At 73.9% G+C, this 57,671-nt stretch carries 33 protein-coding genes, 1 pseudogene and 2 CRISPR repeat arrays (2 of these 36 running past the window's edge); of the genes and pseudogenes, 12 read left to right on the top strand and 22 right to left on the bottom strand.

Annotated features, from left to right (window positions below; translation table 11 throughout):
* Window positions 1–270 carry the beginning of an SDR family NAD(P)-dependent oxidoreductase gene (locus ABZ714_RS07840; protein ID WP_358824264.1) on the bottom strand. It extends 15,471 nt beyond the left edge of the window, so 270 of the gene's 15,741 nt are visible here — the first part of the coding sequence; the start codon lies at window positions 268–270; the stop codon falls past the left edge of the window.
* A gap of 428 nt (window positions 271–698) precedes the next feature.
* On the opposite strand from ABZ714_RS07840, the gene ABZ714_RS07835 reads away from it, so the two are divergent.
* Window positions 699–1,475, top strand: coding sequence for an alpha/beta fold hydrolase (locus ABZ714_RS07835; RefSeq protein WP_358824263.1), 777 nt, complete (start codon window positions 699–701; stop codon window positions 1,473–1,475).
* Between the two features lie 240 nt (window positions 1,476–1,715).
* On the opposite strand, the gene ABZ714_RS07830 is transcribed toward ABZ714_RS07835, so the two are convergent.
* Together ABZ714_RS07830 and ABZ714_RS07825 are read right to left on the bottom strand one after the other, a co-directional pair.
* The gene (locus ABZ714_RS07830; protein ID WP_358824262.1) at window positions 1,716–2,513 is read right to left on the bottom strand and encodes an ABC transporter permease; all 798 of its coding nucleotides are present in this window, start codon (window positions 2,511–2,513) and stop codon (window positions 1,716–1,718) included.
* Entirely contained in the window at window positions 2,510–3,466 is a 957-nt protein-coding gene (locus ABZ714_RS07825; RefSeq protein WP_358824261.1) for an ATP-binding cassette domain-containing protein, read from the bottom strand. The genes ABZ714_RS07830 and ABZ714_RS07825 overlap by 4 nt, the downstream gene beginning before the upstream one ends.
* Window positions 3,467–3,575: 109 nt before the next feature.
* Between ABZ714_RS07825 and ABZ714_RS07820 the strand changes: the two genes are divergently transcribed.
* Window positions 3,576–4,403, top strand: a complete 828-nt coding sequence (locus ABZ714_RS07820; RefSeq protein ID WP_358824260.1) for a TetR/AcrR family transcriptional regulator — start codon at window positions 3,576–3,578, stop codon at window positions 4,401–4,403.
* Between the two features lie 242 nt (window positions 4,404–4,645).
* On the opposite strand, the gene ABZ714_RS07815 is transcribed toward ABZ714_RS07820, so the two are convergent.
* The 4 genes from ABZ714_RS07815 to ABZ714_RS07800 all read right to left on the bottom strand — a co-directional run bounded on the left by ABZ714_RS07815 (window position 4,646) and on the right by ABZ714_RS07800 (window position 23,533).
* The gene (locus ABZ714_RS07815; protein ID WP_358824259.1) at window positions 4,646–15,985 is read right to left on the bottom strand and encodes an SDR family NAD(P)-dependent oxidoreductase; all 11,340 of its coding nucleotides are present in this window, start codon (window positions 15,983–15,985) and stop codon (window positions 4,646–4,648) included.
* A gap of 29 nt (window positions 15,986–16,014) precedes the next feature.
* Window positions 16,015–21,162: a type I polyketide synthase gene (locus tag ABZ714_RS07810; protein WP_358824258.1), complete on the bottom strand. Its 5,148-nt coding sequence runs from the start codon at window positions 21,160–21,162 to the stop codon at window positions 16,015–16,017.
* Window positions 21,163–21,601: 439 nt separating this feature from the next.
* Window positions 21,602–22,087 (bottom strand): hypothetical protein, encoded by a 486-nt coding sequence (locus ABZ714_RS07805; protein ID WP_358824257.1) that lies wholly within the window; start codon window positions 22,085–22,087, stop codon window positions 21,602–21,604.
* A 261-nt stretch (window positions 22,088–22,348) separates the two neighbouring features.
* Window positions 22,349–23,533: a nucleotide disphospho-sugar-binding domain-containing protein gene (locus tag ABZ714_RS07800; protein WP_358824256.1), complete on the bottom strand. Its 1,185-nt coding sequence runs from the start codon at window positions 23,531–23,533 to the stop codon at window positions 22,349–22,351.
* A gap of 452 nt (window positions 23,534–23,985) precedes the next feature.
* Between ABZ714_RS07800 and ABZ714_RS07795 the strand changes: the two genes are divergently transcribed.
* The 4 genes from ABZ714_RS07795 to ABZ714_RS07780 are packed head-to-tail and all read left to right on the top strand — an operon-like array spanning window position 23,986 to window position 29,042.
* Window positions 23,986–25,344, top strand: coding sequence for an NDP-hexose 2,3-dehydratase family protein (locus ABZ714_RS07795; protein ID WP_358824255.1), 1,359 nt, complete (start codon window positions 23,986–23,988; stop codon window positions 25,342–25,344).
* A complete protein-coding gene (locus tag ABZ714_RS07790; protein ID WP_358824254.1) occupies window positions 25,341–26,522 on the top strand; it encodes a Gfo/Idh/MocA family oxidoreductase in 1,182 nt (393 codons plus the stop codon). Before ABZ714_RS07795 ends, ABZ714_RS07790 begins: the two co-directional genes overlap by 4 nt.
* A gap of 2 nt (window positions 26,523–26,524) precedes the next feature.
* Complete coding sequence (rfbH, locus tag ABZ714_RS07785; protein ID WP_358824253.1) at window positions 26,525–27,856, top strand: lipopolysaccharide biosynthesis protein RfbH; 1,332 nt, start codon at window positions 26,525–26,527, stop codon at window positions 27,854–27,856.
* Window positions 27,846–29,042, top strand: a complete 1,197-nt coding sequence (locus ABZ714_RS07780) for a DegT/DnrJ/EryC1/StrS family aminotransferase (RefSeq protein ID WP_358824252.1) — start codon at window positions 27,846–27,848, stop codon at window positions 29,040–29,042. The genes rfbH and ABZ714_RS07780 overlap by 11 nt, the downstream gene beginning before the upstream one ends.
* 173 nt (window positions 29,043–29,215) lie before the next feature.
* Here ABZ714_RS07780 and ABZ714_RS07775 read toward each other — a convergent pair whose 3' ends face one another.
* Window positions 29,216–29,836 carry a TetR family transcriptional regulator gene (locus ABZ714_RS07775; protein ID WP_358824251.1) on the bottom strand — a complete coding sequence of 207 codons (621 nt, stop codon included), beginning with the start codon at window positions 29,834–29,836 and terminating at the stop codon, window positions 29,216–29,218.
* A 151-nt stretch (window positions 29,837–29,987) separates the two neighbouring features.
* On the opposite strand from ABZ714_RS07775, the gene ABZ714_RS07770 reads away from it, so the two are divergent.
* Window positions 29,988–30,695, top strand: a complete 708-nt coding sequence (locus tag ABZ714_RS07770) for an NAD(P)-binding domain-containing protein (protein ID WP_358824250.1) — start codon at window positions 29,988–29,990, stop codon at window positions 30,693–30,695.
* 96 nt (window positions 30,696–30,791) lie between these two features.
* Here the strand turns inward: ABZ714_RS07770 and ABZ714_RS07765 are convergent, their stop codons facing one another.
* The 6 genes from ABZ714_RS07765 to ABZ714_RS07740 form a co-directional block, all read right to left on the bottom strand.
* Entirely contained in the window at window positions 30,792–32,063 is a 1,272-nt protein-coding gene (locus ABZ714_RS07765) for an activator-dependent family glycosyltransferase (protein ID WP_358824249.1), read from the bottom strand.
* 41 nt (window positions 32,064–32,104) lie between these two features.
* The gene (locus ABZ714_RS07760) at window positions 32,105–33,358 is read right to left on the bottom strand and encodes a P450-derived glycosyltransferase activator (protein ID WP_358824248.1); all 1,254 of its coding nucleotides are present in this window, start codon (window positions 33,356–33,358) and stop codon (window positions 32,105–32,107) included.
* The gene (locus tag ABZ714_RS07755; RefSeq protein ID WP_358824247.1) at window positions 33,355–34,239 is read right to left on the bottom strand and encodes a nucleotide disphospho-sugar-binding domain-containing protein; all 885 of its coding nucleotides are present in this window, start codon (window positions 34,237–34,239) and stop codon (window positions 33,355–33,357) included. The genes ABZ714_RS07760 and ABZ714_RS07755 overlap by 4 nt, the downstream gene beginning before the upstream one ends.
* 113 nt (window positions 34,240–34,352) lie before the next feature.
* On the bottom strand, window positions 34,353–35,255 hold the full coding sequence (prpB, locus tag ABZ714_RS07750) for a methylisocitrate lyase (RefSeq protein WP_358824246.1): 903 nt from the start codon (window positions 35,253–35,255) through the stop codon (window positions 34,353–34,355).
* Between the two features lie 10 nt (window positions 35,256–35,265).
* Window positions 35,266–36,780 carry an MmgE/PrpD family protein gene (locus tag ABZ714_RS07745; protein ID WP_358824245.1) on the bottom strand — a complete coding sequence of 505 codons (1,515 nt, stop codon included), beginning with the start codon at window positions 36,778–36,780 and terminating at the stop codon, window positions 35,266–35,268.
* Window positions 36,777–37,496 carry a GntR family transcriptional regulator gene (locus ABZ714_RS07740; protein ID WP_358824244.1) on the bottom strand — a complete coding sequence of 240 codons (720 nt, stop codon included), beginning with the start codon at window positions 37,494–37,496 and terminating at the stop codon, window positions 36,777–36,779. The genes ABZ714_RS07745 and ABZ714_RS07740 overlap by 4 nt, the downstream gene beginning before the upstream one ends.
* Before the next feature lie 135 nt (window positions 37,497–37,631).
* On the opposite strand from ABZ714_RS07740, the gene ABZ714_RS07735 reads away from it, so the two are divergent.
* From ABZ714_RS07735 to ABZ714_RS07725, 3 genes are all read left to right on the top strand, one after another.
* Entirely contained in the window at window positions 37,632–38,639 is a 1,008-nt protein-coding gene (locus ABZ714_RS07735; RefSeq protein ID WP_358824243.1) for a tripartite tricarboxylate transporter substrate-binding protein, read from the top strand.
* Between the two features lie 67 nt (window positions 38,640–38,706).
* Window positions 38,707–39,264: a tripartite tricarboxylate transporter TctB family protein gene (locus tag ABZ714_RS07730; protein ID WP_358824242.1), complete on the top strand. Its 558-nt coding sequence runs from the start codon at window positions 38,707–38,709 to the stop codon at window positions 39,262–39,264.
* Window positions 39,264–40,763 carry a tripartite tricarboxylate transporter permease gene (locus ABZ714_RS07725; RefSeq protein WP_358824241.1) on the top strand — a complete coding sequence of 500 codons (1,500 nt, stop codon included), beginning with the start codon at window positions 39,264–39,266 and terminating at the stop codon, window positions 40,761–40,763. The genes ABZ714_RS07730 and ABZ714_RS07725 overlap by 1 nt, the downstream gene beginning before the upstream one ends.
* Before the next feature lie 147 nt (window positions 40,764–40,910).
* Here ABZ714_RS07725 and ABZ714_RS07720 read toward each other — a convergent pair whose 3' ends face one another.
* Window positions 40,911–42,266 (bottom strand): transcriptional regulator, encoded by a 1,356-nt coding sequence (locus tag ABZ714_RS07720; RefSeq protein WP_358824240.1) that lies wholly within the window; start codon window positions 42,264–42,266, stop codon window positions 40,911–40,913.
* A 194-nt stretch (window positions 42,267–42,460) separates the two neighbouring features.
* Between ABZ714_RS07720 and ABZ714_RS07715 the strand changes: the two genes are divergently transcribed.
* Together ABZ714_RS07715 and ABZ714_RS07710 are read left to right on the top strand one after the other, a co-directional pair.
* Window positions 42,461–43,195 (top strand): NUDIX hydrolase, encoded by a 735-nt coding sequence (locus ABZ714_RS07715; protein ID WP_358824239.1) that lies wholly within the window; start codon window positions 42,461–42,463, stop codon window positions 43,193–43,195.
* The gene (locus tag ABZ714_RS07710) at window positions 43,192–43,356 is read left to right on the top strand and encodes a hypothetical protein (protein WP_358824238.1); all 165 of its coding nucleotides are present in this window, start codon (window positions 43,192–43,194) and stop codon (window positions 43,354–43,356) included. Before ABZ714_RS07715 ends, ABZ714_RS07710 begins: the two co-directional genes overlap by 4 nt.
* Here ABZ714_RS07710 and ABZ714_RS07705 read toward each other — a convergent pair.
* The 7 genes and pseudogenes from ABZ714_RS07705 to ABZ714_RS07675 all read right to left on the bottom strand — a co-directional run.
* A complete protein-coding gene (locus ABZ714_RS07705; RefSeq protein WP_358824237.1) occupies window positions 43,347–43,604 on the bottom strand; it encodes a winged helix-turn-helix domain-containing protein in 258 nt (85 codons plus the stop codon). The two genes, ABZ714_RS07710 and ABZ714_RS07705, sit on opposite strands and share 10 nt — an antisense overlap.
* 745 nt (window positions 43,605–44,349) lie before the next feature.
* A CRISPR array of direct repeats spans window positions 44,350–44,743; the repeat unit is 28 nt; unit sequence GGACCATCCCCGCGCGTGCGGGGAGCAC.
* A gap of 380 nt (window positions 44,744–45,123) precedes the next feature.
* On the bottom strand, window positions 45,124–45,864 hold the full coding sequence (locus tag ABZ714_RS07700) for an alpha/beta hydrolase (protein ID WP_358824273.1): 741 nt from the start codon (window positions 45,862–45,864) through the stop codon (window positions 45,124–45,126).
* A 265-nt stretch (window positions 45,865–46,129) separates the two neighbouring features.
* Window positions 46,130–46,210: pseudogene (locus tag ABZ714_RS07695) on the bottom strand (IS5/IS1182 family transposase); the annotation flags it as partial.
* Window positions 46,211–46,307: 97 nt separating this feature from the next.
* Window positions 46,308–47,294, bottom strand: a complete 987-nt coding sequence (locus ABZ714_RS07690; protein WP_358824236.1) for an aldo/keto reductase — start codon at window positions 47,292–47,294, stop codon at window positions 46,308–46,310.
* Between the two features lie 432 nt (window positions 47,295–47,726).
* Window positions 47,727–48,266, bottom strand: a complete 540-nt coding sequence (locus ABZ714_RS07685) for a GNAT family N-acetyltransferase (RefSeq protein ID WP_358824235.1) — start codon at window positions 48,264–48,266, stop codon at window positions 47,727–47,729.
* Between the two features lie 51 nt (window positions 48,267–48,317).
* Window positions 48,318–48,712: direct repeats of the CRISPR family, unit length 29 nt; unit sequence GGGGTCATCCCCGCGTGCGCGGGGAGCAT.
* Window positions 48,713–48,910: 198 nt separating this feature from the next.
* The gene (locus tag ABZ714_RS07680) at window positions 48,911–49,363 is read right to left on the bottom strand and encodes a phospholipase (RefSeq protein WP_358824234.1); all 453 of its coding nucleotides are present in this window, start codon (window positions 49,361–49,363) and stop codon (window positions 48,911–48,913) included.
* A gap of 219 nt (window positions 49,364–49,582) precedes the next feature.
* On the bottom strand, window positions 49,583–57,671 hold the 3' portion of the coding sequence (locus ABZ714_RS07675) for a type I polyketide synthase (protein ID WP_358824233.1). 3,416 nt of this gene lie beyond the right edge of the window; the window shows 8,089 of its 11,505 coding nt (coding positions 3,417–11,505); its start codon lies beyond the right edge, outside the window — the gene reads right to left on this strand; the stop codon is at window positions 49,583–49,585.

Genomic DNA, 57,671 nt, shown 5'->3' with positions numbered 1-57,671 from the left:
CGTCCCGGCCCGGCCCGGCTCGGGGTGGTAGAGGGCGTCGGTGTCCCAGCCCCGGTCGGCGGGGAAGCCGGAGATGCCGTCGGCGCCGGAGGAGACCAGCTCCCACAGCCCTTCGGGGGAGGTGACCCCGCCGGGGAAGCGGCAGGCCATGCCGACGATCGCGATCGGCGCGTGCCGCTCCTCCTCGATCTCGCTCAGCCTGCGCCGCGCCTCGCGGAGATCGGAGGTCGCCCGCTTGAGGTAGTTGAGAAGCTTTTCTTCGTTCCCCACCGACGTCACCCATCGCTCCGGTCGACCGATTACGGGTTCGCCGTCGACCACGGAATGCGGCGCGCTCTCCCGGTCCGTTCGTCCCGGCGTCCGGGAGCCACCGGTGAACTCCCCGGTGTTTCCCGCGCCTTGAATTCGATAACGGCGGCGGTCCGTTTATCAGATCGCCGAATTGAGGACCGTGACGGGGATGCGTCGGTTGTTTCCGTGAACGGCTCGCCCCGAGCTTTCCCAGCTCGATACCGGCCGCACGCTACCGAGCTGAAATCGGCCGAACCACCCCTAACCTGCGGCGGGGCGGCCGGAGTCGGCCCCGCGGCGGGTCCGTCCCGGCGGCCCTTAGGGGTTGCGGCGGACCCGCTCGGGGTCGGACCGTGGATCACCAGGATTGTGTCCGTGATGTGCGCACGCGAATGAGGCTGCGGAATATGTCATCTGCGATGCCTTCGAGCCGCTGGCTCCGAAGCTTCCATCCCGCCCCCGACGCGCCCACCCGGCTGGTGTGCCTGCCGCACGCCGGCGGGTCGGCGACGTACTACTTCCCGGTGTCGAAGACCCTCTCACCGGGGGTGGAGGTGCTGGCGGCGCAGTACCCCGGCCGTCAGGACCGGCGGTCGGAGCCGTGTCTGGAGTCGATCCCCGAGCTGGCCCGGCAGCTCGCCGGGGAGCTGGCCGGGTGGACCGACAAGCCGCTGACCCTCTTCGGGCACAGCATGGGCGCCAGTGTGGCGTTCGAGACGGCCCGGCTGCTGGCGGAGACCGGTGTCCCGGTGCTGGGAGTGATCGCCTCGGGCCGCTGCGCGCCCTCCACCGACCGGGTGGAGACCGTCCATCTCCGCGACGACGAGGGGATCCTGCGGGAGCTGCGGGAACTGGAGGGCACCGATACCGAGTTCCTCGGCGACGACGAGCTGGTGCGGATGGTGATGCCCGCGATCCGCGGCGACTACACGGCGGTCGCGCGGTACCGCTGCGCGCCGGGGGTACGGATCCCCTACCCGATCGCGGTCATGGTCGGCGACGAGGACTCCCGGGCCACCGTCGACGAGGCGCGCGCCTGGGAGGGGCACACCAGCGGCGGCTTCGATCTGCGGGTCTTCCCCGGCGGGCACTTCTACCTCAACGACCGGCCCGCGGAGGTGACCGCGGCCGTCGCGGGCCATATCGCCCGCTGGTCGGCGGTGCCGGACCGGGTGGCCCGCTGACGGCCCGTCGGACGACGGCCGCGGAGCCCCGGGGCCGGGCCCCGGCCCGTACGAAAAAGGGGTGGGGCCCCTCCCGGTCGGGAGGGGCCCCACCCTTCGCCGTCGCCTCCGGGTCCTATCACCGGGTGATCCGCGGTGACGCACCGACCGCCGGGGGTAACGATCGGTGCGACACCGGAAGCGAGCGAACCGGTCCGGGCGGCCGGGGGAAGACCGTCCGGACCGGTGTCCCAGGGGGAATCAACGGCTGGTGTGCCGGGCGAAGCGATTGATGGTGAAGGCGGCGGTGAGGACCAGGATCGGCCCCCACCAGGCGAAGGCGATCCAGACGTCGTTACCCACCGGGACATCGATCAGCAGGGCGCGGACCGCGTTGACCACGGAGGTGAAGGGCTGGTGGTCGACCACGGCCTTCAGGATCGTGGGCATGTTGTCCGACGGGACCAGGGCGCTGCTGGCGTACGGCAGGAAGACCAGGATCATCGCGTAGCCGCTGGCGGCCTCGACGCCGCCGGCGATCACCCCGAGCAGGGTGGCCAGCCAGGAGACGGCGAGCATGAAGACCAGCAGGATCGCGAAGGCGGTCAGCCACTCCCCGGCCGTCGCCTTCGGCCGGAAGTCCACCAGATAGCCGACCCCGATCACCAGCGCGACGGAGAGGATGTTGCGGAGCACGGCGGAGACGACATGGCCGACGAGGATCGCCGCGCCGAACATCGGCATCGTGCGGAACCGTTCGACCAGGCCGTTCTGGAGGTCGTTGGCGACTCCGACCGCGGTCGCCGAGGCGCTGAACGCCACGGTCAGCACGATGACGCCGGAGATCAGATAGTTCACATAGCTGGGGCCGCCGGTGTTGATCGCGCCGCCGAAGAGGTAGCGGAACAGCAGCAACAGCATGATCGGCAGGGCGATGGCCTGGATGACCTCGTCCATGTTCCGGGTCAGATGCCGCAGACTGCGGCGGATCATCACCAGACAGTCGGCGACCACCGGCCCGAGGCCGGAGCGGTCCCGGACGGCTGCGATCTGGCTCATGCTGCCCCTCCTCGGGTGCTCGCGGCGACCCCGCCGGGCTTGGTGTCGCTGGTCAGGCTGCGGAAGACGTCGTCGAGGGTGGGCTGATGCAGCGCCATCCGGACGACCTCGGTATTGGTCTCCGCCGCCCGGTTGAGCAGTCGGCGGATGTCCTCGGCGCCGTTGACCGGGACGCTGATGGTGTTCTCGTCCATCCGCTCGCCGTCGAAGAGGGCGTGCGCCATGGAGAGATCACCGGGGGCGAAGGTCAGCTCGACCCGCTCGGAGCCGATCCGGCCCTTGAGTTCGGCCGCGGTGCCGTCGGCGACGACCCGGCCGCCGTTGATCACCGCGACCCGGTGGGCGAGCTGGTCCGCCTCCTCCAGATACTGGGTGGTCAGCAGGACCGTGGTGCCGTCCGCCATCAGCTCGCGGATGGTGTCCCACATCGCCATCCGGCTGGTGGGGTCGAGGCCGGTGGTCGGCTCGTCCAGGAAGAGCACCGGCGGCTTGTTGATCAGGCTGACCGCCAGGTCGAGCCGGCGCCGCATACCGCCCGAGTAGGTCTTCGCGGGCCGCTTGGCGGCCTTCTCCAGATTGAACTGGGCCAGCAGCTCCGCCGCCCGGCGCCGGGCGGCGCCCGAGCCGAGGCCGAACAGCTGGGCCATCATGACGAGGTTCTCCTCGCCGGTGAGCAGGCCGTCCACGGCGGTGGCCTGACCGGTGAGGCCGATGACCCGGCGGACCGCCTTCGGATCGCGGAGCACGTCGTGCCCCTCGACGAGGGCCGAGCCGCCGTCCGCTTTGAGGAGTGTCGTAATGATCCGCACCGTCGTGGTCTTCCCGGCGCCGTTGGGCCCCAGCAGGGCCAGCATCGTGCCGCGCTCCACTTGCAGATCGACCGACTCCAGAACCGCCACGTCGCCGAACGACTTACGCAGTCCTTTCACTTCGATCGCGTAGCTACCGGTCATCCAGACACATCTCCCACGAGAACCTCATACCCGAAACCGTATACGCCCTAAACTCAGGTATAAGTGATACAGGGTTTCCTGAACACTGTCAAGCCGATCACGGAGAGCGATGACTGTTAGCCGAAGAAACAAAGAAAGCCAGGTCAAGACCCTGGAAGTGCTGTGGGGCAGTGAGCCCGGCCGCTCGGCGCGCGGACCCAAGCGGGGTCTTTCGGTGGAGAAGATCGCCTCTACGGCCATCGAGATCGCCGATGAGAAGGGCCTCGACGGGCTCTCCATGCAGCATGTCGCCGGCCGGCTGGGCTATACGGCGATGTCGCTCTACCGCTATGTGCCGGGCAAGGAGCAGCTGGTCGACATCGTGTACGACCGGGCCCTGGGCCCACCGCCGGGCCGGGGCGACTCCGACGGCGCCGCGGGGACCACCGGGGAACCGGAGGGGGACGGGCGGGACTGGCGAGGGGGTGTCTACCGGTGGGTGCGGGCGATGCTGGGCGTGTACTCCGGCCACCCGTGGCTGCTGGACATCACCACCAGCGCCCCGCCGCTCGGCCCCAACCAGCTCGCCTGGTTCGACGCGCTGCTCCAGGAGGTGTCGGACATCGGCCTCGGCGACGACGAGATGGTGCATCTCGTGCTCTTCGTCACCGGCGCCGTCCGCGACCTGGCCCGGACGTCGAGCGAGATGGCGCAGTCGCCGGACCGGACCGGGGTGTCCGTGGAACAGATGGCCGAGGGGTACTCCCACGCCCTGAAGGACCTCGCGGACGGCACCCGCTTCCCCGCCCTGTCCCGGGTGGTGTCGGCGGGCGTGTTCGAGCCGTCGGAGGAGCCGTACAACGACATCGTCCCCAGCCTGGAGTTCGGTCTCCAGCGGCTGCTGGACGGGGTCGAGAGCCATGTCCGCGCCCGCGGGACCGGCACCACGGCGGTCTGATCAGCCGGCGAACGGCCGGGCCGACGAGATGACGAGACGTCTCGGCGGCCCGGCCGTCGCCGTCTCCGGCCCGGTCGTACGGCCCGAGTCGGCGCGCCGTACGAAGAAACCCCCGCACCTCGGTCCGGGAACCCCTGTCCCGGCTCCGCGCACCCCCTGAACCCGGCCGCCCGGGCCCCGTAACGGCAGGCGGGGTGTCCCCGGCCGGTCCCGGCCGGGGACACCCCGCTGCGTACCTCGGGTCAGTTCGGGTCGGTGCCCCCGCCCAGTGCCAGGCTGATCAGCGCCTCGCTGTCCATGGCGTCGATCGCGCCGCCGTCGGTCTCGCCGTCGCCGGGGGCGGCCGGGGTGTCCCGGGCGGAACCGGCCAGGGCGAGCAGTCCGTCCAGGAGGCCGGTCTCGCGCAGCCGGGAGACGGGGACGGTCGCCAGCGCGTCCCGGATCCGGGACAGTACGGCCTCGTCCTCGTCGGCGCCCGCCGCCGTCACGGGAGCCGGGTCCGCCGGGGGCTCGTCCGGGGCGAGTTCGCCGGCCAGATGGGCCGCGAGGGACCGGGGGTCGGGGTAGTCGAAGATCATGCCCGCCGGGAGCCTGAGCCCGGTGACGAGGGTCAGCTTGTTCCGCAGCCCGACCGCCGTGAGCGAGTCGAACCCGGTCTCGTTGAACGGCCGGTCGGGGTCGATCTCCCCCGCGTCGGCGAGGCCCAGGATCCCGGCCGCGTGGGTCCGTACGAGATCGAGCAGGGCGGGCTTGCGCTGGTGCGGCGCCATCGCCGCCAGCCGCTCCCGCAGCCCGCCCCCGCCGCCCGCCGGGGCGTCGTCGGCGGTGCGCCGGGTTCCGCCGCCGGCGAGCCCGGCGAAGAGGCCGGGGACCTCCTGGGGCGGCAGTTGGGCCAGCGCCCCGGTGTCGAGCTTGATCGGGACCAGCAGGGCCCGGTCGTGGGTTCCGGCGGCGTCGAGCAGCGCCAGGCCCTCCGCCGCCGTCAGGGCGCCGATCCCGGTCTTGGCGATCCGGGTGGCGTCGGCCGCCCCCATCCCGTCGGCCATCCCGTCGCCGCCGGTCCGCCACAGGCCCCAGGCCAGGGACGTCGCGGGGCGGCCCGAGGCCCGGCGCCGCTCGGCGAGGGCGTCGAGGAAGGCGTTGGCCGCCGCGTAACTGCCCTGCCCGGGGGCGCCGAGCAGTCCGGCGGCCGAGGAGAACAGGACGAAGTGGGTCAGTTCCAGTCCGGCGGTGAGGGCGTCGAGATGCAGGGCCGCGTCCACCTTGGGCCGCAGTACGGCCGCGAGCCGGTCCGGGGTCAGGGCCGTGACGACGCCGTCGTCGAGGACGCCGGCCGCGTGCACCACGGCCCGCAGCGGCCGGTCCGCCGGTACGGCCGCGAGCACGGCGGCCAGCGCGTCCCGGTCGGCTGCGTCGCAGGCGGCCCAGGCCGCTTCGGCGCCCGCCGAGGCCAGCCGTTCGGTCAGTTCGGCCGCGCCCGGGGTGTCCGCGCCGCGCCGGCCGACGAGCAGCAGCCGCCGTACGCCGTGCCGGGTGACGAGATGCCGGGCGACCTCGCCGCCGATGGCGCCGCCCGCGCCGGTGAGCAGGACGGTGCCGTCCGGGTCCCAGCCGGGGGCGGTCGCCGTGGGCGCGGTCCTGGCCAGCCGGGGCAGCCGCAGGCTGTCGCCGCGCAGGGCGACCTCGGCCTCGCCGCTGCCCGCGGCGGCGGCGAGCCGGGCGGCGCCGGGCGGCGGCCCGTCCGGGGCGAGGTCCACCAGGACGATCCGGTCGGGGTGTTCGGCCTGCGCGGAACGGACCAGTCCGCGGACCGCCGCGCCCACCGGGTCGATACCGGCGCCGGTGCCGGTGGAGCCGTCGGCGACGGCACCCCGGGTGACGACGACCAGCCGCCGGTCGGCGTACCGCTCCTCGGTCAGCCACTCCCGCAGCACGCCGAGGACCCGGGCGGTCTCGGTGTGCACGGCCCCGGCGGTCGGCGCCTCCGGAGAGGAGCCGTCCTGACCGGCGGGGTCGGTGCCGCACGGCAGGACGAGCGTGCCGGAGCCGTCGAGTCCGGTCGTCACGGGCGCGCCGACGGCGGCGGCGAGCCCCCAGCGGTCGGGCCCGAGGACGGTCCAGTCGGCGGGCGCGGTGGCGGCCGGCAGCGGCCTGCGCTGCCATTCGACCCCGAAGAGGGTGTCGGCGGGCGCGGCGGCGGGCGCCGTGGGCGCGGCTGTCCCGGCGGCGGGCCGCAGCCGCAGGGCGCCGACGGTGAGTACGGGCCGTCCGCCGCCGTCGGCGACGTCGAGGGCGGCGGTCCCGGTTCCGGCGGGCCTGACCCGGACCCGTACGGACGTGGTGCCCACGGCGTGGAGTTCGACGTTCTCCCAGGTGAAGGGGAGGACGGGGGCGTCGGATCCGGCGGCGCTGAAGCCGATGGCGTGCAGTACGGCGTCGAGCAGGGCCGGGTGGACGCCGAACCGTTCGGCGCCAAAGCGGCCCGCCGGCGGCAGTTCGACCTCGGCGTACGCCTCGTCGCCCGCCCGCCAGACGGCCTTGAGGCCCTGGAACGCGGGCCCGTAGGAGACGCCCTGTCCGGCCAGGTCGGCGTAGAGCCCGTCGACGGGTACGGGTTCGGCGCCCGGCGGCGGCCAGGCCGTGAGATCGACCGGCGGTACGGGCGCGGCGGGGGCCAGCACGCCGGTGGCGTGCCGGGTCCACGGCGTGCCCTGGGGGGCGCCTTCGGTCCGGCCGTGGACCGTAAAGGTCCGGGTGCCGTCGCCGCCGGGGGCGCCGACCGCGAACTGGAGCCGTACGCCCGCCCGTTCCGGCAGGGCCAGCGGCGCTTCGATGACGAGTTCGGCCAGGTGGGGGCAGCCGACGGCGTCCCCGGCCCGGATCGCGGACTCGACCAGCGCCGCGCCGGGGTAGAGGGTGGCCCGGTTGACCACGTGGTCGGCGAGCCAGGGGTGGGTGCCGAGGGAGATCCGGCCGCTGAACAGCAGGCCGCGGGCGTCGGCGAGTTCGGTGCCGGAGCCGAGCAGCGGATGCTCCTCGGGTCCGGCGCCGCCCGCGGTGGACGCCAGCCAGTAGCGCTGCCGCTGGAAGGGGTAGGTGGGCAGGTCGGTGTGGGGCAGCTCGCCGAAGTGGGCCCGCCAGTCGACGGCGGCGCCGCCGGTGTGCAGGGCGCCGAGCGCGGTCAGGAAGGCGTCCCGTTCGGGGGTCTTCCTGGCCAGGGTCGGGGTGGTGACGGCGTCGGGGGTGCGTTCGGCGGTGATCTCCTGGACGAGGGCGGTGAGGGTGGCGCCGGGGCCGAGTTCCACGAAGCGGGTGACGCCGAGGTCCTCCAGGGCGCGGACCGTGTCGAGGAAGCGGACGGGTTCCCGGACCTGGCGGGCCCAGTAGCCGGGGGTGCGGAGTTCGTCCCCGGCGGGGGCGCCGGTGAGGGTGGAGACCAGCGGCAGGACCGGCTCGGCGAGCGTGATCCGGGCCGCGGCCTCGGTGAAGTCGCCCAGCATGGGGTCCATATGGGCGGAGTGGAAGGCGTGCGAGACCGTGAGCCACCGGGTGCGGTCGAAGCGGTCGGCGAGGACGGCCAGGGTGTCGCGGTCGCCGGAGACGACGACGGAGTTCGCCGCGTTGACGGCGGCGATCGCGGCGCCGTCGGGGAGCGCGTCGCGTACGGCGTCCTCGGCGGCGGCGATCGCGAGCATCGCCCCGCCTTCGGGCAGGGCCTGCATCAGGGTGCCGCGGGCGGCGACCAGCGCGCAGGCGTCGTCGAGGGTGAGGACCCCGGCGGCGTGGGCGGCGGCGAGTTCGCCGATGGAGTGTCCGGCGACGGCGTCGGGCCGTACGCCCCGGGACTCCAGCAGCCGCAGCAGCGCCACCCCGACGGCGAACAGTGCGCTCTGGGTGAAGACGGTCCGGTCGAGCAGGGCGGCGTCGTCGGACTCCGGTTCGGCCCACATGACGTCCTTCAGGGGCCGGGGCAGCCAGGGGTCGATCCTGGCGCAGACCGCGTCCAGGGCTTCGGCGAACTCCGGGTACGCCTCGTACAGTTCGCGGCCCATCCCGGTCCGCTGGGAGCCCTGTCCGGAGAAGAGGAAGGCGGTACGGCCCTGGGCGCGGGCCTCGCCCCGGACGACGCCCGGCGCGTCCTCGCCGTCGGCGACGGCCATCAGTCCGCGCAGCAGTTGGGGCGCCCGGGCGCCGATCACGACCGCGCGGTGCTCCAGGGCGGCCCGGGAGACGGCGAGGGAGCGGCCGGTGGCGGCCAGGTCGCGGTCGGGGTCGTCGTTGAGGTAGGAGAGCATCCGCTCGGCGTGCGCGGCGAGCGCGGCCCGGGTCCGGCCGGAGAGCAGCCACGGTACGGGGCCGGTCGCGGCGCCCCCCGTACCGGCGGCGGTGTCGGTGGCAGTGGCGCCGGGTTCGGGCCGGGGGTCCTCGGCGGGCGGCTCCTCCACGATGACATGGGCGTTGGTGCCGCTGACGCCGAAGGAGGAGATCCCGGCCCGGCGCGGGCGCTCGCCGCGCGGCCAGGGCGCGGCCTCGGTCAGCAGCCGGACTCCGCCGTCGGTCCAGTCGACGGCGTCGGACGGGCCGGAGACGTGCAGGGTCCTGGGGAGTTCGCCGTGGCGCAGGGCGAGGATCATCTTGATCAGCCCGGCGACTCCGGCGGCGGCCTGGGTGTGGCCCAGGTTGGACTTGACCGAGCCGAGCAGCAGCGGCCGGTCGTCCGGGCGGCCCCGGCCGTAGGCGGCCATCAGGGCCTGGGTCTCGATGGGGTCGCCGAGCCGGGTGCCGGTGCCGTGGCCCTCGACGGCGTCCACATCGCCGGGTGTGAGTCCGGCGTCGGCCAGCGCCTGCCGGATGACCCGCTGCTGGGAGGGGCCGTTGGGGGCGGTGAGGCCGTTGGAGACGCCGTCCTGGTTGACGGCGCTGCCGCGGATGAGGGCGAGGACGGGGTGGCCGTTGCGGCGGGCGTCGGAGAGGCGTTCGAGTACGACGAGTCCGGCGCCCTCGGACCAGGTGGTGCCGTCGGCGTCGGCGGAGTACGCCTTGACCCGGCCGTCGGGGGCGAGGCCGCCCTGGCGGCTGAACTCGACGAACGTCTCGGGTGTCGCCATCACGGTCACTCCGCCCGCGAGGGCGAGTCCGCAGTCGCCGTCGCGCAGGGCGCGGGCGGCCAGGTGCAGGGCGACCAGGGACGAGGAGCAGGCGGTGTCGACGCTGACGGCGGGCCCGGACAGGCCGAGGCTGTAGGCGACCCGGCCGGTGACGATGGAGCCGGAGCTGGCCGCGCCGATGTAGTCGTGGTACTGGACGCCCGCGTAGACGCCGGTATCGCTGCCGCGCAGCGACCGGGGGTCGATCCCGGCCCGCTCCAGGGCCTCCCAGGCGGCTTCGAGGAGCAGCCGTTGCTGGGGGTCGATGAGGGCCGCGTCGTTGGGCGCGACGCCGAAGAGTACGGGGTCGAAGTCGCCCGCGTCGTAGAGGAAGCCGCCCCGGCGGACGTAGCTGGTGTCGGGGCGTTCGCGGTCGGGGTCGTAGAGGCCCTCGACGTCCCAGCCCCGGTCGGCGGGGAAGTCGCCGACGGCGTCGCCGCCTTCGGCGAGCAGCCGCCACAGCTCCTCGGGCGAGGAGGCGCCGCCGGGGAGGCGGCAGGCGATGCCGACGACGGCGATCGGGTCGTCGTCCCGGGCGGTGCCGGTGGTCGCGGCGGCCGGGGTGGCGGCGGCGGGGTCGGCGCCGGTCAGCCGCTCCATCAGCTCGTCCACCAGGACGGCGGGTGTGGGGTGGTCGAAGAGGAGGGTGGCGGGGAGCCGGAGTCCGGTGGCCTCGCCGAGGGTGTTGCGGAGTTCGATGGCGGTGAGCGAGTCGAAGCCGAGGCGCTGGAACTCCAACTCCGGGTCGATCGCGGCGGCCGACTCGTGGGCGAGGACGGCCGCGATCTTCCGGCGGACCAGGTCGAGGACGGCGGGCCGCCGGTCGGCGGCGGGCAGCGCGGCCAGGGTTTCGGCGTACGAGCCGCCGGAGGCGCCGGGCTCCCCGGCGGTCGCGGCCCGGCGGACGGTGGTGCCGGTCAGTCCGCGCAGTACGGCCGGGACGTCGCCGCCCCGGGCGCGCAGGGCGGCCGGGACGATCCGGGCCGCGACCACGGCCGGCGCGTCCTGGGCCAGCGCCGCGTCGAGCAGGGCGAGCCCTTCGGCGTCGGTCAGCGGGGTGAGCCCGCCGCGCGCGTGCCGGGACAGGTCGGCGGCGTCGAGCGCGCCGCCCATACCGCCCGCCTCGCCCCACAGGCCCCAGGCGACGGAGACGGTGGGCCGTCCGTCGGCGGCGCGCCGTTCGGCGAAGGCGTCGAGGAAGGCGTTGGCGGCGGCGTAGTTGGCCTGGCCGGGCCCGCCGATCACCCCGGAGACCGAGGAGAACAGCACGAACGGCACCGGGCCGTGGTCTCGGACGGCCTCGTCGAGGCGGAGGGTGCCGAGCACCTTGGGCCGCAGTACGGCCCTGAGCTGATCGGTCGTCAGGGATGTCACGACGGCGTCTTCGACGATCCCGGCGGCGTGTACGACACCGCTGAGCGGCAGGTCGTCGGGTACTCGGCCGAGGGCGTCCGCGAGCTGTGCCCCGTCGGCGAGGTCGGCGGCGGCCCAGACCACCCGGGCGCCGAGGCCTTCGAGTTCGGCGGTCAGTTCGGCGGCCCCGGGGCTCTCCGCGCCCCGGCGGCCGAGCAGCAGCAGGCTCGTCACGCCGTGCTCGGACACGAGATGCCGGGCGACCCGCCGCCCGAGGGCCCCGCCCGCCCCGGTGACCAGGACGGTCCCCGACGCGCCGAAGGACGGGCCGGGCCCGTCGGCGGGCGCTGCCCGCCGGAGCCGGGGGACGTGGACGACCCCGTCGCGTACGGCGATCTGCGACTCCCCGGCGGCGAGGGCGGCGGCGATCGTCCCGGCGGACACCGTGTCGGGGTCGTCGCTGTCGACCAGCAGCAGCCGCCCGGGATGCTCGGCCTGCGCGGCCCGTACGAGCCCCTGGACGGCGGCCCCGGCGAGATCGCCGGGCCCGCCGTCACCGAGGGCGACGGCCCCCCGGGTGACGAAGGCGAGCAGGTCGTCCCCGTCGCCGAGGACGTACTGAAGGGCGTCGAGAGCGGCCCGGGTCGCGGCTTCGACGGCGTCGGCGCCGGACCCGGGGGCGGTACGGAGGAGCAGTACGCGGATGGCGTCGCCCGGGGCCCCGTTCCTGTCGCCAGGCGCCTCGACGGATCCGGCATCCGCGACACCGGTACGGGCGCCGGGCACGGCCTCTCCGGCCGGGACCGCGCCATCGGCACGCCCCTCGGCCCCGGCGGCGGACGTGTCACCGGTACGGTCCTCGCCCGCCCCGGCCTCCGGTCCGGCGGCGGCGGTACGAGTGCCGGTCGCCGTGGCGAACTCCGCCACCGTGACCTGCGGAAGGCCCGTCATCGGAGAAGCCGGGGAAGCCGGAGTCGGCAGGGGCTGCCAGCCGAGCCGGTACAGCGGACGGGCCGCTACGGCTCCCGGCGCGGCGGCCCGGTCCAGCGGCCGGAACGCGTTGGTCCCGACCGTGGCGACGGGCGCGCCGGTCGCGTCGGCGAAGGCGACGGTGAAGGTACGGGGGCCGGTGGGCCGGAACCGTACCCGCAGGGCGGCGGCGCCCCGGGCGTGGAGTTCGACGCCCGCCCAGGAGAACGGGACCAGGCCCACTCCCCCGTCCTCGGCGTCCCCGCCGCCCGCCGCGCGCAGGGCGTGCGTCGCCGCGTCGAGGGCGGCGGGGTGGAGGGCGAACCGTTCGGCGTCGGCCGCCGCTTCGGCGGGCAGCCGTACCTCGCCGTACACGTCGTCGCTGCCGCTGTCGCCGTCGCGCCACGCGGCGCTCAGGGAGCGGAAGAGGGGGCCGTACGTCAGCCCGGTGCCGGCGAAGTCGTCGTAGAGCCCGTCGACGTCGACGGGCCGGGCGCCGGGCGGCGGCCAGGCGGTGAGGGCCGTACCGGGGTGCCCGTCGGAGGGGGCGAGGATCCCGGAGGCGTGCGGTGTCCACGGCTCGTCGGCGGCGGCGTCCTCGGGCCGGGAGTGCACGGTCACCGTACGGCGGGCCAGTTCGTCGGCGGCGCCGACGGCGATCTGGAGCCGTACGCCGCCGGTGGCGGGCAGCGCCAGGGGCCCGGCGAGGACGAGTTCGTCGATCCGGCCGCAGCCGAGGACGTCGCCCGCCTGGAGGGCCAGCTCCACGAAGGCGGTTCCGGGCAGCAGGACCGTACCGCCGACGGTGTGTTCGGCGAGCCACGGCTGCGCGGCCGTCGACAGCCGCCCGGTCAGCAGGGCGCCGTCGGTGTCGGCGAGGGTGATCGCCGCGCCGAGGAGGGGGTGGCGGGGGGTGCTGAGTCCGGCGGCGGCGACCTGGTCGCGGGCGCCGCGCCCGTCGAGCCAGTAGCGGCGGTGCTGGAACGGATAGACGGGGAGCGGCACCTTGCGGGCGCCCCGGCCGCCGAGTACCGCGCCGAAGTCGACGTCGACTCCGTCCGTGTAGAGCCGGGCGACGGCCGTCAGCAGGGTCTCGGCCTGCGGCCGGTCGGCGCGCTGGGCGGGCACGACGAGGACGGAGGCGGGGGCGGAGTCGGCGCTCTCCGCGAGGATCGCCGGGATCTGCGACGCGAGGACGGCGGACGGCCCGATCTCCACCCACCGGCGGACCCCGGCGGCCCGGAGGGCGGCGACGCCGTCGTGGAAGCGGACGGCCTCGCGGACGTGCCGGACCCAGTACTCGGGGTCGCGCAGTTCGTCGGCCCCGGCGATCCGGCCGGTGGTGTCGGAGACCACGGGCAGACGCGGCGGGGCGTACTCCAGGGAGCGGGCGACGGCCGCGAAATCGTCGAGCATGTCGTCCATCAGCGGCGAGTGGAAGGCGTGCGAGACCCGGAGCGCGCGGACCTTGCGGCCCCGCTCGCGCAGGCGCGCGGCGACGGCCTCGACCCCGGCCTCGGGGCCGGAGACCACCAGGGACCGGGGGCCGTTGTGGACGGCGACGACAACGCCGTCCGTCAGCAGCGGCAGTACCTCGTCCTCGGTGGCCTCGACGGCGGCCATCGCGCCGCCGGACGGCAGGGCCTGCATCAGGCGGCCCCGGGCAGCGACCAGGGCGCAGGCGTCTTCGAGCCCGAACACCCCGGCGACGTGCGCGGCGGCGATGCCGCCCACGGAGTGGCCGATCAGCAGATCGGGGACGACGCCCCAGGACACCAGCAGCCGGTGGAGGGCGACTTCGTAGGCGAAGAGGGCGGGCTGGGTGACGGCGGTCCGGTCGAGCGCGCCGTCGGGCCCGTCGAACAGCAGGGGCTTCAGGGGCTCGGGGAGCAGCGGGTCGAGTACGGCGCACACGGCGTCGAGTTCGCGGGCGAAGACGGGGAACGCGGCGTACAGCTCACGGCCCATGGCGGCGCGCTGGGCGCCCTGCCCGGAGAAGAGGAAGGCGACGGGCCCCGACTGGGCGGTCCCGGTGGTCGCCGCCGGGGACTCGGCCCCGTCGGCGACGGCAGCGAGCCCGGCCCGTACGGCCGCCGGGTCGGCGGCGAGGACAACGGCCCGGTGCCGCAGCGGGGACCGGGTGGCGGCGAGGGAGTACCCGAGGTCGAGCACCCCGGCGGCCTCCTCGTCGAGCAGCCCGGCGATCCGGCCGCCCTGCGCCCGCAGGGCGGCGGGCTCGGCGCCCGACACGACGACGGGCACGGGGACACCGGGGAGCCACGGCACGCTTCCGTCGGCGCCGGTTCCGGTACGCCCGCCGGGCGCTTTGGCCCCGGCGGGGACGGGAACACCGTCCGCACCGGCCGCCGTCGCGGGCGATCCGGCGGACTGGCCGCCCGACTGCCCCGCCGCGGTCCCGGCCGCGCCGGAAGCCACACCCTCACCCTCGGCGGGAGTGGACACACCCTCCGCACCGGTCGGCTCGGCGTCGACAGGCGCCGGGCCGCCATCCGGCTGCCCGGAGACCCGGGCCGCCGCGTCCGTGCCCGTACGGACCGATGCCGTACCGGCGGAGCCGACGGCGGTAGCGGAGCCGTCCGCACCGGCCGCGCCCGCCGACGAACGGCCCGTGGATCCCGCCGACTCGTCGTCGGCGGAGACGGCCCCCTCGGCCGGGGCCTCCTCCAGGATGATGTGCGCGTTGGTGCCGCTGACGCCGAAGGACGAGACGCCCGCGCGGCGCGGTCGGTCGTCGGCGCCGGCGGGCCAGGGGCGGGCGGTCTCCAGGAGGCGGACCGCGCCCCGGGTCCAGTCGACGGCCGTCGTCGGACGGCTGATGTGCAGGGTTCTGGGCAGCAGTCCGTGCCGCAGGGCCAGGACCGTTTTGATGACGCCGCTGATGCCGGCCGCCGCCTGGGCGTGGCCCAGGTTGGACTTGACGGAGCCGAGCCAGAGCGGCCGGTCCTCGGCGCGGTCGGCGCCGTAGACGGCGAGCAGTGCCTGGGCCTCGATGGGGTCGCCGAGGGTGGTGCCGGTGCCGTGGGCCTCGACGGCGTCGACGTCGTTCGGGGAGAGCCGGGCGGCGGTGAGGGCCTGCCGGATGACACGCTGCTGGGAGAGTCCGTTGGGGGCGGTGAGCCCGTTGGACGCGCCGTCGGAGTTGACGGCGCTGCCTCGGACGACGGCCAGGATCTCGTGTCCGTTGCGGCGGGCGTCGGAGAGGCGTTCCAGCAGGACCAGGCCCGCGCCCTCGGACCAGCCGGTGCCGTCGGCGTCGTCCGAGAAGGCCTTGCAGCGGCCGTCGGGCGCGAGGCCGCCCTGGCGGCTGAACGCCTGGAACGGCGACGGTGTCGACATCACCATCACCCCGCCCGCGAGGGCGAGTCCGCACTCCCGCTGCCGTAGCGCCTGTACGGCCAGGTGCAGGGCGACCAGCGACGACGAGCAGGCCGTGTCGACGGTGATCGCCGGGCCCTGGAGGCCGAGGCTGTAGGCGATCCGGCCGGAGATCACGGAGGCCGCGGTACCGGTACTGAGGTAGTCGTCGGCGACCTCGGCCATCCGGTCGGGCGCGACGCCGTCGTAGTAGTCCTGGCTGCCGCTGCCGACGAAGACGCCGACCCGGGAGCCGTGCAGGGTGTGCGGGGCGATGCCCGCGCGTTCGACGGTCTCCCAGGCGAGTTCGAGAGCGAGCCGCTGCTGGGGGTCGAGGGCGAGGGCCTCGCGGGGCGAGATGCCGAAGAAGGCGGCGTCGAAGTCGCCCGCGCCGGCCAGGAATCCACCGCGCGCGTACGCGTCCCCCGACTCGGCCCCGGAACCGGAACCGGAACCGCCGCCGTCACCGGAGCCGTCCGCCCCGCCGCCCGTACTGAAGATCGTCTCGGGGTCCCAGCCCCGGTCGGCCGGGAGGGGGCCGATGGCGTCCCGCTCCTCGGTGACCAGCCGCCACAGGTCGTCGGGGGATCCGACCCCGCCGGGGAAGCGGCAGCCCATCGCCACCACGGCGATCGGTTCCTGTTCCGCGTTCTCCAGCTCCCGCAGCCGCTCCCGCGTCTGGTGGAGGTTGACGGTGACCCGCTTGAGATAGTCGACGAGCTTGTCTTCGTTAGCCATCTGCCCTCATGTCCGTTCCGGCGGTGCGGTCAGCTCGCCCCGAGTTCGTTGTCGATCAGGTCGAAGAGGTCGTCGGCGGTGGCCGTGCCGATCCGGTCGGCGACCCCGGCCCCGGCCGGTCCCCCGCCCGCCTCCTGGCCGGCGCCCAGGGCCGCCGTGACCCGGTTGGCGAGCGCCGCCAGCCGGGCCCCGAGCCGGGCGCCCTCGATCTCCTCCCGGGAGAGCGCGTCGATCCGCGCCTCCAGCCGGTCGAGTACCGCGCTCACGGGTGCGTTTCCGTCCGCGCCGCCGCCCGGGGGGCCGCCGGGCACGCCGGGTTCGTAGAGCAGGCTCCACAGATGCGCGCCGAGCGCCGCCGGGGTGGCGTGGTCGAAGACGGCGGTCGCCGGGAGCGGTACGCCGCAGGCGGTGGCGAGCCGGTTGCGCAGATCGACGGCGGAGACCGAGTCGAAGCCGGTCTCCTTGAACGCGCGGTCGGGTTCGACGGCGGACGCGCTCTCGTGGCCGAGGACGACGGCGACATGACCGGTGACGAGGTCGAGCAGGCGCCGCCGCTGTTCGGGTTCGGGCCTGGCGGCGAGTTCGGCGACCAGGGCGGGGGTGCCGTCGGCGGTGGTCCCCGTACCGGCGCCGGTGGCGGTGTCGTCGGAGCGCCCGGCGCGGTGGGCGTCGGGCAGATCGCGCAGCAGGGGCCGGTCCCGGCCGAGGGTGTAGACGGGGGTGAAGCGGTCCCAGTCGACGTCGGCGACGACGAGATGGCTCTCGCCGTGGTCGAGTGCCGTGCCGAGGGCCTCGACCGCCAGGTCGGGGTCCATCTCGGGCAGGCCCATCCGGCTGAGGTGGGCGCCGCTGTCGGCGCCCGCCATTCCGGCGCCCCAGGAGCCCCAGGCGACGGAGGTCGCGGGGAGGCCGCGGGCGCGGCGGCGCTGGGCGAAGGCGTCGAGCCAGGCGTTGGCGGCGGCGTAGGCGGGCCGCCCGGACGTGCCCCAGACGGCGGCGCCGGAGGCGAACAGGACGAACGCCTCCAGGGGGTGGTCTTCGAGCGCCGTTTCGAGGAGGGCGGCGCCGTGTGCCTTGCCGCGGAGGGCGGCGGCGAAGGGTTCGGGGCCGGTCTCGGCGAGCGGGGGTTCGTCGGGCAGTACGCCCGCCGCGTGGAAGACGGCGGTCAGCGGGGGCCGGTCGGCGGCGGTACGGAGTCCGGTGACGAGCCGGCCGACGGCTTCGGGGTCGGCGAGGTCGCAGGCGGTGACGGTCACCCGGACCCCGGTGGCCGTGAGTCCGGCGGCGAGTTCGGCGGCGCCGGGCGCTTCGGTGCCCCGGCGGCTGGTGAGGACGAGGTGTTCGGCGCCGGTTTCGGCGAGCCAGTGGGCGATCCGGGCGCCGACGGCGCCGGTGCCGCCGGTGACGAGGACGGTGCCGTGCGGGCGCCAGGGCCGCTCGGGTCCGGTGCCGCCGAGGGGCGCGCGGACCATCCGGCGGGCGAAGGCGCCGCCGTGCCGGAGGGCCACGGCGTTCTCGCCCCGGCCGGTGGTGCCGCCGATGACGCCGTACAGCCCGTCGTCGGAGCCGGGGCCGGTATCGGACGCGTCGCCGGGGGCGAGGTCGACCAGTCCGCCCCAGGAGGCGGCGGGGAGGTCGAGCCCGAGGACGGTACCGAGGCCCCACAGGGTGGCGGCGGCCGGGTCGGCGTCCTCGTACGGGTCGACGGCGACGGCACCGGAGGTGACGCACCACAGGGGCGCGTCGACGGCGGCGTCGGCCAGGGCCTGGACGAGGGTGAGGGTGCGTCCGGTGGCGCGCGGCAGTCCGGGGGTGTCCTCGCCGCCCGGGTCGAGGGCGAGCAGGGAGAGCACTCCGGCGGGCGGGGTGTCCCCGGCGGCGGCCCGCAGCCGGTCGGCGAGCGCCGCCCGGTCGGGCTTTCCGCCGTCGGCGTCGGCCAGGTCGACGGTGACGACGGTCGCGCCCAGGCCAGCGAGCCCGTCGGCGAGGGCGGCGGCCCGTACGGCGGCCGGATCGGACGGTACGGGTGCTGAGGGCGGCGGGATCACCAGCCACGTTCCGTCGAGGGCCGGGGGCCGCCCGGTGGTGAGGGGCGCCCAGTCGACCCGGTACCGCCAGGAGTCCAGGACGGCCCGGCGTTCGGCGCCCCGCCGCCAGGCGGCGAGGGCGGGGACGACCGCGGTGAGCCGTTCCGCGGGCAGTCCGAGGGTGCGGGCCACGGCGTCCGTGTCGCCCGCGGCGACGTCCTGCCAGAGGGCGGAGTCGTCGGCGGCGGGCGCCGGTTCGGACCCGGCGGGCCCGGCGGCCGGGGCCGAGGCGTTCTCGCCGAGCTCCCAGTAGCGGGTCCGCTCGAACGGGTAGGTGGGGAGGTCGACGGTCCGCGCGCCGGGGAAGAAGGGGGTCCAGTCGGGGGCGGCGGCCCCGGCCGTGTACAGCTCGGCCAGGGAGTGCGCGAACCGCCGCGTACCGCCCTCGTCCCGGCGGAGGGTGCCGCCGACGACGGCTTCGGTGCCGAGGGCGCCCGCGGTCTCCTGCACGCTCATGGTGAGTACGGGGTGCGGGCTGGCCTCCACGAAGGTGGTGTGGCCCTTGTCGGCCAGCGCCGCCACGACGGGCGCGAAGCGGACCCGGCCGCGGAGGTTGCGGAACCAGTACCCGGCGTCGAGTTCGGTGCCGTCGACCCAGTCGCCGGTGACGGTGGACATCATGGGGATGCTGCCCGCGACCGGCGCGACGGGCGCCAGGTCGTGGTGGAGCCGGTCGCGCAGGGCTTCGACATGGGCCGAGTGGGAGGCGTAGTCGACGGGGACCCGCTTGACCCGTACGCCGTCGGCGGCGAGCCGGGCCGCGAGCGCGTCCAGCGCCTCGCCGTCCCCGGCGAGTACGGCGGATCCGGCGCCGTTGTCGGCGGCGACGGAGACCCGGTCGGGGTACGGCTCCAGATACTCCTCGGCGCGTTCGGCGGCCAGGCCGACGGCGAGCATCCCGCCGCCGCTCCCCGCCAGGGTCTCCCGGATGGCGCGGCTGCGCAGGGCGACGACCCGGGCGCCGTCGGCGAGGGAGAGCGATCCGGCGACACAGGCGGCGGCGATCTCGCCCTGCGAGTGGCCGATGACGGCGTCGGGTTCGACGCCGTGCGCCCGCCAGAGGGCGGCGAGGGAGACCATCACGGCCCAGAGCAGGGGCTGGACGACGTCGACGCGTTCGGCGGGCGGCGCGCCCTCGGCGCCGTACAGCACGTCCCATACGGTCCAGTCCGTGAAGGGCGCCAGGGCGGCCTCGCACTCGGCGAGACGGCGGGCGAAGACCGGGGACTCGGCGAGGAGTTCGGTGGCCATGCCGGGCCACTGGGAGCCCTGGCCGGGAAATACGAAGACGGTACGGCCCCGGGGGCCGCTGCCGCCGCCCGTCCCGGTGATCACGGCGGGCGCGGTCTCCCCGGCGGCCAGGGCGCGCAGCCCGGCGGCGAGTTCGGCCCGGTCGGTGCCGAGGACGACGGCCCGGCGCTCGAACGTGGAGCGGCCGGTGGCGAGGGAGAGCCCGATATCGGCGGCCGTGGCGTCGTCAGCGGTGTCGGGGGCGTCACCGGAAGCGGTGTCGGCCCGGGCCGCGAGCCGCCCGGCGGCGGCTCGTAGCGCGCTGTCGGTCCGGGCCGACACCACCACGGGGACGACGCGCGGCCCGGGGGCACCGACCGTGTCGTCGTCCGGTTCGAAGGCCCTCGGCGGGGCCGGGTCGCCGGGGGCGGGCGCGCCGGATTCGAGGGCGCCCGGGAAGTCCGGGTAGCCCTCGTTGTCGTCGTCGCCTTCGGCGGGGCCGGCGGCATCGAGGAACTCGGGCGCGGCCTCCAGCACGATATGCGCGTTGGTGCCGCTGAAGCCGAAGGAGGAGACGGCGCCGCGCCGGACCCGGCCGGTCTCGGGCCACGGCACGGTGGACGTCAGCAGCTCGACGGCGCCGGACGACCAGTCGACGTGCCGGGACGGCTCGGCGAGATGCAGGGTCTTCGGCAGGGTGCCGTGCCGCATGGCCAGCACCATCTTGATGATCCCGGCGACCCCGGCGGCGGCCTGCGGATGGCCGATGTTCGATTTGACGGAGCCCAGCAGCAGGGGCCGTTCGGCGGGCCTGCCGCCGCCGTAGGTGGCCAGCAGGGACTGCGCCTCGATCGGGTCGCCGAGCGGCGTACCGGTGCCGTGCGCCTCGACGGCGTCCACATCGGCGGTGGTCAGTCCGGCGTCCGCGAGGGCCTGCTGGATGACCTTCACCTGGGACGGCCCGTTGGGCGCCATCATCCCGTTGCTGGCGCCGTCCTGGTTGACGGCCGTGCCCCGGACGACGGCGAGGATCCGGCGGCCGTTGCGGCGGGCGTCGGAGAGCCGTTCGAGTACGAGGACGCCCACGCCCTCGGCCCAGGCGGTGCCGTCGGCGTCGTCGGAGAACGACTTGCAGCGGCCGTCGGGCGCGAGCCCGCGCCGCCGGCTGAAGTCGAGGAAGATCTCCGGGGTGCCCATCACGGCGACGCCCCCGGCGAGCGCGAGGGAGCACTCGCCGGAGCGCAGCGACCGCACCGCCAGGTGCAGGGCGACCAGCGACGACGAACAGGCCGTGTCGACGGAGACCGCCGGGCCCTCCAGGCCCAGGTTGTAGGCGACCTGACCGGAGATCAGGCTGCCGCCGGGCGCGTTGCCGACGTAGTCGTGGTACATGACGCCCGCGAAGACCCCGGTGGCGCTGCCCTTCAGGGTCTCGGGCGCGGTCCCGGCCCGCTCCACGGCCTCCCAGGACGCCTGGAGCAGCAGCCGCTGCTGGGGGTCCATCCGGGCGGCCTCCAGCGGGGAGATCCCGAAGAAGGCGGCGTCGAACTCGGCCGCGTCGTAGAGGAATCCGCCTTCGCGGACATATGTCTTCCCCGGCTTGTCGGGCTCGGGGTCGTAGAGCCGCGCGGTGTCCCAGCCCCGGTCGGCGGGGAAACCGCCGATGGCGTCCCGCTCCTCGGCGACCAGCCGCCACAGGGCGTCGGGGGTGTCCGCGCCGCCGGGATAGCGACAGCTCATCCCGACCACGGCGATCGGCTCGTGGCCGCGCGCCTCGACGTCCCGCAACCGCTGCCGCGTCTGCTGCAACTCGGTCGTCGCGCGCTTGAGATATGCGCGGAGCTTCTCCTCATTCGCCATCGCGGCGCCCCGTTTCCCAGATGTCCGACCCGCATCGCATCCGGCACGCGGAACGGGTCCGTCGCGAGATCGCGGACCCGGCGTTCCTCCGCCCGACCGACGCGCCGCCTGGGACGCTACCGACGTCGCCGCACGTCACCCACCCCTAATCTCCGCCCGGGGGCGCCCCGGGCCCGGGTGTGGGGTACCCGCCCGGACGCGATCCGGCGGCACGAAGGACCCACGGTGCCCGGCCCGGAACCCCCGGTCCTACGCCGCCTCTCCGGCCCCGGCCGGGCCGGGGCCGGGCCAACCGGGCCGGTCCGGGCGGCCGACGCGCGCATGCCGGTCACCACACCCAGGCACTGTTCTGCCCCGCCCGACGCCGGGGCAGATCGCGTCGTTCTCCTCGCGATGCTCCGCGAAGGAACCTTCTACGAACCGCGGCCGCCAGCCGCACTCACCCGACTCGCGGGTCCGCGAGGAGAACGACGCGATCGGCCCCGACGCCGAAGCCGGGCACCGGATGCCCGTAGTCGCCCTCCGCGCCCATCGGCACCGGCTTGCCCGGCCGCCGCCCGGGCTCCCGGAGGAAGTCGCGGAACACATCGAGTCGTTCCTGGCCCTGCGACTCCCGCAGGGCGGCGTCGAAGTCGATTTCGTCGTCCGCGAGGAACCGGAAGATCGCCGGCACATCGGCAGTCGGCCGGACCCGCGGCTCAGGGCACTCGGCATCCGCAGGGCGGGACAGCACGTCCGCCGCCCGGGGCACCGGAAGCACCGCCTCGCCTTCGGAGTACCGGTACTTCCAGCCCTTCTCCGAGAGGAGATCGAGGACCGTCTGCCAGTCCTCCACGGAGGCGTTCGGGACACACACGTCCGGCAGCCGCCCCATCGAGTCCGGGCCGGAGAGACAGCTCATGTCGTCCCACAGCAGATCAGCCACGGCGCCATGCTGCCCGGCTCCCTGGCCCGACGCACCCCCGTTTCCCCGGCCGAAGACATGCGGGCACCGGGGCCACGGCCCGCTCCTTCCGGCCGCGCGGCCGGGGCCGAACGCGCTCGGCGACGCACCGGCAGCGGCCCGGCGCGAGGCCGGGAGCACGGCCGGGGCGCCCCGGGCCGCCCCGGACCACGGACCGGGCGCCGGGCGCGAGGCGCGCGGCACGTCAGCCGTGCCCGTACCCGGCCGGTCGGGCCGGCGTCCTCAGCCCGCCGCCGCGACCAGGCGTTCCAGGACCGGGACCGTCTCGCGCGGTGAGGGCATCGCGGCGGTCTCGGCCGCCAGGGCGCGGGCCCGGTCGCGCGGGCCGTCGGCCGCGAGGAGGGCGCGCAGGGCGTCGGGGGTGCCGGGCGGAAGGGCGGCGCCGACCCCGGCGGCGCGTTCGGCGACCGACGACACCCGGGTGCCGCCCGCCGCTCCGGTGACGTACTGCGGCAGCCCGTACGCCACCGCCGCCGCGGTCAGCGCCGCGCCGCCGTCGTGGATCACGGCCGCGCAGGTCGGCAGGGTCGCGGCGACGGGCACGGTGTCGAGGATCCGGGTGTGCGCGGGCAGCCGGAGCCCGGCCGGGAGCCGGTTCTGCGCGTCGGGGCCCAGATCGCAGACGAGTTCGGCGTCGACGCCCGCCGCGGCCTCCAGGACGGCGACGACCGTGGCGTCGGAGAGGTCGCCGGTGACCAGGATCCGGGGGCGGCGCACCTTCCGGCCCAGCCAGGACGGCAGTTGCGCGGGGCCGCCGTAGAACACGGGCCGGACGGGGATCCGTTCGGTGTGCTCGGGGCGGCGCAGCGACGGCGGCAGGGTGTCGAGTACGGCCGCGGCGCCGGAGGTCGTGGCGGGGTCGAACGGCCCGGCGGCGCAGACGGCGACCAGGCCCGCCTTGGCCGCCGCCTCGGCCCCGGCGGGCGCGTCGCCCTCCCACAGCAGCAGGTCGGGCCGCCACAGGGCGGCATGGGCCAGCAGCCCTTCGACATCGGCGTGGTCGTCGAGTACGGCGCCGCTCCGGCCCGGGTACCCGGCGGGGCCCCCGGGGCCGTACCGCCCGCCGCTCCCCGGGTCGTACGCCGAACCGTGCCCGGCGGTGTACGGTCCGGCGGATCCGCCGTCGTAGCCGTCACCGGTCCCGGTGGCGGGGTCCGGGGTCCCCCCGGTGTCGTACGGCTCCGTACGCCCGGCGCGCGCGGCGGCCGTGCTTCCGCCGGACCCGACGCCGGTGCTGACGTCGGAGCCGACGGGTACCGCGACGAATCCGGTCATGGTGACGGTCTCCATGAAGCCGGGGCGGCCCGCGATCTGGGTCTCGTGCCCGGCGGTACGCAGGGCCCAGGCGAGCGGCATGAGTGCGTGCAGCCGGTCCGGTGCGGACGGGGTGACGAGCAGAACTCTCATGGTGGCCCCTTTCCAGGGTGCGGCGAGCGGTTCCGCCGGCCGGTGGGTGGTCCGGTCGCGGAGCGGAGGCGGGGGGTTTCCGACGCTATCCCGCCGCGCGGCCGAAACCGCCCCTAGGGGCGGCGCGCTAGGGGTATCGGCGGGCCGTCCCGGCGACGGCGGAGCCGGGTCGGGGCGGCGGGGCGACGGCCCCCGACCGGCCGGTTAGGGGTTGGCCGGGCCGCACCGCGCGCCTAGCCTCGGCGACGATCACCGCCACGAGGCCGCGCAGGCGTCGTCGCCCGATTCCCCATCCACAGCCGTCCGCTCAGGCGGGCCGCACGCACTCGATCCACCAGCCCCGACGCCCGTACCGGGTGACGGCCGCCCATGACGGCGGCCGGCCGCAGGTACGGAGCCGACGGCCGGGCCCGGCCGGGCCCGGCTCCGCGCGGACCGCACGAGGTGATGTGATGTCAAAGACGTCCGAGACGCTGTCCGGTCCCGAGGTGGGCCTCGACGGCTTCCACTCCTGGTGGCGGGAGCGGAACGAGGCGCACCGGTTCACCGTGAGCCGGATCCCGTTCGACGAGTTCACCCACTGGAGCGTCGATCCGGCGTCCGGCGACATCCGCCACGACTCGGGGCGGTTCTTCACCGTCGAGGGGCTGCGGGTGCGCTCCGAACGGGGCCCGGTTTCCTCCTGGTCGCAGCCGATCATCAACCAGCCGGAGATCGGGATCCTCGGCATTCTGGTGAAGCGGTTCCACGGGGTGCCGCACTATCTGCTCCAGTGCAAGATGGAGCCGGGGAACGTCAACGTCCTCCAGCTGTCGCCGACGGTTCAGGCGACCAGGAGCAACTACACCCGGGCGCATCGCGGCGGCCATGTCGCGTATCTCGACTACTTCGTCAAGCCGCGGCCCGGCCGGGTGCTGGTCGACGTCCTCCAGTCCGAGCACGGCTCCTGGTTCCTGCGGAAGCGGAACCGGAACATGGTGGTCGAGGTGGACGAGGACGTCCCGGTCGGTGAGAACTTCCACTGGCTTACGGCGGAGCAGATCGGGGCCCTGCTGCGGATCGACAACCTCGTCAACATGGACGCGCGGACGGTGCTTTCGTGTCTGCCGCTGCCCCTGGCGCCCGGGTTCGAGCCGACGGTCCCCGCCCTGCGCGCCGCCGCACCGGGTACGGGCGCGGACACCGAACTGCACAGCTGGTTCACCGAGATCTGCGCCTCGCACAGCGTGGCCACGGAGAGCATTCCGCTGGCGGAGGTCGACCGCTGGGAGCGGGGCCCGGACGAGATCCGGCACGAGGCGGGTCACCACTTCAAGGTGGTAGCCGTCTCGGTGGAGGCCGCGACCCGTGAGGTGCACCGCTGGACGCAGCCGCTGTTCCAGCCGTGCGGGATCGGGGTGGTGGCGTTCCTGCTCCGCCGGGTCGCGGGCGAGGTCCAGGTCCTGGCGCACGCCAGGGCCGAGCCGGGGTTCGTGGACGTGGTGGAGATCGGTCCGACGGTGCAGTACCAGCCGTCCAGCTATCCGACCGGCGCGCCGCCGTTCGCGGACGTCGTGGCGCGCGCCCCGGCCCACCGCTTCCTCTACGACACGGTCCTCTCCGAGGAGGGCGGCCGGTTCCTCAACGCGGAGAACCGTTACGCCGTACTGGAGATCGACGAGAACGACCCCGGGGTGCCCGACGAGCTGCCCGAGGACTACCGGTGGCTCACGCTCTCCCAGCTGACGGGGCTGCTGGCGCACCGCAACTACGTGAACGTACAGGCGCGGACGCTGGTGAGCGCGATGCGGCTGACCCTGGGGCTGAGTTGAGCGCCCGTACGGCGCGGCGGACCACGCCACCCGCGCCACCCGCCGCCACGACAGCCACGACAGCCACGACGACCGCCCCCGCCGCCCCCCTGACCGGAACCGGAACGGGAACCGGAACCGCTCCCCGGACCGCGCCGCCCCGTCCTACGGCCCCCGGCCCCACCCCCGCGCCCGCCCCCGTCGCGCCCGCGCCCGCCGCCGTCCCGCCGGTCCGGATCGGTGTCCTCGGCTGTGCCTCCGTCGCCTGGCGCCGTACCCTGCCCGCCTTCGCCGAGTCGGCCGGGGCGGAGGTCGTCGCGGTCGCCAGCCGGGACGCGGCGAAGGCGGCCCGGTTCGCGGCCCGGTTCGGCGGCGACCCGGTCACCGGCTACGACGAGCTTTTGGCCCGCCCGGACGTGGAGGCGGTCTACGTACCGCTGCCGACCGGACTGCACGCCCACTGGTGCGCCCGCGCGCTGGAGGCGGGCAAGCACGTCCTCGCCGAGAAGCCGCTCGCGGTCTCGGCCGCCGAGGCGGAGGCGCTGGTGGCGCTGGCCCGCCGGACCGGCCGGGTGCTGATGGAGAACCGGATGTTCGTCCAGCACGCCCAGCACGCCGAGGTACGGCGGCTGGTGGCGGAGGGCGCGATCGGCGAGCCCCGGGTGCTGACGGCGGCGATGGCGTTCCCGCCGCTGCCAGCCGACGACGTCCGCTACCGGCCCGAACTCGGCGGCGGCGCCCTTCTGGACGCCGGCTTCTATCCGCTCCACGCGGCGCTGATGCTGCTGACCGGGCCGCTGGAGGTCGTCGGCGCCCATCTCCACGAGGACCCGGAGCGGGGCGGCGTCGACATCAGGGGTGACGTACTGCTGCGCGACGCGCACGGCGTCACCGCCCATCTCACCTTCGGCTTCGACCACGGCTACCGCGCCGGGTACGAGCTGTGGGGCAGCCGGGGCCGGCTGGTGCTGGCCCGGGCGTTCACCCCGCCGCCGAGCTGGCAGCCGGTGATCCGGATCGAGCGGCAGGACCGGGTGGAGGAGCTGACGCTCGCGCCCGGTCACCAGTTCCTGACCACCATCGACCGCTTCGCCACGGCGGTCCGCGACGGCGAGCCGCTCGCCGAGCATCTGGAGACCGCGGTTCGCGGCGCGGCGCTGATGGACGCCGTGCGGGCCGCGAACCGACGACGGGAGTGATCATGCCGGAGACGGCCACCGAGATGAAGCGCGCGATCCTGGAGATGGTGCGGAAGTACGACCGGGAGGTCGCGCCGGACACCGCGTTCCGGCCCGGGATCACCCCGATCCTGCCGTCGGGGGCGGTCCTCGACGAGGACGACCGGACGGCTCTGGTCGAGGCGGCGCTGAGCATGCGGATCGCGGCCGGGGTGTCGTCCCGGAAGTTCGAGCGGCTCTTCGCCCGGAAGCTGGGGCTGCGCAAGGCGCATCTGACGAACTCCGGTTCGTCGGCGAATCTGCTGGCCCTGGGGGCGCTCTGCTCGCCGACCCTGGGCGACGACCGGCTGAAGCCGGGCGACGAGGTGGTGACGGTCGCCGCGGGCTTCCCGACGACGGTCAACCCGATCGTGCAGAACCAGCTCACCCCGGTCTTCGTCGATATCGAGCTGGGCACGTACAACACCACCGTGGAGCGGGTCGAGGCGGCGATCGGGCCGAAGACCCGGGCCGTGATGATCGCCCACGCGCTGGGCAATCCGTTCCCGGCGCGGGAGATGGCGGAGCTGGCCGAGGAGCGCGGACTCTTCTTCGTCGAGGACAACTGCGACGCGGTGGGGACGACGTACGAAGGACGGCTCACCGGCACCTTCGGCGATCTGAGCACGGTCAGCTTCTACCCGGCGCACCACATCACCGCGGGCGAGGGCGGCTGTGTCCTCACGGACAATCTGGCGCTCGCCCGGATCGTGGAGTCGCTGCGCGACTGGGGCCGGGACTGCTGGTGCGAGCCGGGCGAGAACGACACCTGCCACAAGCGGTTCTCGTACCAAATGGGCACGCTGCCGTTCGGCTACGACCACAAGTACATCTTCTCCCACGTGGGTTACAACCTGAAGGCGACCGACGTGCAGGCCGCCCTCGCCCTCACCCAGCTCGCCAAGCTGGACGATTTCGGTACGGCGCGCCGCGCCAACTGGGCCCGGCTGCGGGAGGGGCTGGACGGTGTGCCGGGGCTGCTGCTGCCCGAGCCGACCCCCGGCAGCGACCCGAGCTGGTTCGGCTTCGTCCTCACCGTCGCCGAGGACGCGCCCTTCACCCGGGCGCGGCTCGTGGACTTCCTGGAGTCCCGGCGGATCGGCACCCGGCTGCTGTTCGCCGGGAACCTGACCCGCCATCCGGCCTATCTGGGGCGGGACTTCCGGGTCTCCGGCGAGCTGACCAACAGCGACACGGTCACCGACCGCACCTTCTGGATCGGGGTCTACCCCGGGATCACCACCGAGATGACGGACTACATGACCGAGTCCATCCGGAGCTTCGTCGCCGACCAGGGGGCCCGCCGTGCCCGCTGAGCCCGCCGTCCTCGGCGGTACGCCCGCCTTCGCCGAGCCGCTGCACGTCGGCCGGCCCAACATCCCCGACGGTCCGCGGGCCATGGAGCTGATCCAGCAGGCCATCGACCGCCGCTGGCTGACCGCGTTCGGCCCGCTGGTGAAGCAGTTCGAGCGGGACGTGGCCGCCGCCGCGGGCGTCAAGCACTGCGTCGCCATGTGCAACGCGTCCGTCGCGCTCCAGGTACTGATCCGGGCGGCCGGGCTGCGGGGCGAGGTGATCCTGCCGTCGTTCACCTTCATCGCCACCGCCCACACCCTGCTCTGGGAGGGTGTCACCCCGGTCTTCTGCGATATCGACGAGGAGACCGGCAACATCGACCCCGAGCACGCCCGGCGGCTGATCACCGACCGCACCACCGGCATCATGGGCGTCCATCTGTGGGGTCATCCGGCGCCCACGAAGGAGCTGGACGCCCTGGCGGAGGAGTTCGGTCTACGGCTCTTCTACGACAGCGCGCACGCCATCGGCAGCGCCCGGGGCGGCCGGGCCGTCGGCGGCTTCGGCCATGCCGAGGTGTTCAGCTTCCACGCCACGAAGTTCATCAACTCCTTCGAGGGCGGCGCGGTCGTCACCGACGACGACGCGCTCGCCGAGCGGGTCCGGTCGATGCACAACTACGGCCGGGGCGAGGGCGAGATCGTCTCCTCGATCGGTACCAACGCCAAGATGACCGAGGTCGCGGCGGCGATGGGCATCACATCGCTGGAGAATCTGGACTTTCTGATCGAGGTCAACCGGGAGCGGTACGAGCGGTACGCGGCCGGGCTCGCGGGCGCCCCCGGCCTCACCCTGCGGCGGCCGGGCCCGGAGAACGACGTCAACCACCAGTACATCGTCGCCGAGGTCGACGAGACGGCGGCCGGGATCTCCCGGGACGTCCTCGCGGCGGCCCTCACGGCGGACAACGTACTGGTCCGCACCCACTTCGACCCGGGCTGCCACCGTACGGAGCCGTATGTCCGCGATCCCGGCCGCCACGCGCCGCTGCCGCTGCCCCGCACGGAGGCGCTGGGCGCGCGGGTCCTGATGCTGCCGACCGGTACGGGTGTGACGCTCGACGAGGTCGACCGGGTGTGCGCCCTCACCGCGCGTCTGGTGGCGGCGGGCGACGCGGTGACGGCGGCGGTCCGCCGCACGCCGTAGCGCCGCGCGCACGGACGGGCGGTGCCCCCTGGCCCCTCGCACCAGGGGGCACCGCCCGGCTTCACATCGGGCGGGAGCTGTCCCCCATCTTCTTGATCCGCGACTCTTCGCGATTGGCTGTTCGCGTACGCCGTGGACCGGCGCGGCGGTGCCGCGATCGCGGAACGGTGCCGCTACGCCGCGAGGACCGCGAACGCCTCGTCGAGGAGTGCGTCGAGGTCGGCGCGCCCGTCGGAGGCGGTCCAGTGGTCGAGGGCGACGTTGAGGCAGTCCAGGGCAGCGGCGGCCCGGACGGTCTGGGCGAGTGTGCCGGGGCCGGAACTGCCGGAGCGCTCGGCGAGGGATCGGGCCAGGGCCGTCCGCCAGCCGTCCTGCTTCTCCAGGCGCCGCGCGCACAGCGACGAGGTCTCCCGGACCAGCGCCGTCAGCGCCAGTGAGTGCTCGGGATCCTTGCGGTAGGGGTCGAGCACGGAATCCATGGCGCGCCTCAGGGCCGTCCAGTCGTCCTCGGCCGCAGGGCGCTCCCGCAGCGCGGCGGCGAGTTTCTCTCCCTGCGCGTCGAAAGCGCCGAGGACCGCGTCTTCCTTCGTGCGGAAGTAGCGCAGGAACGTGCTGCGTGAGACCCCGGCGGCGGAGGCGAGCTCATCGAGGGTGACCTTGTCGAACCCTTCCCGGCGGAAGAGGTCGAAGGCCACCTGCGCCAGCTCCGCGCGTACGGCCGCCCGTGCGATACCCCGGGTGGTGCCTGTGATCGCGCTCGTCATCCCGGCTGCCCTCTCGGTTTGGCTCTCCATCGCGTTAATGGTACAAAGAAACCAATGTGGAACTGAGTGTCATACATGACACTGAAGCCGAAAAGAAGGACCATCCTTCACACCGCGAGTCCGCGCGCCATCGGCTGCCGGGTCCGGCGGCGGCCCCACCCGACCTCTGCGATACGGAGACATGAGCATGACCAGAACCCTGGGCATCATCGGCAGCGGAATGATCGGCGGCACGGTCGCCCGCCTCGCGGCCGACGCCGGACTCGACGTGATCCTGAGCAATTCCCGCGGCCCTCGGACCCTCGCCGACCTCGCCGCCGACCTGGGGCCGCGAGTCCGGGCGGCATCCGTCACCGAGGCCGCCCGAGCCGCCGACCTCATCGTCGCGGCCGTCCCCCTGGGCGCCGTCGGCCGGCTCCCCACCGACGCCCTGGCAGGCCGCACGGTCATCGACACGACGAACTACTACGCCGAGCGCGACGGCCGCATCGCCGCACTCGACACCGGAGAACTCACCTCCAGCGCCTATGTGCAGCGGCACCTCCCCGCCTCGCGGGTGGTCAAGGCCCTCAACAACGTCTTCTTCCGCCACCTGCTCGACCTCGCCCGCCCGGCGCACGCCCCCGACCGCAGCGCCCTGCCCCTCGCCGCCGATGACCAGGCGGCCAAGGCCGAGGTCATCGCCCTGCTGGACACTCTCGGCTACGACGCGGTCGACCTCGGCACCCTCGCCGACAGCCGGCCCGCCCAGCCGGGCGCCGCCCTCCAGGCCCTGCCCTACATGCCCCCTCTCCCCGAGGGACTCGGCGAGCGGGAGATCCAGCAGTGGATCTTCCAGGCACCCGCCGTCCCCGCACCCGCCCGCCGTATCCGGGAGCTCCTCTCCTGAATCCCGGCGGGGCGCGCGGTGTCCTGCGCGTGCGACAACCACGACGGACCGGCACTCCCTGCCCCCGGTCGCCCACCGCGGATGCGGGCCGGCTGCTCACCGGTGCGCGGCGGTCAGCTCCTCCAGCACGGGTACGACGTCCCGCGGCGACGGCACGTCCATCAGCTCCCGCTTGATGTCCAGCGCCGCGGCCCGGTACGACGGCTCCGCCACGATCCGTACCACCGCGTCCCGCAGCCGCTCGGGCGTCAGTTCGCCCGGCGGTACGACGATGGCGGAGCCGCGTTTCTCGGCCATCAGCCCCCGCTCCAGCTCGTCCCAGAACGGGTCCGGCACGATGATGTCCGGCACCCCGTGCACCAGCGCGTTGCTGTGCGTCCCCAAACCGGCCTGGTGGACGATGCCCGCACAGCTCGGCAGGAGATCGTTGAGCGGGACGAAGTCCACCAGGGTGACATTGTCCGGTACGGCGGCCGAGCCGACCTGATCCGCCGTCAGAGTAGCTATGACCTCCATGTCGAGCCCTTCGAAGCCGCCCAGCAGATCGGTGACGGAGACCGTGGAGTCCCCGACGTCCTCCCGCATCGACAGTCCGAGGGTGAGACAGATCCGGGGCCGCTCCGGCGGCCGGGAGAGCCAGTCCGGCACCCCGGTCGGCCCGTTGTAGGGCACGTACCGCACGGGCACGGTGGTCAGTTCGTTCGGCAGCCGCATCCACGGCGGCATCGGGTCGATGGTCCACTGTCCGGCGACGAGTTCCCGTTCCAGACCGGGGTGGTACGTCTGCCCGATCCGGTCGAGGCGCCCGGTGAACCACTCCCCCAGCGGATCCTCCCGCGCCTCGGGCGGCAGTCCGGCCCGCAGGGCGCGGTAGTCGTCGTGGAGCCGGTTGATCAGATCGAGTCCGAAGAGCATCCGGGCGTGCGCGGCCCCGCAGGAGCGGGCGGCGATCGCCCCGGCGAAGGTGAGGGCGTCCCAGATCACCAGGTCGGGCCGCCAGCCGTCGCAGAAGGACACCAGGTCGTCGGTGAACTTCTGGTCGGCGAGGTATTCGTAGCGGACCCCGCAGGCGAGGGTGAACTCGGCCAGGGCGTGGTCCCAGCCGCCCGCGCGCTGCTCCTCGTAGGGGGAGCTGAGCCCCCGGCTGAGGACCTCCTGGTTGGACGACCCCTTGGCCTGGGCGGTGCCGCCCATGTCCAGCCGGTCGCCGACGGTGACGGCGGTCAGCCCGGTCCTGGTGATGGTCTCCGTCAGATCGGGGTGGCTGGCGACGCACACCTCGTGCCCCTGGGCGCGCAGTGCCCAGCCGAGGGTCACCAGATTGAACAGATGGGCCTTGGAGGCGAAGACGGTGAAGAGTACGCGCATGTTCGATCCTTCTGTTCTCGACGGCCCGGCGGCCCCGGTGGCTATCCGGTGGTCACGGGGCAGCGGACGACGGCACCCGTGACCGGGGTCCGCGGCAGCCGGACGGCGGGCCCGGCGTGGGCGAGCCGGGGGGCGCGGGCGGCGAGGGCGGTGACCGCCTCGTAGGCGAGCAGCCGCAGCAGCGGGGTCAGCAACCGGAACGCCGGATCGGCGAGCGCCGGCGGTTCGGCCCGGTCGGTCCGGTCCGGCCGGAAGCGGTCGGGTTCGGTGTAGGCGGCCGGGTCGCGGCCCGCCGCGTCCAGGAGTACGGCGACCTGGTCGCCCGCGGCGACCGGCAGTCCGGCGATCCGGGTGTCGGCCGAGGCGATCCGGCTGACGATCCGGAGTGGCGGATCGTGCCGCAGGGTCTCGTCGACGGCGGCCGGGACGAGCGCCGGATCGTCGTGTACGGCGGCCCAGGCGCCGGGTTCGGCGAGCAGGGCGGTCACGGTGCCGTGGACGAGGCGTACGCCGAGCTGGGCACCGGCGACCAGGGGCAGCAGATATCCGGCCCGGACGTCCCCGGCCTCCCCGGCCTCCCCGAATGGGGTGGCGCCGTCCTTGACGAGCCGGTCGACGTCCTCGGCGATGCCGTCGTACGCCGTGGTCAGGGCGCGGGTGGCGGCCAGGGTCGGCGGGCAGAGCAGGGCGTCAAGTACGGGTACGGTGTCGCCGACCAGGGCCGCGTACCGGGTCCGTACCCCCTCGGGCAGCCCGAACAGGGCGGCGAGAGCGGCGGCCGTACCGGGCCTGGCGAAGTCGGTGATCAGGTCGAACGGCCCGTCGGGCACGGCCGCCAGGTCCCGGTATCCGGCCCCGACGGCCGCCGGGTCGGCCCCGGCGACCAGCGGCCGGACCAGGGCCGCGACCCGGGCGGTGTCCTCGGCCTCCAGACCGAACACGGTGTCGTCGACGGCGATGACGTGTTTGACGGTGGCCCCGGCGCCCAGGGTGTAGCCCCGCCGTCTGCGGCGCGCGGCGCGGGCGTCCCGTACCGTGAGGCCCGGCTCGGCGAGCACCGCGGCGGCGGTGGCGTGTCCGCCGGTCACCCAGACGTCGAGATCGGTCTGCCGCAGCGGCGACCCGGCGCGCAGCCCGGCGTGTACGGCGGCCCGGTCGACGGCGTGGTCGCGCAGCAGCAGGGCGAGCGGTGCGCCCCGGTCGCCGTTCATCCACTGCACCCCGCGTACGGTCAGCAGATGCCGGGCGAGGTCCCCTTCGGACAGCGCCCGGGGGTCGACTTGGTGCCGGGTCATCGGACCAGCCCTTCCAGTCGGGGCACGAGCCCGCCGGGGCTCGGCCGTTCCGCCAACTCCGCCCGCACCCGCTCCGCCTCGGCCCGTACCGCCGGATCGTCGAGCAGCCGGTCGACCCGCTCCCCGGTGGTCTGCTGCGGTACGCCCCGTACGGCGGCGGCGGCCTGGATCAGCGGATCGCCGTCGTGGACGACGGCGGAGCAGAACGACAGCAGGCCGTGTACGGGCATCGGCTCCAGCAGCCGTACATGGCGCGGCATCCGGGTCCCGGCGGGCAGCCGGGCGGAATCCACCACGGCCACCACCTCGGCGTCCAGCTCCCCGATATCGGCCAGCGCCCGCCCGGTCACCAGGACCCGGGGACGCCGGGCCTTCTTCTGGAGGAAAGCGGGCACGGCGGCGGGCCCGTCGTACGGCACGGGCCGTACGGCGACCCGCCGCGCGCCCCGGTCACCGCCGACCCCGTCCACCAGCGGATCCACGGTCAGCTCGCCGAAGACCAGGTCGTCGGTGCAGGCGACCCCGTGCGCCCCGGCGAGATCGGCCAGCCGCGCCGTACCCGCCGTGCCGGGCGCCTGATGCGCCCCCGACAGCACCCGTACGTGCGCGGCCCCGGCCACGCGGGCGGCGATCCCGCCGCCGACGCTGTGCTGGTCCCAGACGACCAGTTCGGCGGGCCACTCGCGGGCGGCCCGGACGAGCGGGCCGATGTCCTGGCCGCCGCCGGTGCCGACGGCGGCCAGCCCGCTGCCCCGCGCGGCCTCCACCACCCCGTCGGGCACGGCGGCCCGCACCTCGTGCCCGGCGGTCCGCAGGGCCCAGGCGAGGGGCGCGAGATGGTACAGATACGGGGCGGTCGCGGCGGTGACGAGTACGCGCATCTGCCTCTCCTCGGTTCTGCGTCGTTGGTCACCAGCCAACACGCCGGAGGGCGGGCGCGTTCACCCCTATTCGGGGGGCGGGCCCCCAGAACAGGGGGCGTGGGGCGCGGTGCTCAGTCCGCCTCCAGCCGGAAGTCGAAGACCGAGGAGTCGAAGCGGTCGTACCCCTCGTAGTCCACGAGGTCGTACAGATCCCGGCGGTGCTGCATCTCGTCGAGCCGGTCCGTCAGCGACCCCTGTTCCAGCAGGGTGTCCAGGCCCCGTTCGGCGGCGCCCATCGCCATCCGCAGCAGGGAGACCGGCCAGATCACGATATTGACCCCGACGTCCCTGAGCTGGTCGGCGCTGAACAGGTCGCTCTTGCCGAACTCGGTCATATTCGCCAGCAGCGGTACGTCGATCGCGGCGCGGACCCGCTCGAACTCGTCCAGGGTGCGCAGCGCCTCCGGGAAGACGGCGTCGGCCCCCGCGTCGACCATCCGCCGGGCGCGTTCGACGGTCGCGTCGAGACCCTCGACGGCGCGGATGTCGGTCCGGGCGACGACGAGGAAGTCGGGGTCGCGCCGGGCGTCGACGGCCGCGCGGATCCGCTGGGCGGCCGTCCCGGCGTCGACGACCTGTTTGCCGTCGAGGTGGCCGCAGCGCTTCGGGTTGACCTGGTCCTCGATATGCAGCCCCGCGAGGCCGGAGTCCTCCAGTTCCTGGACGGTGCGGGCCACGTTCATCGGCTCCCCGAAGCCGGTATCGGCGTCGGCGAGGGTGGGGAGGTCGGTGACGCGGGTGATCTGCCGGGTCCGCCCGGCGACCTCGGTGAGCGTCGTCAGACCGATGTCCGGCAGGCCGAGGTCGGCGCTGAGCACCGCGCCCGAGACATAGACGCCGTCGAAGCCGCGGCGTTCGATCAGCCGCGCCGAGAGCGGGTTGAAGGCGCCGGGCAGCCTGAGCAGTTCGCCCGAGGCGAGCCGTTTCCTGAAGGACCGACGCTTCTCCGCGTCGGTGCGTGTGGTGTACAGCATCTCCGGCTCCTCAGAAGATTCCGGGGCGGCCCGCGGGGAGCTGTCCCGGCCGGGCGGCGAAGGTGAGGTCCCGTACCTCGTCCGGGCCCAGTTCGGGCAGGCGCAGCGCCAGGCCGAGGAACCGGTCCGCCTCGGCCTCGCCCAGGACGGGGACGGCGAGGGTACGGAACTTCCCGATGTAGTCGGCACGGGCGAAGGGGCGGGCTCCGGCGGGGTGCGCGTCGGCGACGGCGATCTCGTCCTCGACGGTCCGGCCGTCCTCCAGGGTGACGACGATCCGGCCGCCGTAGGACTGCCGGTCGCCGTCCGCGTGGTAGCGCTCGGTCCACACCGGGTCCTCGACCGTGGTGATCTTCCGCCACAGGGCGACGGTGTCGGGGCGGGCGGCCCGTTCGGCGGCGTAGGAGTCGACATGGTGCCAGCGGCCGTCCTGGAGGGCGACGGCGAGAATATAGGGCAGCGAGTGGTCGAGGGTCTCGCGGGAGGCGCGCGGGTCGTACTTCTGCGGGTCGTCGGCGCCGGAGCCGATGACGTGGTGGGTGTGGTGCGAGGTGTGCACCACGATGCTCCGGACCCGGTCGGGGTCCGCCGCGTCGGGGTGCTCGCGGAGCAGCTTGCGGGCCAGATCGATCCAGGCCTGCGCCTGGTATTCGGCCGAGTGCTCCTTCGTATAGCTGAGCAGAATGGCCTCCTTGGGCTCGCCGGGTCCTGGCAGCGGCACCTCGTACCGCCCCTCGGGACCGTCCAGCAGCCGGGCGATCACCCCGTCCTCGCCCTCGTAGACGGGGGCCGGGCTGGTCTCGCCGCGGATCGCCCGGTCCACGGCCTCGACCGCGAGCTTCCCGGCGAAGGCGGGTGCGTACGCCTTCCAGGAGGAGATCTCGCCCTTGCGGGACTGCCGGGTCGTCGTCGTGGTGTGCAGCGCCTGCCCGATCGCCTGGTAGATCACCCCGGTGGGCAGGCCGAGCAGGGTCCCGAGGCCCGCGGCGGCCGACGGGCCGAGGTGGGCGATGTGGTCGATCTTGTGCCGGTGCAGGCTGATCGCGCGGACGAGGTCTATCTGCACCTCGTAGCCGGTCGCGACGGCGCGGACCAGCGCGTGCCCGTCGCGGGCGGTGTGCTGGGCGACGGCGAGGAGCGGCGGGATGTTGTCGCCGGGGTGCGAGTAGTCGGCGGCCAGGAAGGTGTCGTGGTAGTCGAGTTCGCGGACGGCGACCCCGTTGGCCCAGGCCGCCCATTCGGGGCCGGTCCGGACGTCCGGCGCCGCGCCGAACACCGTCGCCCCCGCGCCCCCGCGGCTCGGCGGGTGGGACAGCGCCTGGGCCCGGGCCGAGGTGGGGGCCGCGCGGCCGATGGAGGCGGCGGCGACGGCGGCGTTGTCGATGAAGCGGTTGACGATCATCTCGACGGCGTCGTCGCCGACTTCGACCGGGTCGGCGGCGACCTCCGCCAGTTTCCAGGCCAGTTGCTCCTCGCGGGGGAGGTGCTCCGCACTGCGGTGGGATCGGACCGGATGGTTCTTCATCGAGGCTTCTCCGTTGCTCCGGTGTTCCGCCGTCCCCGGGGCTCGCTCTGTCCGGCGGGGCGCCAGGAGCGGCGGAAGTGCTCATGGCTGTTGTGCAGATGGACATGGGTGGCGTGCAGGGCGAGGGCGGCGTCACCCCTTGAGACGGCCCGGGCGATCAGGGCGTGCTCCGACGCGGAGGCCGCGAGCCTGCCCTGGGAGTGCCCGGCCATCCGGCGGACCCGGGCGATATGGGTCCGCAGGTTCTCCATGGTGTCGACGAGGAACGAGTTCTCGGTGGCCGCGCCGGTGGCCTCGTCGAAGCTCCGGATGAGGGCGAAGTACTCGCTCACCCGCTCGCCGGAGACCGCGGGCCCGCCGAAGAGTTCGTACCAGTGGGTGAAGGCGTCCGCGAACCCGGCGAAGACCTCCGGATCGCCGCGCTCGGCGGCGAGTTGGGCCGCCTGGGCCTCCAGACAGGCCCGCAGTTCGAACAGGCTCCGCACATCGCGTTCGTCGACCTGGGTGACCACGAGGCCGCGGCGTCCCGTCGGCTCGGCCAGTCCCTCGGCGACGAGCCGGCGCAGGGCCTCACGTACCGGGGTCCGGGAGACGCCCAGGCGCTCCGACTGCTCCACCTCCAGCAGGGCGGCTCCGGGGACCAGCAGACCGTCGAGAATCTCCGACCGCATCTGCGCGTAGGCGCGTTCGGCGGCGGTGGGGGAAGAGATCGGCATGGCCCGGAGTGTATACACAGACCGACTCACAGGTCACGAGCCGAGCAAAATATCGGGACAGACCCTTGTGGAGCACCCCACCCGTGTATACATTCCGAGCCCTCAAGCACTCCTCGGAGAGACAGGGACGTCTCCATGAAGATCACCCGTATCGCCGCCGCGGTGGCGGCCGCCGTTCTCGCCCTCAGCGCGTGCGGCGCCAATGACGAGTCCCCGGGCGGTACGAAGGGTTCCGGCGGGCAGACCCGGGCGCTCGACCGGATCGAGATCATCGCGCCCGCGGCGCCCGGCAGCGGCTGGGACCAGGCGTCCCGGGCGGTCCAGGACTCGCTGCGGTCCGCCGGGCTCGCGAAGGGGCCGGAGGTCAAGAATGTCCCCGGGGCCTCCGGGACCGTCGCCCTCGCCCAGGTGGCGCCCCAGAAGGGCAAGAAGAACCTCTGGATCGCCTCCGGTCTCGCCATGATGAGCGGCGTCATCAGCAACGGCACCGGCGTCGGCCTCGACGACCTCACGCCCCTCGCCCGGCTGATGGGCGAGTACGAGGTCATCGTCGTGCCGAAGAACTCGCCGTACGACTCGGTCGAGAAGCTCTTCGCCCAGATCAAGAAGGACCCCAAGTCGGTGGCGATCGCCGGCGGCTCCGCGGGCAGCGCCGACCACATCTTCATCGGACTCCTCGCCAAGCACTTCGGCGTCAAGCCCTCCGATGTCAACTACGTCCCCTACAGCGGAGGCGGCGAGGCGACCACGGCGATCCTCGGCGGCAAGGTCCAGGCGGGCGTCTCGGGGCTCAACGAGTTCGCCGCCCAGATCAAGGAAGGCGCCATGAAGGGCCTCCTCGTCTCCTCGACCGCGCCCGTCGAAGGGGTCCCCTTCGCGCAGACCGCCGCCGACCTCGACAAGGGGCTCGCCTTCCAGAACTGGCGCTCGATGATGGCGCCGGGCGGCCTGGACGCCGGTCTGGAGAAGCAGTACGTCGACGCGCTCACCCGGCTCCACGCCTCGCAGAGCTGGAAGGACGCCCTCGCGAAGAACTCCTGGAACGACAGCTTCATCGCCGGTGACGAGTTCGCGGCCTGGCTGAAGGAGGAGAACACCAGGGTCCGGGGCGTCCTCGACGAGCTGGGTCTGTCCAAGAAGTGATCCGTGTTCCGTACCGGGTGTCCGCGGCCGCGGGCACCCGGACCCCGGCGTGAGAAAGGCACCCTCCATGAGCACCCCTCCGACCCCGCCGGAGCCCCCGGCCGCCCCGGACGCCCCAGCCGCTCCGCCCCGCGAAGCCGGGCGCGGCCCCGCCGTCGGCGAATGGGCGGTGACCGCGGGACTCCTCGTCATCGGGGTGGTCACCCTGCTCGACGGCCTCGGACAGGCGGCCCCGACCTCCGCGTCGGGCGTCGGCGCCGGATTCCTCCCCACGGTGGTCGGCACCCTGCTCCTCGTACTCTCCGTGGCGCTCGGCGTCCAGATCGCCCGGGGCCGCCGCGGCGAACCCGACGCCGCCGAGGGCGATATCGACGTCCGCACCACCCGCTGGGTACCGCTCGCCGTCTGCACCGCCGCCGCGCTGATCTTCATAGCGGGCGTCGACAGCCTCGGCTACGTCGTCGTCTCCGCCATCGCGTTCTGGCTCACCGCCTGGGCCGTCGGAGCCCGTAACCACCTGGTGTCGGCGGCCGTCGCGGTCGGCCTGTCGCTCGCGGTCTACCTCGTCTTCACCCGGGCCCTGGGCATCGCGCTCGCCCCCGGCGTCCTGGCGGGGGTGCTGTGATGGGCGGCTGGGACGGACTGCTGCACGGGCTGTCGCTCGCCCTCACCCCGGAGAATCTGCTCTTCGCCCTGATCGGCACGGTCGTCGGGACCCTCGTCGGCGTCCTCCCGGGCATCGGCCCGGCCCTGACCATCGCCCTGCTCCTGCCGATGACGTACGGCCTGGAACCCGCCGGGGCCTTCATCATGTTCGCCGGCATCTACTACGGCGCCATGTACGGCGGCTCCACCACGTCCATCCTCCTGAAGACCCCCGGCGAGTCCGGCTCCGTGATCACCGCCATCGACGGCAACAAGATGGCCCGCCAGGGCCGGGGCGCCGCCGCGCTGGCCACCGCCGCCATCGGATCGTTCGTCGCGGGCACCATCGCCACCCTCCTGCTGGCCTTCTTCGCCCCGTGGATGGTCCAGGTCGCGGTCCGGCTCGGCGCCCCCGACTACTTCGCCCTCATGGTCGTCGCCTTCCTCACGGTCAGCGCCCTGGTCGGCGGCTCCCCGCTGCGCGGCCTGATCTCGATGGCCCTCGGCCTCGTGGTCGGCATCGTCGGCATCGACTTCCAGAGCGGCCAGCAGCGCCTCACCTTCGGTGAGGTCTCCCTGCTCGACGGCATCGACACCGTCGTCCTCATCGTCGCCCTCTTCGCCATGGGCGAGGTGCTGTACGTGGCGGCCCACCAGAGGTCCAGCCGCTTCGACGTGATGAGCGTCGGCAAGGGCAGCCGCTGGATGACCCGCGACGACTGGCGGCGCACCTGGCGCCCGTGGCTGCGCGGCACGTCCATCGGCTTCCCCCTCGGCGTGATCCCCGCGGGCGGCTCCGAGATCCCCACCTTCCTCTCGTACACCCTGGAACGGAAACTCTCCAAGAAGCCGAAGGAGTTCGGCCAAGGCGCCATCGAGGGCGTCGCGGGCCCGGAGGCCGCGAACAACGCCAACGCCGCGGGCACCCTGGTCCCCCTGCTGACCCTCGGCATCCCCACCTCCGCCACGGCCGCCGTCATCCTCGTCGCCTTCCAGCAGTACGGCATCCAGCCCGGCCCGCGACTCCTGGACGACCAGTCGGCCCTCGTCTGGGGCCTCATCGCCAGCCTGCTCGTCGCCAATGTCATCCTGCTCGGCCTCAACCTGCCGCTCATCGGCCTCTGGGTGAAGATCCTCCGGATCCCCAAGCCCTATCTCTTCGCCGGAATCATGATGTTCGCCCTGCTCGGCACCTACGCCGTCAACGGCAGCGCGTTCGACGTGGGAGTCCTGCTCTTCTTCGGCTTCGCCGGATACCTGATGCGCCGGTTCGGCTTCCCGGTCTCCCCCATGATCGTCGGCGCGATCCTCGGCCCCCTCGCCGAGGTCCAGCTCCGCCGGGCGCTCGACATCGCGGGCGGCGACATCACGACACTGGTCTCGACGCCGTTCACGATCATCGTCTACCTCACGCTGGCCGTGGTCCTCCTGGGCGGCTTCCTCCTCCGCCGCCGCGCGCCCGCCGCGAGCCGCCTATGAGCCCGGGCTACGGGGACAGGGGCCCGGGCCGGACGAACGGGGCCAAACCCACCGGCGGCGATGGAACACACCTGCGTTTCACCGGGCCCCGCCGATCCCCTTCAAAACAGTGGCCCGGCGGGGCGTGAACGGACTCCGGCAGAAGGATCACGCAGTCTGCGCGAGGAAGTCCCGTACGAGCGGCACGGATCCATGATCGGAGAGCTTGGTACGGAGACCGGTCAGGCTGGACGTCCCACGAGCGGACGAGACGCCGCCCAGGTACTCGACGGCACGCCGGGCCGTGTCGACGGCACCGTCGAGGTCCCCGGTCGCGATATGTGCCCCGGCCGTGCGCGTCAGCCGCAGGGCTACCGCCCGGGGATACGCCTGGCCGTCGTACGCCTCCGCCCGGTGCGCCCCGGGGATCGCCTGGTACTGCGCCAGCGCCTCGCCCGGGTTGCCGAGATCGGTCGCGTTACTGGCCGCCCAACTGTGCAGTTCACCGAGGTTGACCCAGTACACACAGTCCTGATCGTCCTCGGGCTTCCGGTCCCGGGCGGCGTCGTACGCGCTGAACGCGGCGTCGATGGCCCGCTCGGAAGCCCGCTCCTCGCCCGCGCGGGCGTGGGCGCGCGCCAGGCGGGCGTACAGCATGGCCGCCATCCGGGGCGAGCCGAGGTTCCGGGTCCGGCTCAGCGCGTCGGTGACGAGGGCGATCGCGCCGCGCGGATCGCTTCCGGAGTAGCGTGCGATGGCCCAGAACGCCTGGGTGTTGGCGGCCACCACCTGATCGTCGGCGCTTGCCGCCGCGCGAAGTGCGACCAGGTAGAACTCTTCGGCGAGAGCGCGCTGCCCCGCGTCGTAGGCGGTCCATCCGCAGATCCGGGCGGCTTCGGCGGCGGCCCCGTAGAGCCGACGACCGATGTCCTCCGGGTAGGCGGTTGTCCTGAGCGTCGTGGTGATGAGCCGGAGCTGCGCCCTGGCCGAGGCGTGAACCTGGCCGGAGCCGAGTTGGTCGTCCTGCCGCCGCAGGAGCGCGAGGGACCGCTCGAACAGGGTGGGTGTACTCGCGCCGATCCGGCGGCCGTTCGTCACCGCGACGGCGGGTTCCGCTCCGGCGGCTCCGGCCAGCACCGGCGCTATGCCCGTGACGACGAGAAATCCCCTGCGATCCATCGGTCCTCCCACGGCGAGGCGGTCCAGTAGGTCGATCGTGGTGGTGGCGACCCATTCGGCGTCGAGAGCCGCCCGGTCGTGGACGCATGCCAGCTTCAGCCATTCGGGCCAGGGCCGGGCCGTGATCTCCTCCTCCGGAACGCCGTGCAGCTCGGCCATCGCACACTGCGCCGACATCTCCGGTACGACACCACCACGCGTCCAACGCGTCACTCGCTTGCGGTCGCGGGCGATCGGCCCGTAACCGAGCCGCTGATGCACCGCCCCCAACCGCGTCAAATACTCCGTGGCCGACCAGCCCTGACGGTGCAGCAGATAGGCCAGCGGATGCTCGTCGATACTCACTTTCCCAGCATGCCCACCGCACAACGCATGTGAAGGGCAATAGCACTCCCCAGTGGACACAAGGGCACAGCCGGTAACACTCGGGCAGGCTGGGCACGGCTGGGCACCCGAATCCTCTCCTCAGCATTCCCGGTGAGGGCGAAGGTATGACGCATGACGAACCAAACGAAGCGGAACCCGCGGAGGTGGTCCGGTTGAACCGCCCCACGGAAGCCGCGCCGACCGTCGCCGCCGCGATCGTGGTCCGCGACGGCGCCGTCCTCCTCGTCCGCCGCCGCGCCCGGCCGCCCGGCTGGGCGTTCCCCGGCGGGTGGATCGAGACCGGCGAGACCGCCGCCCGCGCGGCCGTACGGGAGACCCGGGAGGAGACCGGCCTCGCCGTCGCCCCGGGCGAGTGCATCGGACAGCGGTCGCATCCCGTGTCCGGGCGCCGGATCGCGTACGTCTCCTGCACGGTCGTCGGCGGTACGGACACCACACCCAGGGTGGCGGCCCCGGCCGAGATAGACGGAGTCACCTGGGCTCCGATCAGCCGTCTGGACAACTATCTGCGCGATGTGTACGCCCCGGTCCGGCACCATCTGGAATCCGCCCCGGAGGCCCGCCGACTCGATTTGAGGGAGGTAGCGCGGGACATCGAGCTGGGCCTACGGCTCTCACACGAAGGCAACTCGGCCGACTCCGCCGACTCCGCCGTCGATGCCCTGCGCGGCCGTCTGCACGGCTACATCACCAGGCTCGCGGTGCCGTCCGAGGCGTACGGCCGCGAGTTGCCCGGCCGGCACGGCGAAGTGGTCCGGGACACCGTCCGCTACGCGCGCAGGATCATCGACCGCCCCGGCGAGAACGGCGAGCCGACCCTGCTGAGGCTCTCTCGGCTGACCGAGACACTCGCGAACTATGTCATCGCGGGCCGGAGCACCAGGTGAGCCCCGGCGAGGGAGTCGGCGCGGCGGCCGGACTCGGAGCAGCGGTCCTGGCCGGGCTCGCGTTCCTGACGGTCCTCGTCCAGGGCGAACTCTCCGCCGAACGGCCACCGGACATCGCGGGCTCCGACACCTCGGAAGAGGCCCCGGACAGCTACGACTGACCCGAGCCCGACTCGGGCCGCTCGACCACGAACGTCCCGATACCGATCTCGGCACGCACGACCCGCTCGGCCTTCAGATGCGCGAGCACCTTCTGCGCGGTCGACGCGGCCACCCCGAACTCGGTGGACAGCTCGACCACGGACGGAACGCGGCTCCCGATCGGGTACGTCCCGTCGTCGATCCGCTCGATGACGAGCTGGGCGATCTGTCGCCAGACGGGGCGGGTGCGGTCGAGGTCGTGCTCCATACCTCCGACGCTAGATAGCCGCGGTCTACCGCGCGACCGCAATATAGTGCGGTAGACCACGGTAGACCGCAGTAGAGCAGGAATCACGAGTACCCCCGCGACCGGTGGAGCGGCCCGGGGGCGCGGACAACCGAACCATGGAAGGGAGTCGCCATGCCGAAGGGTACTGACGACCGAAACTCAAGGCACCACACCCAGGACCCGGCACCGCCCGCCGCACCGGAACGGGCCTGGCGCCCCTGCCGATGCGGAAACCCCGTCTGCCCGGACCGCCGCCCTCTCCCGCCGCCGACGGAGCTGGGCCCGATCGTGGACGTACCGATGACCCGGACGATCGAGCGCACCATCGAACGGATCCGTACGGCACTCCTGGGCTCCCGTGACTCCGGGACCACAGCTCTGCCAACGCTGCGGCAACCCGGTCGAAGCCACCGACGAGAACCGCCTCTGGTGGGACGACAGCGCCTCGGGCTGCCGCCCCCCGATGTGGATCCACCCTGAGTGCGCCCCCAAGAAACCGCCGACTACGGAACCACCCGCCTGACCCCCTACGCAGCGCCCCGGCCCACCCGGGGCGCTGCCCTATCGCGACACACGCCAGGCAAGTCCCCCACGACTCCGACGGCACCTCACCCTCACCTCCGGCATTCCGCTCCCCCTCGACAAACCCGGGCTCCGAATCCACCACCGACACATGCCCACAGTTCCAGCGCCCCAACTGCCCCGGCGCGAGGCCACTCTCATCGATCAAGCCCCGCGAACGCGGGGAGCACCCAGTTGCGATCAGCCGCGAAGTCGCGTGGCAGGGACCATCCCCGCGCGTGCGGGGAGCACGCCGCCACGTCGCGAAAGGATTTGCTGTGGGTGGGACCATCCCCGCGCGTGCGGGGAGCACGTCGGAGAGCTGGCCCAGGGTGAGGCCCTGGCGGGACCATCCCCGCGTGTGCGGGGAGCACTGGGGGCCGCCCTCGGCGTTGCTAGAAGGGCGGGGACCATCCCCGCGCGTGCGGGGAGCACCAGGGCGTTGGCCCGCTCCTTGGCCGTCGGGAGGGACCATCCCCGCGCGTGCGGGGAGCACCCCCGGGGGGCCACCCGGGGTCGCAAGGGCCGTGGACCATCCCCGCGCGTGCGGGGAGCACAGTTCGCGACCTGCGGTTTCTTCCGGGTGCTGCACCGTTCCACATCACTTCCGCCGACTCCGGCGAAAGCCTCAGGTGCCATGAAAGCCACCCAATCGAAAGGCAGTTGAAACACCGGCCATCACCCACTCCGCGATCCTACGAGGCCCGACCGACAGCGCGCCCCGGAACCCCGAGAGAGTCTCCAAGGCGCGCAAGACAACTCGTCATGCTGAGGCAACCGAGGGCGCGAACCCTACGTAGATCAGCTCGTCCCAACTCATGCTGATGGCGAGAACGATGGCCCGGCCGGGCCGTCGTGTGGAGAACCCGGACCTGCTCCGGATGATCAGCGTCCAACCGGCACGGCTATCGACTGCCGGTGGCCCGGCAGCCCGGCGTCACTTCAGGTGTCGAGTGAAGAACTGTGCCGCCGCGTCCCCCGCGAACTGCGGGACACCGGTGTGCCCGCCCATGTTGGCGTGCAGTGTTTTCTCCTTCGACCCGAAGGCGTCGAACAGGTTCAGGGCCGCCTGGCGGTCATTCCCCTCGTCGTCCCACTGCAACAAAACGTGCAGCGGAATGGTGACCTGGCGGGCCTCCTCGAACATGGCGCGGGGTACGAAACTCCCGGCGAACAGAACAGCGGCCGCGATGCGCGGCTCGACCACCGCCAGCCGGGTGCCGATGGAGATCACGCCGCCCGAGTATCCGACCGGGCCGCCGATCTCGGGCAGACGCAGAAGGGCGTCAAGAGCCTCCCGCCATTCCGGGACGGCCCTGTCGACCAGAGGAAGGATGAGGGCGTCGATGATCTCGTCACTGACCGCCTCTCCGGCCGCCAGTGCGCGGCGCAGGTCGGCGACGGCCCGTTCGGCACTGGGCAAACGAGGTCGCTCTCCGCCGCCGGGAAGCTCGATGGTTGCCGTGGCGAAGCCGTCCGCCGCGGCCTGCCGGGCGTGGGCCACCAGGCGGGGGTACATCTTGCGCAGTCCGAGAGGAGGCGGGCTGAGCAGAATCAGCGGCATCGGCGCGGAGGCGGACGCGAATCCGGGCGTCCACAGAATGCCGGGGATCTCGCCGAGAACGAACTCACGCTCAAGGACGACGCCGTCGAGACGCTGTTCGGACGTGAACTGCATGATCATGCCTTTCGGGAGTGCCACGAAACGGCGCTCCCGGACGATCTATCGCCCGACCGCGACCCCGGAGGGGAGCACCCATGTCGATACGTTCACGGGTACCACCTCCTCGCTGTGATGCACGGCCGCAGGCAACCTAGCAGCGACTCCCGCGGCCACACCAGCGCGTTTTCACAGAGACACTCCGGCCGACGCCCACGGTGTCGGGGCACGAATCCGGCCCCTCGTGCGCGGGGACCATAGGCGACGACGTCCGGCTGAGTCAGTCGGCGGCGATCCGGTCGATGGGCAGGAGAGCGCCGTCGAGCAGGACGTACGCCTTCCTCGATGCTTCGCGGACGGCTTGCAGGAGCACGGCACCGCCACCGATCGACGACCGTCGCCGGTCGGGGGTGACCTGTGGAGCGGGACGCCTCGCCCCGCGCCTCGGGCTCCCCCGTGCGTCAGTTCACGCCGTCGAGCCTCGCGCGCTGCTGCGGAGTCAGTTCCAGGTCCACGGCCGCCAGGCTGTCGTCGAGCTGATCGACCGAGGACGCGCCGACCAGTGGCAGGATCGGGATGTCGCCGCCCAGCAGCCAGGACAGCACGACCTGGTTGGCGCTCGCGCCCGTCTCCTCGGCCACCTCCCGCACCGCCTGGAGACGGGGCTGCGTGCCCGCGTGCTCGAAGCCGGGGCCCAGCGGCTTGTCGTCGCGCACATACGCCCCGGACAGCAGCGGCGAGTAGGCGACCTGGGTCAGAGACGGGTTGGCGCGGACATAGCTGAGCAGGTCGGCACTGACCAGGCCCTGGTTGCCGTCGGGCGAACGCAGGCTGGGGACGTCGGCGCGCTGGCGCAGATAGCTGTGGTGGTGTTGGAGGACCTCGTAGCCCGGCAGGTCGTTGGCCTTGGCGAGGTTGCGGGCGGCCTCGATCCGCCAGGCCCAGTGGTTGCTGGCACCGAGCAGGCCGGCGACGCCGTCGGCGACGACCTCGGCGAAGCCCGTGACGGTCTCCTCCAGGGGCGTCTTCTCGTCCATGATGTGCGCGTACAGGAGGTGGATGCGCTCGATGCCAAGCCGCTCCCTGCTGCGCTCGGCGGATTCCCGGATGGCCTTGGCCGAGAGACCTTCGACGTCCAGGCTGAACCCTGTCGAGGGGGTGTTGGGGCGGGCGCCGAGCTTCGTGGCGATGGTGATCTCGTCGCCGATGCCCCGGCTGCGGATCCAGCGGCCGAGCAGTTCCTCGCTTTCGCCGCCCTGTGTTCCGTTCACCCAGAACGCGTAGTTGTTGGACGAGTCGATGAAGGTGCCGCCCGCCTCGACGAAACGGTCGAGAACGGCGAAGGAGGTCGCTTCGTCGGTCACCGTCCCGAAGAGCATGGAACCAAGACTCAGGACACTCACCTCGCGGCGGGTGGCCGGTTCGCCGCCGATGACGCGGTACTTCATGCGGGTCCTCTTCAGCACTTTGGAACGTCGGAACTTGCACTTCATTCTTCAGCCGCCGCCAATACCGAGCCATAGCAACGCGCGCCAGTCACTTGGCAATGCGTGACAAACCGCAGCCCCACCCGACGACGGACATGACAGCGCCCCACCGAGCGCACCCGTGAGCCGTACCGGTATCGACGACGGCGTCCCACTCGATGTCATCGGCTGCGTCAACGGCGGCCGTGCTCCACCGGTGACGCAGCCGGGAACCGAGTTCGGAGTGCGGACTATTGAGGATCCGGACCTCGGACGGGCCGGAGGCGGGAAGGCAGCGGCGCGGCGCCCTCTCCGTTCGCCGCGATGCCGACCGCGTGACGGCGGAACTCGCGGGGGGGCGAGGCCGAACGCGTTTGTATGTCGGCTGCGGCCGGACCCCGACTCCGCGCCGACCTACCGCCATTCGCGGTCGAGCATGGCGTGGACGATCGAGTCCCGCCACACCCCGGCCTTGTGAACGTGCTCGCGGATCCGCCCCTCTTCGACCATCCCGGCGGCGGCCATCGTCGCGGCGGACGCGTCGTTCAGCGGGGCCCGGGCGCCCCAGACGCGGTGCAGCCCCAACTCCTCGAAGCCGGCTCCGAGGAGGAGCCGTACGGTCTCGACGCCGTACCCCCTGCCCCAGACGTCCGGGCGGAGGGCGAAACCGAAGGTCGCGCCGCGCTGCTGGTGGGGGTCGAGGGCGAGCCTCCCGAAGCCGACGAGCGGTCCGTCGTGCTCGACTACGGCGAGGGCGTACTCGGAGCGGGGGTTCTCGGCGGCCGACGCGATCGAGCGATCCACGATCGCCGCGACCTGCTCCCGGGTACGGGGCTCAAAGCTCAAGTGCCGAGTGGCGACCGGGCTGCCGTAGATCGCGAAAACCCCGTCCACGTCGAGGGGTTCCAGCTCGCGAAGGGCGAGACGTGGTCCGGCTCGGCGAACGGGGTACATGGCGGGGACCCTACCTGCCGATCGCCGTACGGCTCACGGGATGGGTGGGGCGGGGTCATCCCCGCGTGCGCGGGGAGCATTCGATCTCGTCCGGGGCCCGGCCGAGCCCGTGGGGGTCATCCCCGCGTGCGCGGGGAGCATTGCACCCAGTGGTCGCCGATGCTGTGGCCGACGGGGTCATCCCCGCGTGCGCGGGGAGCATGCGCTGACCAGGTAGACGTACCCCTTGCGCTTGGGGTCATCCCCGCGTGCGCGGGGAGCATCGGTGGCATACGACCACGAGGCGCCCCTCGGCGGGGTCATCCCCGCGTGCGCGGGGAGCATCGGCGGCACATCACGCGCAAGACGCGAGACCAGGGGTCATCCCCGCGTGCGCGGGGAGCATTCGCAGTCCGGCCGGACGCCGACCGGGGCTCCGGGGTCATCCCCGCGTGCGCGGGGAGCATACTTCGTGACCTGCGGTTCCTTCACCGCATGGCGTCGTTCCGCATCACTTTCGTCGACTCCGGCGAAAGTATGCAAACCAGACGGACGTTGGAGATCGGGACACCGGACACGCCCCGATCCTACGAGCCCCCACCCGACAGCGCGCCCCGGAACACACGCGGAGGTTCCGGGGCGCGCCAGTCATTGGGGGCGGGTCGTCAGCCGAGGGCGCGGACCGCCTGGTAGTAGGTCCAGGCCGTGCTGTTGCAGGCCGTCTTCTTCGCGCCCGTGTACGCGTTGCAGACGCGCTTCAGGTCCTCGTGGAACGCGCTGTCGAGGCGGGCCTTGTTGGCGCTGAAGGAGCCGGCCGCCTTGTAGTTGCGGTAGCCGAAGTCGTGGCGGGCGCAGGAGGACGAGAAGGGGAAGCCGAAGGGGTTGTCCGGGGAGCTGGAGCAGTAGTCCGTGGTCCAGTTGAAGCCGTACGCGGCCCACGCGCCCTGGTTGCGGTTGGCCGCCGCCCAGGCGTTGTAGCTGCTGGCGCTGGTCTGGGTCCAGCTGGAGAGGACGCGGGGCTTGTCGGCGGGGGCCGCGCTCGCGGGGGTCGCGAGGATCGTGGCCGTCAGTGCGGCCGACGCTGCGGTGGCGAGGGTCGCCGAGAGGGTGCGACGCATTGGGGAGAGTCCTTTCGGGGAGCAGGTGCGGCCCGGGCCCGGCGGTCGCCGGGTGCGGGAGCCTGGGGTGTCCGTACCGCCGTCTGATCAAGGGGCGGGGACAGAGCGGGAGTTACGCGCGAGGCGCGGAGAAAGCGTTTGCTGTTCTGGGGATACCCCGGGTGGGTGACCGTTACCGCGTCGGGCGGCCGGGGATGGTGGCCCCGGCCGCCCGGCCGGTCAGTCGAGCGAGTCCAGCCACTCCTCCACCGCCGACGCCGTCGTCGCCGCGTCGCCCTCGACCATGCTGAAGTGGTCGCCGGGGACGGTCTTCTCGGCGTCGGCGCGGCTCCAGGTGGTCTCCCACTGGATGTCGGCGTCGGCGTCGCGCGCCGGGGCCGTGGTCTCGTCGGCCGTCGGGACGAACCGGTCGGCCGCGCGGACCAGCAGGGTCGGGGTGGTGATCTCGGGTGCGGGGAAGTCCGGCAGCAGGCTCATGTAGCGGGCCATCGCGGTGAGCGTGGTGCGCGTACCGGCCTGGCCGTACCACTCCTCCCGGGTGAGCGCGCCGATCGCGACGTCGGCCGCGAAGTCGGCCCGGTTCGCCTCGTCGTCGGCGGCCGTGTCGCCGGTGTCGGTGACGGGGTAGGTGTCGAGCAGGACGACCGCGCGGACCGGGGTCCCGGCGCGCTCCAGGCGTTCGGCGACCGCGTAGGCGAGGACGCCGGACGAGGAGTAGCCGAGGAGGACCGGCGGGCGGTCCCCGGTGGTGGCACGCCGGACGGATTCGGCGAGTACGTCGACGACCGCGTCGGCCGTCTCGGGCAGGCCCTCGTCGGTGCCGAAGCCGGGGACGGGGAGGGCCGAGAGGCCCCGTACGCCCCGGAACGACGCGCCGAGCCGGGCGAACTGGTAGGGGCCGCCCATCGCGGCGGGCGTGCAGAGCGCGATCACCCCGGGGCGTTCGGTGTCGTCGGTGAGGCGTACGGCCTCCGGGATCCGTCCGGCGTCCTCGGCCGAGGTGAACGCGGGCCGGAGGTTGGCGACCCAGTGGAGCAGTCCGAGGCCGTCCTGGACCCGTCCGGCGCGTACCGCCTCGCGGAAGAGCGCCGGGATGGAGTCCCCGTTCTCCTCCGGACCGGCCTGACCTGCCGGGCCGGTCTCCGCGAGGGCGGTGGCGTCGGCGTCCGGCGCCGCCTCCTGGAGGACCGTCGCCAGATGGCCCGCCAGGCCCGCCGGGCTGCCGTACTCGAAGACGGCGGTGGCGGCCAGGTCGAGTCCGGTGACGCTGTTGAGCCGGTTCCGCAGTTCGACGGCGGTCAGCGAGTCGAACCCGGACTCCAGGAAGGTGCGGTGGGTGTCGATGGTCTCGTCGTCGCTGTAGCCGAGGAGCGCGCCCGCGTGCTCCAGAACCAGGGCGACCAGCGCCTTCTCCAGCGGTTCGGGGGCGAGGCCGGTGAGCCGCCTGCGGAGTCCGGCCGCGTCGCCCGCCGCCGACGCGACCCGGGACGCGGCCCGGCGGGCCGGGGCGACCAGGGCGCGGAAGACATGCGGGACGTACGCGTCGGCTCCGGCCTGCTTGCCCCCGGTGATCCGCATGGGGACGAGCAGGGCCTCGGGGCGGGCGGTGGCCGCGTCGAAGAGGGCGGTGCCCTCGTCGTCGGAGAGGGGTGCCATACCCTCGCGGGCCATCCGGGCCCGGTCGGTGTCGGTGACCTTCGCGGTGGCGGCTCCGGCGGCGGACCACAGGCCCCAGGCCAGGGACTGGCCGGGCAGCCCGTGGGCGCGCCGGTGGGCGGCGAGGCCGTCGAGGAAGGCGTTGGCCGCGGCGTAGTTGCCCTGGCCGGGGTTGCCCATGATTCCGGCGACGGAGGAGAAGGTGACGAACGCGCCGAGGTCCAGATCGCGGGTGAGTTCGTGCAGATGCCATGCCGCGTCGGCCTTGGGCGCCAGGACGGCGCTCAGCCGCTCCTCGGTGAGGGTGGCGACGGTGGCGTCGTCGACGACGGCCGCGAGGTGGACGACCGCCGTCAGCGGGTGGTCGCCGTCCACGGTCGCCAGGGCGGCGGCGAGCGCGTCGCGGTCGGCGGTGTCGCAGGCGAGCAGGGCGACTTCGGTGGCGCCGAGCCCGGTCAGCTCCTCGACCAGGCCGGGGGCCTCGCCGCCGCGGGAGAGCAGCAGGAGCCGTCGTACGCCGTGGTGGGTGACGAGGTGCCGGGTCAGCAGCCGGCCGATGGCGCCGGTGGCGCCGGTGACCAGGGTGGTGCCGTCGGGGCCGAAGACCGCCGCCGGGTCGTCGCCGGCGGCAGCGGGGGCCTTGACGAGCCGTCCGCCGTACGCCTCGCCTTCGCGGAGTACGGCCTGCGGTTCGCCGCCCGCGAGGACGGCGGGCAGCAGCCGGAGCGACGCGGGGTGGTCGTCCACGTCGATCAGGACGACCCGTTCGGGGTTCTCGGACTGGGCGGAGCGCAGCAGACCGCGGGCGGCGGCGCCGGGGAGGTCGGTGACGTCCTCGCCGTCGAGGGCGGCGGCGCCCCGGGTGAGCAGGACGAGCGGAGCCGTACGGTCGGCCCCGGCACCCAGCCAGTCGCGGATGTCCGCGAGGGCGGCGGCGGTGGCCCGGTGCACGGCGGCAGCCGTGCCACCGGAGGCGACTTCGGCCGGAGTCGTACGGTCCAGCAGTACGGCCCCGGGCCGGTCCCCGCTCGCCACCAGCGCCGCGATATCGGCGTACTCGTCCACGACGAGCCCGGTCGAGCGCAGGGCGGTCGCCGCGACCGCCGGGTCCTGGCCGACGACGGCCCAGCGGGTCGCCAGGTCGGGGGTGCCGACGGGGACCTGGGTCCAGGCGAAGCCGTAGAGGGAGTCGTGGCGGCCCCGGGCGCCCTGCCCGGCGCTCGCGGCGCCCTCGTAGTCGGCGGCGCGGATCACCAGGGATTCGACGGCGGCGACGGGCGCGCCGGACGGGTCGGCGATCAGCAGGGCGACGGTGTCGCCTGCGGTGGGGGTGACCCGGACCCGCAGGGTCCCGGCGCCGGTGGCGTAGAGGTCGACGCCGGTCCAGGAGAACGGGAGTCCGCCCGCGACCTCGATGCCCTCGGCGAGTCCGACGGCGTGCAGGGCGGCGTCCAGGGCGGCCGGGTGGAGGCCGAACAGGTCGGCCTGCTGGGCGGTGAGCCGGTCGAGGCGGACCTCGGCGTAGACCTCGGGGCCGAGCCGCCAGGCGGCGCGGAGGGCGCGGAAGGCGGGGCCGTAGACGATCCCGGCCTCCTCGAAACCCTCGTAGAGGCCGTCGATGTCGATGGTTTCGGCGCCGGGGGGCGGCCAGGCGGTGAGGCCGTCGGGTTCGGGGGCGGCGCCGGGCAGCAGGCGTCCGGTGGCGTGCCGGGTCCAGGTGTCGTCGCCGTCGGGGCGGCTGTAGACGGTGACGGACCGGCCGCCGTCGTCGCCGGGTGTCCCGGCGACGGCCTGGAGTTCGGTCCGGCCCCGGCGGGGCAGGACGAGGGGTGCGCCGATGGTGAGGTCGGCGATCCGGTCGCAGCCGGTGGCGGCGCCGAGCTGGAGGGCGATCTCGACGAACGCGGCGCCGGGCAGCAGGGCCGTGTCGCCGAGGGCGTGGTCGGCGAGCCAGGGGTGGGTGGTGAGGGAGATCTTGCCGCCGCGGACGACGAGGTCGGATTCGGCGACGGCGACGGGGTCGCCGAGCAGGGGGTGGACTCCGCCGCTGCTGAGTCCGCCGGCGCCGCTGTCGCGGAGGGCGCCCATGTCGACGTCGGGCCAGTACCGCTTGCGGTGGAAGGCGTACGGCGGCAGGGGTACGGGACGCCCCGCACCGGACTCGGCCGCCCCGGCCCCGGTGAAGAGTCGTACGGGGTCGAGGTCGTACCCGTCGGCCACCATCTGTCCGGCGGCGAGATACGCGGCCCGGACCTCCGGGTGGCCGTACCGCTGCACGGGGACGACGGAGATCTCGTCGGCGGGCCGGACGACGCAGAGCTGGACCATCCCGGCGAGGGTGCTGTCGGGGCCGAGTTCGACGAACCGGTCGACGCCCGCGGCCTCGGCGGCGCGTACCGCGTCGAGGAACCGTACGGTACGGCGGCAGTTGGCGACCCAGTACTCCGGGTCGGCCAGCTCGTCGGCGTCGGCCTCGCGGCCGGTGACGGTGGAGACGAACCGGTAGCGGGGCGCCTCGTAGGAGAGTTCCTCGGCGATGTCGAGGAGGTCGTCGGTCATCTCGTCCATCAGGGGCGAGTGGGAGGCGTGCCGTACGGCCAGACGCATGGCGCCCCTGCCCTGCTTCTTGCAGGCGGCGGCGACGGCGCCGACCTCGTCCTCCTCGCCGGAGAGCACCACGAGCCGGGGACCGTTGATCGCGGCGATCCCGACGCCGTCGGTGAGGAGCGGCAGCACGTCCTCCTCGTGGGCGTCGACGGCGATCATCGCGCCGTCGGGGAGTTCGTGCATCAGCTGGCCCCGGTTGGCGACCAGGGTGACGGCGTCGGCGAGGGAGAAGACCCCGGCGGCGTACGCGGCGGCGATCTCGCCGACGGAGTGGCCGATGACGAACTCGGGGCGCTGGCCCCAGGACTCCAGCAGCCGGAAGAGGGAGACGCCGAAGGTGAAGACGGCGGCCTGGGTGAAGGTGGTCTGGTCGAGGAGCTGGGCGAGTACGGTGCCCTCGGCCGCGAACATGACCTCCTTGAGCGGCCGGTCGAGGTGGTCGTCGAAGAGGGCGCAGACCTCGTCGAAGGCATGGGCGAAGACCGGGTGGGCGGCGTACAGGTCGCGGCCCATGCCGGGGCGCTGGACGCCCTGTCCGGGGAAGAGGAACGCGGTGTCGCCCCGGCCGGGGCGGACGGTGCCGAGGGCGGCCCTGGGTGTGGTGCGCCCCTCGGCGACGGCGGTGAGGGCTTCGAGGAGTTCGGCCCGGTCGGCGCCGACGACGGCGGCCCGGTGCGCGAACCGGGGGGCGCGCAGCGCGAGGGCGTGTCCTACGGCGTCGGGCGCGAGCCCGGGGTGGGCTTCGAGGTGGGCGGCGAGGGCGGCGGCCTGGGCGGGCAGTGCCTCCTTGGTCCGGGCGGTCAGCAGCCAGGGCGCGGGCGTACGGTCCCCGGACTCCCCCGGCTCATCGGCCCGGTCCACGGCCTCGGCGGGTACGCCTGCGGAAGCGGCTTCGGGCGCCTGTTCCAGGATGAGATGCGCGTTGGTGCCGCTGTAGCCGAAGGAGGAGACTCCGGCGCGGCGCGGCCGTCCCCGGTCGGGCCAGGGCAGGTTCTCGGCGAGCAGCCGTACGTTGCCCCGGGTCCAGTCGACCTCGGGTGTGGGGTCGTCGGCGAACCGGGAGCGCGGCAGGGTGCCGTGCTTCAGCGCCAGGATCATCTTGATGATTCCGGCGACTCCGGCGGCGGCCTGCGGATGCCCCAGGTTGGACTTGACGGAGCCCAGCCACAGCGGCTGGTCCCCGGGCCGGTCCTGGCCGTAGGTGGCGAGCAGGGCCTGGGCCTCGATGGGGTCGCCGAGGGTGGTGCCGGTGCCGTGGCCGTCGACGGCGTCGACATCGGCGGGGGCGAGTCCGGCGACGGCGAGGGCGCGCCGGATGACCTGCTCCTGGGAGGGTCCGTTGGGGGCGGTCGGGCCGTTGGACGCGCCGTCGGAGTTGACGGCGCTGCCGCGGATCACGGCGAGCACCTCGTGGCCGTTGCGGCGGGCGTCGGAGAGCCGTTCGAGGACGATCATGCCGACGCCCTCGGCCCAGCCGACGCCGTCGGCGCTGCCCGCGTAGGACTTGCTGCGGCCGTCGGCGGCGGTGCCGCTGTCGTAGTGGGCGAACTGCTCCAGCGACGAGACGGTGGTGACACCGCCCGCGAGGGCGATGCCGCAGTCGCCGTTGCGCAGGGCCTGGGCGGCGAGGTGGACGGCGACCAGGGACGAGGAGCAGGCGGTGTCGATGGAGAGGGAGGGGCCTTCGAAGCCGTAGGTGTACGAGACCCGGCCGGAGACCATGCTGGTGAGGGAGCCGACGCCGAAGTAGAGGCCGTTGAGGTCGAGGGCGGCGAGCGGTCCGGGGTCGTAGGTGGTGGTCATGGCTCCGGCGAAGACGCCGGTGGTGCTGCCCTTGAGGGCGAGCGGGTCGAGTCCGGCGTTCTGGAGGGCCTCCCAGACGACTTCCAGCAGGGCGCGCTGCTGGGGGTCCATCATGATGGCCTCGTTGGGGCCGATGCCGAAGAACGCCGCGTCGAAGTCGGTGGCGTGGGGCATGAATCCGCCGCGCGGCTGGGTGCCGGCGGCGGCCAGGACCTCGGTCCAGTACTCCAGGTCCCAGGCCCGGTCGGTGGGCAGCGGGCCCGAGCCGTCGCCGCCGTCGACCAGGAGCCGCCACAGGTCGGCGGGTGAGGTGACCCCGCCGGGGTAGCGGCAGGCCATGCCGACGACGGCGATGGGCTCGTCGTCGCCGATGGTGACGGTCTCCACGGGTGCGGCGGCCGTCAGTTCGCCGAGGAGGGTGGCGAGCAGGTGGTCGGCGAGTTCGGCGGCGGAGGGGTGGTCGAAGACGAGGGTGCTGGGGAGCTGGGCGCCGGTCGCGGCGCTCAGCCGGTTGCGGAGTTCGACGGCGGTGAGGGAGTCGAAGCCGAGGTCGCGGAAGGGCCGGTCGGCGTCGATGAGGTCCTTGGAGCCGTGGCCCAGGACTTCGACGACGCTGCCGAGGACGGTGTCGAGGAGGGCGGCCCGGCGCTTGTCGACGGGGAGCTTGGCCAGTTCGGCGACGAGTCCGCCGCCGTCCGCCGGGGTGTCGGGGGCGCCCGCGGCCCGCCGGACGGCGGGTACCAGGCCGCGCAGCAGATCTCCGGCTCCGGCCGGGTCGGCGCGCAGGGCGGCGAGGTCCAGCTTGACCGGGACGAGGACGGGCCGGGGCGAGGCGAGGGCCGCGTCGAGGAGGGCGAGGCCCTCTTCGGCGGTGAGGGCGGGCAGTCCGGTCCGGGCGCCCTGCGGGGCCATGCCGTCGGCCTCGGCCCACTGGCCCCAGGCCAGGGAGTGGGCGGGCAGCCCGGCGGCCCGGCGGTGGGCGGCGAGGGCGTCGAGGAAGGCGTTGGCGGCGGCGTAGTTGCCCTGGCCGGGTGCGCCGAGTACGCCCGCGGCGGAGGAGAAGAGGACGAAGGCGGTGAGATCGCCGTCGCGGGTGAGTTCGTGGAGGTGCCAGGCGGCGTCGGCCTTGGGGCCGAGGACCGTGTTCAGGCGTTCGGGGGTCTGGGAGGCGATGACACCGTCCGCGAGGACGCCCGCGCAGTGCACGACGGCGCCGACGGGGTGTGCGGCGAGCAGGGCCTCGGTGGCCGTACGGTCGCCGAGGTCGGCGGCGACCAGGTCGGCCCGGGCGCCGAGTTCGGCGAGTTCGGCGACGAGGTCGGCGGCGCCGTCGGCGGCCGGTCCGCGCCTGCTGACGAGCAGCAGTCGGCGGACCCCGTACCGGTCGGCGAGGTGGCGGGCGACGAGCCTGCCGAGGGCGCCGGTGCCGCCGGTGACGAGGACGGTCCGATCGGGGTCGAAGAGGTCGGCGGGGGCGGCGGGGTCGGCCGTCGCGGCGGCGGGCCCGGACGCCCTGACGAGCCGGGGCACATGGACCGTACCGCCGCTGCCGTCGCTGCCACCGCTGCCACCGCTGCCGCCGCGCAGGGCGTACGCGGACTCGCCGAGGGCCAGCAGTCCGGGCAGGGCGGCCCGGGCGGCGGTCTCGTCGTCGGTGTCGACCAGGACGATCCGGCCCGGGTTCTCGGACTGGGCCGAGCGGGCGAGGCCGAGGGCCGCGGCGGCCGCCGGGTCGGTGACGTCCTCGCCGGGCAGGGCGACCGCGCCTTCGGTGAGGACGACGAGCCGGGCGGTACGCGGACCCTCGCCGCCGGTCCAGCGCTGGACGGCCGCGAGGACCCGGGCGGTGGCGGCGCGTACGGCGTCGGGACCGGTGCCGCCGATCAGCCGGAGGACGGTCGCGTCCGGTTCGGCGGCTGCCTCCTCGTCGCCATCGGCCCGATAGTCGGTGACGGTGACCGCCGGTCCGTCGGGGACCGGCGCGGCCGTCCAGTCGACGGCGAACAGCGCGTCACCGGTGATGTCCCCGCCCGCGGCGGCGGCCCGGGCGAGCTGCTCGTCCGAGACGGGCCGCAGGGTCAGCGCGCCGACGGAGGCCACCGGGCGGCCGGTGACATCGGCGAGTTCGAGGGCGACGGTACGGCCGCCGCCGGGCGCGGGCCCGTCGCCGGTGGGCCGGACCCTGACCCGTACCGCCGACGCCCCGGCCGCGTACAGCTCGACATCGGCCCAGGCGTACGGC

The sequence above is a fragment of the Streptomyces sp. NPDC006798 genome, assembly GCF_040635975.1.
Taxonomy (GTDB): domain Bacteria; phylum Actinomycetota; class Actinomycetes; order Streptomycetales; family Streptomycetaceae; genus Streptomyces.
The sequence above is the reverse complement of the archived record's forward strand: the minus strand, read 5'-3'. Positions and strand labels throughout refer to the sequence as shown.

Excerpts from the sequence above, each read along its gene's own strand:
- ABZ714_RS07775 (WP_358824251.1), bottom strand. The coding sequence starts at position 29,836 with ATGGAGAGCCAAACCGAGAGGGCAGCCGGGATGACGAGCGCGATCACA.
- ABZ714_RS07745 (WP_358824245.1), bottom strand. The coding sequence starts at position 36,780 with ATGAAGAACCATCCGGTCCGATCCCACCGCAGTGCGGAGCACCTCCCC.
- ABZ714_RS07755 (WP_358824247.1), bottom strand. The coding sequence starts at position 34,239 with ATGCGCGTACTCGTCACCGCCGCGACCGCCCCGTATCTGTACCATCTC.
- ABZ714_RS07740 (WP_358824244.1), bottom strand. The coding sequence starts at position 37,496 with ATGCCGATCTCTTCCCCCACCGCCGCCGAACGCGCCTACGCGCAGATG.
- prpB (WP_358824246.1), bottom strand. The coding sequence starts at position 35,255 with ATGCTGTACACCACACGCACCGACGCGGAGAAGCGTCGGTCCTTCAGG.
- ABZ714_RS07795 (WP_358824255.1), top strand. The coding sequence starts at position 23,986 with ATGTCAAAGACGTCCGAGACGCTGTCCGGTCCCGAGGTGGGCCTCGAC.
- ABZ714_RS07685 (WP_358824235.1), bottom strand. The coding sequence starts at position 48,266 with ATGTACCCCGTTCGCCGAGCCGGACCACGTCTCGCCCTTCGCGAGCTG.
- ABZ714_RS07705 (WP_358824237.1), bottom strand. The coding sequence starts at position 43,604 with ATGGAGCACGACCTCGACCGCACCCGCCCCGTCTGGCGACAGATCGCC.
- ABZ714_RS07770 (WP_358824250.1), top strand. The coding sequence starts at position 29,988 with ATGAGCATGACCAGAACCCTGGGCATCATCGGCAGCGGAATGATCGGC.
- ABZ714_RS07820 (WP_358824260.1), top strand. The coding sequence starts at position 3,576 with ATGACTGTTAGCCGAAGAAACAAAGAAAGCCAGGTCAAGACCCTGGAA.
- ABZ714_RS07760 (WP_358824248.1), bottom strand. The coding sequence starts at position 33,358 with ATGACCCGGCACCAAGTCGACCCCCGGGCGCTGTCCGAAGGGGACCTC.
- ABZ714_RS07825 (WP_358824261.1), bottom strand. The coding sequence starts at position 3,466 with ATGACCGGTAGCTACGCGATCGAAGTGAAAGGACTGCGTAAGTCGTTC.
- ABZ714_RS07765 (WP_358824249.1), bottom strand. The coding sequence starts at position 32,063 with ATGCGCGTACTCTTCACCGTCTTCGCCTCCAAGGCCCATCTGTTCAAT.
- rfbH (WP_358824253.1), top strand. The coding sequence starts at position 26,525 with ATGCCGGAGACGGCCACCGAGATGAAGCGCGCGATCCTGGAGATGGTG.
- ABZ714_RS07815 (WP_358824259.1), bottom strand. The coding sequence starts at position 15,985 with ATGGCTAACGAAGACAAGCTCGTCGACTATCTCAAGCGGGTCACCGTC.
- ABZ714_RS07835 (WP_358824263.1), top strand. The coding sequence starts at position 699 with ATGTCATCTGCGATGCCTTCGAGCCGCTGGCTCCGAAGCTTCCATCCC.
- ABZ714_RS07700 (WP_358824273.1), bottom strand. The coding sequence starts at position 45,864 with ATGCAGTTCACGTCCGAACAGCGTCTCGACGGCGTCGTCCTTGAGCGT.
- ABZ714_RS07735 (WP_358824243.1), top strand. The coding sequence starts at position 37,632 with ATGAAGATCACCCGTATCGCCGCCGCGGTGGCGGCCGCCGTTCTCGCC.
- ABZ714_RS07800 (WP_358824256.1), bottom strand. The coding sequence starts at position 23,533 with ATGAGAGTTCTGCTCGTCACCCCGTCCGCACCGGACCGGCTGCACGCA.
- ABZ714_RS07830 (WP_358824262.1), bottom strand. The coding sequence starts at position 2,513 with ATGAGCCAGATCGCAGCCGTCCGGGACCGCTCCGGCCTCGGGCCGGTG.
- ABZ714_RS07725 (WP_358824241.1), top strand. The coding sequence starts at position 39,264 with ATGGGCGGCTGGGACGGACTGCTGCACGGGCTGTCGCTCGCCCTCACC.
- ABZ714_RS07690 (WP_358824236.1), bottom strand. The coding sequence starts at position 47,294 with ATGAAGTACCGCGTCATCGGCGGCGAACCGGCCACCCGCCGCGAGGTG.
- ABZ714_RS07680 (WP_358824234.1), bottom strand. The coding sequence starts at position 49,363 with ATGCGTCGCACCCTCTCGGCGACCCTCGCCACCGCAGCGTCGGCCGCA.
- ABZ714_RS07810 (WP_358824258.1), bottom strand. The coding sequence starts at position 21,162 with ATGGCGAATGAGGAGAAGCTCCGCGCATATCTCAAGCGCGCGACGACC.
- ABZ714_RS07730 (WP_358824242.1), top strand. The coding sequence starts at position 38,707 with ATGAGCACCCCTCCGACCCCGCCGGAGCCCCCGGCCGCCCCGGACGCC.